Source organism: Alphaproteobacteria bacterium (assembly GCA_026400645.1).
GTDB lineage: Bacteria > Pseudomonadota > Alphaproteobacteria > Paracaedibacterales > CAIULA01 > JAPLOP01.
Window position 1 is genome coordinate 1 of sequence record JAPLOP010000008.1, and the last position, 57,094, is coordinate 57,094.

The 57,094-nt window shown below is 45.1% G+C and carries 54 protein-coding genes and 2 tRNA genes; 29 read left to right on the top strand and 27 right to left on the bottom strand.

Features of this window, described 5'->3' with window-relative positions; genetic code table 11:
• Window positions 1-236 precede the first annotated feature (236 nt).
• Both NTX76_00700 and NTX76_00705 read left to right on the top strand, forming a co-directional pair.
• Window positions 237-857, top strand: coding sequence for a hypothetical protein (locus tag NTX76_00700; protein MCX7337788.1), 621 nt, complete (start codon window positions 237-239; stop codon window positions 855-857).
• 344 nt (window positions 858-1,201) lie between these two features.
• Window positions 1,202-1,516, top strand: a complete 315-nt coding sequence (locus NTX76_00705; GenBank protein ID MCX7337789.1) for a type II toxin-antitoxin system MqsA family antitoxin — start codon at window positions 1,202-1,204, stop codon at window positions 1,514-1,516.
• A gap of 9 nt (window positions 1,517-1,525) precedes the next feature.
• On the opposite strand, the gene NTX76_00710 is transcribed toward NTX76_00705, so the two are convergent.
• Window positions 1,526-2,074, bottom strand: a complete 549-nt coding sequence (locus NTX76_00710) for a DedA family protein (GenBank protein MCX7337790.1) — start codon at window positions 2,072-2,074, stop codon at window positions 1,526-1,528.
• A gap of 7 nt (window positions 2,075-2,081) precedes the next feature.
• Window positions 2,082-3,890: a cytochrome c biogenesis protein CcsA gene (gene ccsA, locus NTX76_00715; GenBank protein MCX7337791.1), complete on the bottom strand. Its 1,809-nt coding sequence runs from the start codon at window positions 3,888-3,890 to the stop codon at window positions 2,082-2,084.
• A 176-nt stretch (window positions 3,891-4,066) separates the two neighbouring features.
• Here ccsA and pdhA point away from each other — a divergent pair, with 176 nt between their 5' ends.
• From pdhA to NTX76_00740, 5 genes are all read left to right on the top strand, one after another.
• On the top strand, window positions 4,067-5,089 hold the full coding sequence (gene pdhA, locus NTX76_00720; GenBank protein ID MCX7337792.1) for a pyruvate dehydrogenase (acetyl-transferring) E1 component subunit alpha: 1,023 nt from the start codon (window positions 4,067-4,069) through the stop codon (window positions 5,087-5,089).
• A 2-nt stretch (window positions 5,090-5,091) separates the two neighbouring features.
• Window positions 5,092-6,093 (top strand): pyruvate dehydrogenase complex E1 component subunit beta, encoded by a 1,002-nt coding sequence (locus tag NTX76_00725; protein ID MCX7337793.1) that lies wholly within the window; start codon window positions 5,092-5,094, stop codon window positions 6,091-6,093.
• Between the two features lie 10 nt (window positions 6,094-6,103).
• On the top strand, window positions 6,104-7,333 hold the full coding sequence (locus NTX76_00730) for a pyruvate dehydrogenase complex dihydrolipoamide acetyltransferase (GenBank protein ID MCX7337794.1): 1,230 nt from the start codon (window positions 6,104-6,106) through the stop codon (window positions 7,331-7,333).
• Window positions 7,334-7,593: 260 nt separating this feature from the next.
• Complete coding sequence (uppS, locus tag NTX76_00735; protein MCX7337795.1) at window positions 7,594-8,262, top strand: polyprenyl diphosphate synthase; 669 nt, start codon at window positions 7,594-7,596, stop codon at window positions 8,260-8,262.
• The gene (locus NTX76_00740; GenBank protein ID MCX7337796.1) at window positions 8,222-8,935 is read left to right on the top strand and encodes a CDP-archaeol synthase; all 714 of its coding nucleotides are present in this window, start codon (window positions 8,222-8,224) and stop codon (window positions 8,933-8,935) included. Before uppS ends, NTX76_00740 begins: the two co-directional genes overlap by 41 nt.
• An 8-nt stretch (window positions 8,936-8,943) precedes the next feature.
• Here NTX76_00740 and NTX76_00745 read toward each other — a convergent pair whose 3' ends face one another.
• From NTX76_00745 to folP, 3 genes are read right to left on the bottom strand one after another with little or no spacing between them, the layout of a single operon-like run.
• Complete coding sequence (locus NTX76_00745; GenBank protein ID MCX7337797.1) at window positions 8,944-9,972, bottom strand: GGDEF domain-containing protein; 1,029 nt, start codon at window positions 9,970-9,972, stop codon at window positions 8,944-8,946.
• Window positions 9,973-10,012: 40 nt separating this feature from the next.
• Window positions 10,013-10,243 carry a hypothetical protein gene (locus NTX76_00750; protein MCX7337798.1) on the bottom strand — a complete coding sequence of 77 codons (231 nt, stop codon included), beginning with the start codon at window positions 10,241-10,243 and terminating at the stop codon, window positions 10,013-10,015.
• Between the two features lie 2 nt (window positions 10,244-10,245).
• Entirely contained in the window at window positions 10,246-11,109 is an 864-nt protein-coding gene (folP, locus tag NTX76_00755) for a dihydropteroate synthase (GenBank protein MCX7337799.1), read from the bottom strand.
• Between the two features lie 73 nt (window positions 11,110-11,182).
• Between folP and NTX76_00760 the strand changes: the two genes are divergently transcribed.
• Window positions 11,183-12,388 carry a phosphoglycerate kinase gene (locus NTX76_00760; GenBank protein MCX7337800.1) on the top strand — a complete coding sequence of 402 codons (1,206 nt, stop codon included), beginning with the start codon at window positions 11,183-11,185 and terminating at the stop codon, window positions 12,386-12,388.
• Between the two features lie 78 nt (window positions 12,389-12,466).
• Here NTX76_00760 and NTX76_00765 read toward each other — a convergent pair whose 3' ends face one another.
• The 3 genes from NTX76_00765 to NTX76_00775 form a co-directional block, all read right to left on the bottom strand.
• Entirely contained in the window at window positions 12,467-13,486 is a 1,020-nt protein-coding gene (locus NTX76_00765; protein ID MCX7337801.1) for a hypothetical protein, read from the bottom strand.
• Between the two features lie 130 nt (window positions 13,487-13,616).
• Window positions 13,617-14,606, bottom strand: a complete 990-nt coding sequence (locus tag NTX76_00770) for a lipase family protein (protein ID MCX7337802.1) — start codon at window positions 14,604-14,606, stop codon at window positions 13,617-13,619.
• A gap of 126 nt (window positions 14,607-14,732) precedes the next feature.
• The gene (locus NTX76_00775; protein ID MCX7337803.1) at window positions 14,733-15,161 is read right to left on the bottom strand and encodes a metallopeptidase family protein; all 429 of its coding nucleotides are present in this window, start codon (window positions 15,159-15,161) and stop codon (window positions 14,733-14,735) included.
• 129 nt (window positions 15,162-15,290) lie between these two features.
• Here NTX76_00775 and NTX76_00780 point away from each other — a divergent pair, with 129 nt between their 5' ends.
• From NTX76_00780 to NTX76_00830, 11 genes are all read left to right on the top strand, one after another.
• Window positions 15,291-15,800, top strand: coding sequence for a hypothetical protein (locus NTX76_00780; GenBank protein MCX7337804.1), 510 nt, complete (start codon window positions 15,291-15,293; stop codon window positions 15,798-15,800).
• Between the two features lie 27 nt (window positions 15,801-15,827).
• Entirely contained in the window at window positions 15,828-17,237 is a 1,410-nt protein-coding gene (dnaA, locus tag NTX76_00785; GenBank protein ID MCX7337805.1) for a chromosomal replication initiator protein DnaA, read from the top strand.
• Window positions 17,238-17,345: 108 nt separating this feature from the next.
• Window positions 17,346-18,686: an MFS transporter gene (locus NTX76_00790; GenBank protein MCX7337806.1), complete on the top strand. Its 1,341-nt coding sequence runs from the start codon at window positions 17,346-17,348 to the stop codon at window positions 18,684-18,686.
• A gap of 160 nt (window positions 18,687-18,846) precedes the next feature.
• Window positions 18,847-19,080 (top strand): 50S ribosomal protein L31, encoded by a 234-nt coding sequence (rpmE, locus tag NTX76_00795; protein ID MCX7337807.1) that lies wholly within the window; start codon window positions 18,847-18,849, stop codon window positions 19,078-19,080.
• A gap of 177 nt (window positions 19,081-19,257) precedes the next feature.
• The gene (locus NTX76_00800) at window positions 19,258-21,477 is read left to right on the top strand and encodes a UvrD-helicase domain-containing protein (GenBank protein MCX7337808.1); all 2,220 of its coding nucleotides are present in this window, start codon (window positions 19,258-19,260) and stop codon (window positions 21,475-21,477) included.
• A 73-nt stretch (window positions 21,478-21,550) separates the two neighbouring features.
• Window positions 21,551-22,000 (top strand): 3-dehydroquinate dehydratase, encoded by a 450-nt coding sequence (locus NTX76_00805; protein ID MCX7337809.1) that lies wholly within the window; start codon window positions 21,551-21,553, stop codon window positions 21,998-22,000.
• Between the two features lie 14 nt (window positions 22,001-22,014).
• Complete coding sequence (accB, locus tag NTX76_00810; GenBank protein MCX7337810.1) at window positions 22,015-22,503, top strand: acetyl-CoA carboxylase biotin carboxyl carrier protein; 489 nt, start codon at window positions 22,015-22,017, stop codon at window positions 22,501-22,503.
• A gap of 35 nt (window positions 22,504-22,538) precedes the next feature.
• Window positions 22,539-23,879 carry an acetyl-CoA carboxylase biotin carboxylase subunit gene (accC, locus tag NTX76_00815; protein ID MCX7337811.1) on the top strand — a complete coding sequence of 447 codons (1,341 nt, stop codon included), beginning with the start codon at window positions 22,539-22,541 and terminating at the stop codon, window positions 23,877-23,879.
• 88 nt (window positions 23,880-23,967) lie between these two features.
• Window positions 23,968-25,710 (top strand): ABC transporter ATP-binding protein, encoded by a 1,743-nt coding sequence (locus NTX76_00820; protein ID MCX7337812.1) that lies wholly within the window; start codon window positions 23,968-23,970, stop codon window positions 25,708-25,710.
• Window positions 25,711-25,959: 249 nt separating this feature from the next.
• Complete coding sequence (locus NTX76_00825) at window positions 25,960-26,823, top strand: Rpn family recombination-promoting nuclease/putative transposase (GenBank protein ID MCX7337813.1); 864 nt, start codon at window positions 25,960-25,962, stop codon at window positions 26,821-26,823.
• Between the two features lie 24 nt (window positions 26,824-26,847).
• Window positions 26,848-28,599: an ABC transporter ATP-binding protein gene (locus NTX76_00830; GenBank protein MCX7337814.1), complete on the top strand. Its 1,752-nt coding sequence runs from the start codon at window positions 26,848-26,850 to the stop codon at window positions 28,597-28,599.
• 3 nt (window positions 28,600-28,602) lie between these two features.
• On the opposite strand, the gene NTX76_00835 is transcribed toward NTX76_00830, so the two are convergent.
• Window positions 28,603-28,989: a DUF4280 domain-containing protein gene (locus NTX76_00835; GenBank protein ID MCX7337815.1), complete on the bottom strand. Its 387-nt coding sequence runs from the start codon at window positions 28,987-28,989 to the stop codon at window positions 28,603-28,605.
• Window positions 28,990-29,311: 322 nt separating this feature from the next.
• Between NTX76_00835 and NTX76_00840 the strand changes: the two genes are divergently transcribed.
• Window positions 29,312-30,352, top strand: a complete 1,041-nt coding sequence (locus tag NTX76_00840; GenBank protein MCX7337816.1) for a hypothetical protein — start codon at window positions 29,312-29,314, stop codon at window positions 30,350-30,352.
• Window positions 30,353-30,523: 171 nt separating this feature from the next.
• Here the strand turns inward: NTX76_00840 and NTX76_00845 are convergent, their stop codons facing one another.
• Both NTX76_00845 and NTX76_00850 read right to left on the bottom strand, forming a co-directional pair.
• Window positions 30,524-30,718, bottom strand: coding sequence for a hypothetical protein (locus NTX76_00845; protein ID MCX7337817.1), 195 nt, complete (start codon window positions 30,716-30,718; stop codon window positions 30,524-30,526).
• 5 nt (window positions 30,719-30,723) lie between these two features.
• Complete coding sequence (locus NTX76_00850; GenBank protein MCX7337818.1) at window positions 30,724-31,440, bottom strand: hypothetical protein; 717 nt, start codon at window positions 31,438-31,440, stop codon at window positions 30,724-30,726.
• A gap of 155 nt (window positions 31,441-31,595) precedes the next feature.
• Here NTX76_00850 and NTX76_00855 point away from each other — a divergent pair, with 155 nt between their 5' ends.
• The 3 genes from NTX76_00855 (at window position 31,596) to NTX76_00865 (ending at window position 33,993) form a co-directional block, all read left to right on the top strand.
• The gene (locus tag NTX76_00855) at window positions 31,596-32,888 is read left to right on the top strand and encodes a terminase family protein (GenBank protein MCX7337819.1); all 1,293 of its coding nucleotides are present in this window, start codon (window positions 31,596-31,598) and stop codon (window positions 32,886-32,888) included.
• Between the two features lie 118 nt (window positions 32,889-33,006).
• Window positions 33,007-33,096: transfer RNA gene (locus NTX76_00860), tRNA-Ser, on the top strand.
• Window positions 33,097-33,174: 78 nt separating this feature from the next.
• The gene (locus NTX76_00865; protein ID MCX7337820.1) at window positions 33,175-33,993 is read left to right on the top strand and encodes a TIGR00282 family metallophosphoesterase; all 819 of its coding nucleotides are present in this window, start codon (window positions 33,175-33,177) and stop codon (window positions 33,991-33,993) included.
• A gap of 442 nt (window positions 33,994-34,435) precedes the next feature.
• On the opposite strand, the gene NTX76_00870 is transcribed toward NTX76_00865, so the two are convergent.
• The 4 genes from NTX76_00870 to proC form a co-directional block, all read right to left on the bottom strand.
• The gene (locus tag NTX76_00870; protein ID MCX7337821.1) at window positions 34,436-35,314 is read right to left on the bottom strand and encodes a formyltransferase; all 879 of its coding nucleotides are present in this window, start codon (window positions 35,312-35,314) and stop codon (window positions 34,436-34,438) included.
• An 11-nt stretch (window positions 35,315-35,325) separates the two neighbouring features.
• Window positions 35,326-36,714, bottom strand: coding sequence for an MFS transporter (locus NTX76_00875; protein ID MCX7337822.1), 1,389 nt, complete (start codon window positions 36,712-36,714; stop codon window positions 35,326-35,328).
• A 208-nt stretch (window positions 36,715-36,922) separates the two neighbouring features.
• Window positions 36,923-37,852 carry a glycosyltransferase gene (locus NTX76_00880; GenBank protein ID MCX7337823.1) on the bottom strand — a complete coding sequence of 310 codons (930 nt, stop codon included), beginning with the start codon at window positions 37,850-37,852 and terminating at the stop codon, window positions 36,923-36,925.
• Between the two features lie 13 nt (window positions 37,853-37,865).
• Window positions 37,866-38,660 (bottom strand): pyrroline-5-carboxylate reductase, encoded by a 795-nt coding sequence (proC, locus tag NTX76_00885; GenBank protein MCX7337824.1) that lies wholly within the window; start codon window positions 38,658-38,660, stop codon window positions 37,866-37,868.
• A gap of 164 nt (window positions 38,661-38,824) precedes the next feature.
• Here proC and ykgO point away from each other — a divergent pair, with 164 nt between their 5' ends.
• On the top strand, window positions 38,825-38,950 hold the full coding sequence (gene ykgO, locus NTX76_00890; GenBank protein ID MCX7337825.1) for a type B 50S ribosomal protein L36: 126 nt from the start codon (window positions 38,825-38,827) through the stop codon (window positions 38,948-38,950).
• Between the two features lie 108 nt (window positions 38,951-39,058).
• On the opposite strand, the gene NTX76_00895 is transcribed toward ykgO, so the two are convergent.
• A complete protein-coding gene (locus NTX76_00895) occupies window positions 39,059-40,030 on the bottom strand; it encodes an Rpn family recombination-promoting nuclease/putative transposase (protein ID MCX7337826.1) in 972 nt (323 codons plus the stop codon).
• Between the two features lie 250 nt (window positions 40,031-40,280).
• Between NTX76_00895 and NTX76_00900 the strand changes: the two genes are divergently transcribed.
• Both NTX76_00900 and NTX76_00905 read left to right on the top strand, forming a co-directional pair.
• Complete coding sequence (locus tag NTX76_00900; GenBank protein ID MCX7337827.1) at window positions 40,281-43,535, top strand: thioester reductase domain-containing protein; 3,255 nt, start codon at window positions 40,281-40,283, stop codon at window positions 43,533-43,535.
• A gap of 5 nt (window positions 43,536-43,540) precedes the next feature.
• Window positions 43,541-44,404: an SDR family oxidoreductase gene (locus NTX76_00905; protein ID MCX7337828.1), complete on the top strand. Its 864-nt coding sequence runs from the start codon at window positions 43,541-43,543 to the stop codon at window positions 44,402-44,404.
• A gap of 256 nt (window positions 44,405-44,660) precedes the next feature.
• On the opposite strand, the gene NTX76_00910 is transcribed toward NTX76_00905, so the two are convergent.
• Together NTX76_00910 and NTX76_00915 are read right to left on the bottom strand one after the other, a co-directional pair.
• Complete coding sequence (locus tag NTX76_00910; protein ID MCX7337829.1) at window positions 44,661-45,962, bottom strand: DEAD/DEAH box helicase; 1,302 nt, start codon at window positions 45,960-45,962, stop codon at window positions 44,661-44,663.
• Between the two features lie 25 nt (window positions 45,963-45,987).
• Complete coding sequence (locus NTX76_00915) at window positions 45,988-46,200, bottom strand: cold-shock protein (GenBank protein MCX7337830.1); 213 nt, start codon at window positions 46,198-46,200, stop codon at window positions 45,988-45,990.
• A 275-nt stretch (window positions 46,201-46,475) separates the two neighbouring features.
• Between NTX76_00915 and nrdR the strand changes: the two genes are divergently transcribed.
• Window positions 46,476-46,940: a transcriptional regulator NrdR gene (gene nrdR / locus NTX76_00920; GenBank protein MCX7337831.1), complete on the top strand. Its 465-nt coding sequence runs from the start codon at window positions 46,476-46,478 to the stop codon at window positions 46,938-46,940.
• Between the two features lie 7 nt (window positions 46,941-46,947).
• Here the strand turns inward: nrdR and NTX76_00925 are convergent, their stop codons facing one another.
• On the bottom strand, window positions 46,948-48,726 hold the full coding sequence (locus NTX76_00925) for an ATP-binding cassette domain-containing protein (protein MCX7337832.1): 1,779 nt from the start codon (window positions 48,724-48,726) through the stop codon (window positions 46,948-46,950).
• A gap of 114 nt (window positions 48,727-48,840) precedes the next feature.
• On the opposite strand from NTX76_00925, the gene NTX76_00930 reads away from it, so the two are divergent.
• Window positions 48,841-49,488, top strand: a complete 648-nt coding sequence (locus NTX76_00930; GenBank protein ID MCX7337833.1) for a prepilin-type N-terminal cleavage/methylation domain-containing protein — start codon at window positions 48,841-48,843, stop codon at window positions 49,486-49,488.
• Window positions 49,489-49,682: 194 nt separating this feature from the next.
• On the opposite strand, the gene def is transcribed toward NTX76_00930, so the two are convergent.
• From def to NTX76_00960, 6 genes are all read right to left on the bottom strand, one after another.
• Window positions 49,683-50,201, bottom strand: a complete 519-nt coding sequence (def, locus tag NTX76_00935) for a peptide deformylase (GenBank protein ID MCX7337834.1) — start codon at window positions 50,199-50,201, stop codon at window positions 49,683-49,685.
• A 22-nt stretch (window positions 50,202-50,223) separates the two neighbouring features.
• Window positions 50,224-51,777, bottom strand: a complete 1,554-nt coding sequence (gene ftsZ, locus NTX76_00940; GenBank protein ID MCX7337835.1) for a cell division protein FtsZ — start codon at window positions 51,775-51,777, stop codon at window positions 50,224-50,226.
• 125 nt (window positions 51,778-51,902) lie between these two features.
• Entirely contained in the window at window positions 51,903-53,189 is a 1,287-nt protein-coding gene (gene ftsA, locus NTX76_00945) for a cell division protein FtsA (GenBank protein MCX7337836.1), read from the bottom strand.
• A gap of 17 nt (window positions 53,190-53,206) precedes the next feature.
• Window positions 53,207-53,842 (bottom strand): guanylate kinase, encoded by a 636-nt coding sequence (gene gmk, locus NTX76_00950; protein MCX7337837.1) that lies wholly within the window; start codon window positions 53,840-53,842, stop codon window positions 53,207-53,209.
• The gene (mltG, locus tag NTX76_00955; GenBank protein MCX7337838.1) at window positions 53,829-54,845 is read right to left on the bottom strand and encodes an endolytic transglycosylase MltG; all 1,017 of its coding nucleotides are present in this window, start codon (window positions 54,843-54,845) and stop codon (window positions 53,829-53,831) included. Before mltG ends, gmk begins: the two co-directional genes overlap by 14 nt.
• 44 nt (window positions 54,846-54,889) lie before the next feature.
• Window positions 54,890-54,964: transfer RNA gene (locus NTX76_00960), tRNA-Val, on the bottom strand.
• A 105-nt stretch (window positions 54,965-55,069) separates the two neighbouring features.
• Between NTX76_00960 and NTX76_00965 the strand changes: the two genes are divergently transcribed.
• A complete protein-coding gene (locus tag NTX76_00965; protein ID MCX7337839.1) occupies window positions 55,070-55,732 on the top strand; it encodes a hypothetical protein in 663 nt (220 codons plus the stop codon).
• Here NTX76_00965 and NTX76_00970 read toward each other — a convergent pair.
• Together NTX76_00970 and NTX76_00975 are read right to left on the bottom strand one after the other, a co-directional pair.
• Window positions 55,710-56,438, bottom strand: coding sequence for an alpha/beta fold hydrolase (locus NTX76_00970; protein ID MCX7337840.1), 729 nt, complete (start codon window positions 56,436-56,438; stop codon window positions 55,710-55,712). The genes NTX76_00965 and NTX76_00970 overlap by 23 nt on opposite strands.
• Before the next feature lie 29 nt (window positions 56,439-56,467).
• Entirely contained in the window at window positions 56,468-56,686 is a 219-nt protein-coding gene (locus NTX76_00975; protein MCX7337841.1) for a hypothetical protein, read from the bottom strand.
• Window positions 56,687-57,094 lie beyond the last annotated feature (408 nt).

Below are 57,094 nucleotides of genomic sequence, written 5' to 3' on the forward strand. Positions count from 1 at the left end.
ATCGACAAAACAGTAAGTTTGAGTGATAAAATCTTCTAGGGTCATGGTTGCCTTTAGATAGCTAATGTTTTAATCAACTTTATCTAAACAAGCAATCATGGCTCATGCAAATTTATTCGTGAAAAACTTGCACACTGCGTTATAGCGTTACTTCACCACGGGGATGGGGCGGAGACGAAGAACCCCCTTTAGAATTTCATGCCTGCGACCCCCTAACGGGATATTCCGTGTGGTGGATGAACTTTAAATGTGATGCTAAAGAAGCGTATGCTTTTGGTGACCTATACTATAAATATCAGACATCAAAAGACCACATTTTTTTATCAGCCGGCAACACAATTATTATGCTGAATAAGCATGATGGTTCAATCATAAAAAGTTTTAGTATTGGAGGAGACGGCAAACTGAAATCTATGCACTATAATCCCAATGGACTATTGTTTACGGCTATAAAGGTTGGTAGGTCTACAAAAATTTTGGGTCTAAATATTGATACGCTGGAGACAAAATTTAATGTTGTTGACTCACCTAAGAAAGGCATGGGTCTATTTCATCCAGCAGGACGTTTCTTTTTGACAGGCGCAGATGCATCAAGCAAACTTTCCGTCTATGACGAAAATGGCCTCGAGAAAATTGTTGAAACATCTCACTTGCCAGAAGATGCAGACAAAAGATTCCCTGATGAGAAAAGACCTCCGTTTTCAACATACGAAAACTTTCTGCATTATCAAGAGGTTTTAGCTGATGGAACGTCTAGATCTGTGAAGTACGACATGGATAGTGGCAGTGTTGTTTCAACAAGCGCTGTTCCTTTCTTCTCCGCTATTGGGTCTTTATCCTCAAACAAGATGGCTTGAAGGCCCGGATCGGGGTCTGTGGGGGCCATAAGAATTGATGATGAGATTGCTCGGGATGGGGGCTCGCGTTGTGGTGTTTGATTTGGGACGATTGTTTATGTGCCCTTGACTTATACGCCAATGACGTATATATAAGGCAGATTGCAATGCAACTCAATGCTATTCTAACCTGAGTTCGACGTAATACCATTTTCATGAATTATAGATCAGTGTTTCCTGGATGGCCACACTCTCTTCGTTCGTTCGCCATGACGTCATGGCGAGGAGGGCGAAGCCCGACGCGGCCATCCAGGGCCTGAACGATTGATTGATTATTCATGAAAACGGCATGAGAAGGAAAAACAATGACATTCCCAGATTCATTAAACTTAGAAGTGGTGGATTCAGATTTAGCAGAAGCCCTTCACGAAGTGCTTGCTCACAGGCGTGGCAATCTTGAGCTTGAGAAGCGCACAATCGATATTGAGCCTTCGGAAATCCAAAAGATCCGCCAAAAATATTTATTATCTCAAAAAGAATTCGCCAATTTGTTTGGGGTGAGCGTGCGAACCTTGCAGCATTGGGAACAAGGACGACGTCATCCGCAAGGTCCCGCACAAATGTTATTAAGGGTTATTGCGCATAACCCAAGGGCAGTACAAGAAGCCCTTCACCAATAAAGACGAGCATTACTTCCGTTTCCTCCAGTACATAAAACCACTGACCAGCGCAACAACAGTGATAATAGCAAAAAGAAAATATTTCTGAATAAGATGGAAATTGGAAAGAATCGCCCCCGTCAAAAGATACCCACCAACACAGCTAACAACCGTCCAAACAATCGCGGCTATGAAATTGAGCGGGATAAACCGTCGTGGTGAAACCCCGCCCGCACCAATAATAAAGGGGCTAATGGTTCGAATGCCATAAATAAAACGGTTGCTTAGGATAAACCAAGAATCCCATCGGTGCAGCAAAGAAAAGGCGCGGTCGGCCGGTTCCTTGAAACGCGGAAATCGATTTAAAAAGGCATCCCCATAATAACGACCCAGCATATACAAGGTCTGATCGGCAATCAGCGTGCCGAAAAAAGCCACCGCCATCACCTTGTAAATGGAAAGATATCCCAAGGAAGCCATGGCGCTGGCTGTCAAGATGACGGACTCCCCCTCGATCAGGGACCCCAGAAAAACAGCCCAATATCCCCAATTTTGTACAAAATCTATAAATTGTTCCAAAAGATCCCTACCTTGTTTTAATTAACATCAAAAAAATAGCAACAATACCACCAATAACCATTAACCCTATTCCACACCATAGCAGATTAATAAATGGTTTATGCTGCAACCGAAAAGAAACACGACCCCAATTATCCTCTATCAGCGGCCCTTGCCTATAGGTTGCATGAAGCTGAGAGAACAAACTTGTGTAAATCGCTGTTTCATTACACGTTACATCTTGTGTCCAATAGTATCTTGTTTCAGGTTTCAAAAGCGAAACAACTTTATCGTTTGAGTCGTAAATTTTTAAAACAGAACGCATTGCCGTGTAATTCGGCCCAGCGATAGTGTCATAACTTTCTAGCTGAACAGAATACCCCTTAAAAAAACAACGTTCCCCAACTTTCAGTGTGATATCCTGTTCTTTCTCTCCGTAGCTTGAAAAAACAGCCCCAATCACTGCCAACCCCAAGCCAACATGTGCCAACATCAGGGCAGGTTTTCGGGAATAAAGGGCCATACTAACAATCAAGAAAAAGGATGCCCCGACAGATACTATGCCAAGAACTGAAACAGTGGAAAGGGTCCAGTATGCCAAAAGACATCCAAAGCAACCAGCACTGATTGAGGGGATGATTTTTTCAAAGGACACAGTGAAATTCTGCCCCAAAACCACCATCCCCATCAACACTGAAACAGGAATGACCAAGGGCAGAAACGTGACATGAAAATAGGATGGCCCAATACTAACGGCTTGGCCCAGCTGGTCCATAATCAAGGGATAGACGATCGACGCCGCTATCGCCACCAACCCGCATGCAAACAAAATCATCCCAAGGCTGATGAACCTGGCTTGCCCCACAGTTCCTTGCTGTGACAACCCAGAAAAAGATTTGATCCACAATCCCAATGCTGGCAGCACAATCACGGCCGTCAACCCGAATAACAACAACCCCCGCTCCGGATCAAACGCAAAACTGTGAACAGACACCAACAATCCCGATCGAACAAACGATACCGACAGTAAACACAATCCAAACGTAACAATGCCAAACACCAATGAACATCGCCCAAGCCCACCCGTTTTTATTGTAACATGAAGGCTGTGGAATAAAGCCGTGCACGCAAGCCATGGCATCAGGGCGCTGTTTTCCACAGGGTCCCAGAACCACCATCCGCCCCACCCCAGTTCGTAATATGCCCAGTAACTCCCCAGGGCCAAACCGATTGTCAAAAACACCCATGCAATCAACGACCAGCGTCGCATCAAGGGGGCCCAGTCGATTGTGGGACTTTTCTGCACCATGGCAACCAGGGCAAGCGCGAATGGAACCGCACAGCTAACATACCCTGCATACAAAAATGGCGGGTGGATGACAAGGGATGGATCCTGCAACAGGGGATTAAGATCAGCACCCTCTGTCGGGATATGGGCCACAACAGCAAAAGGATCACACGCAATCATCAAAAACACGATGAACCCCAACAGGATAAAGGACAGAATGCGACCAACGGGCATGGCGATCGCCGATGGCAGCGTGTTTGATGCACCGAACGAAGTAATGCTCAACAACAAAACCCACAACAACATCGATCCCTCGTGGTTGCCCCAAACACCAACAATTTTATATATCAGGGGTTGTGCTGTGTGGGAATGTTCAACCACATTGAGGTACGAAAAATCTGACGTGACATGGGCTTGGGCTAACAGGATAAAGGCCCCACCAACGGACACCATCACCCCAAGGACGCTTCTTTTTAGCCACACCTGGTTCGTCATCAATAAATTTGATATCGATGATAAAAGGGCAATCCCAAGGAAAAGCTGACCCATGTGGGCAGAGGAGAGGTGCGAGAAAAAAATGGGGTGAATCCTTTTTAAACAAAGGGAGGTTGATTTTTTACACTAGAGAATGTTTGGGGTGTTTGCAAATCGCTTTTGTGTCCGCGTTGCTTTTTGCTTAAAAAAGCGATAAAATAAATAAAGTTAAAATTTTAGATTCTTATAGCATGAAAAAAGATATCGTCTCTCCGACTGCGTCATCCCCTGCTGATCTCCTTAGGGCATTCACCCAGGACAGCTTATTAAAAGCTTATTACACAATGGTTCTGATTCGCCGATTCGAAGAAAAAGCGGGTCAACTATATGGAATGGGGCTGATCGGTGGCTTTTGCCATTTATATATCGGCCAAGAAGCCGTCGTCGTCGGGCTGCAATCCGCCATGCAACCCCAAGATACAGTCATCACCAGTTATCGCGACCATGGGCATATGTTGGCCTGTGACATGGATCCCCGCGGTGTCATGGCAGAATTAACCGGTCGCATGGGCGGGTATTCGCACGGCAAGGGCGGATCCATGCATATGTTCAGCCGCGAAAAAAACTTTTTCGGCGGGCATGGAATTGTGGCAGCACAAGTTTCATTGGGAACCGGCCTTGGGTTCGCCCATCAATATAAAGCGGACAATGGCGTTTGCATGACCTACTTTGGGGATGGTGCTGTTAACCAGGGACAAGTTTACGAATCATTCAATATGGCAGCCTTGTGGAAATTGCCGGTTGTTTACGTTTTAGAAGACAACCAATATGGAATGGGTACGTCCACACACAGGGCATCCGCCAGCACAGAGTTTCATTTGCGGGGCGAAGCCTATGGCATTCCAGGCAGGGTGGTTGATGGCATGGATATTTTTGACGTGAGAGAAGCCGGTGACTGGGCCACAGATCATGCACGCAGTGGCAAGGGCCCCGTATTGCTTCATGTTAAAACATATCGGTACCGCGGACATTCTATGTCTGATCCGGCCAAGTATCGCACAAAGGAGGAAGTCGACAACGTCAAGGAACACTTTGACCCCATCGACCGCCTGCGAACATTCATCCTGAGCAACAAAATTGCTGACGAGGGCCAGCTAAAAGTCTTTGATAAGCAAATTAAAGACATTCTGGCCGAAACAGTTGAATTCGCCCAAAACTCCCCCGAACCGGATCCGGTTGAATTGTATACAGATATTCTAGCTGAGTGTAAATAACCATGACGCAATCAAACACAACACCACAAATAACAGTTCGTGACGCCTTAAGGGACGCCATGGCCGAAGAAATGCGCCGTGATTCAACCGTCTATCTTATGGGGGAAGAAGTCGCCGAATACCAGGGGGCCTATAAAATCAGCCAGGGGTTGCTTCAGGAATTTGGCCCCAAACGAATCATCGACACCCCCATTACAGAACATGGCTTTGCTGGGCTCAATGTCGGCGCAGCATTTTTGGGGCTGAAGCCAATCGTTGAATTCATGACGTTTAACTTTTCCATGCAGGCGATTGATCACATCATAAACTCAGCCGCCAAAACACGCTATATGTCCGGCGGGCAAATGGAATGCTCTATCGTCTTTCGGGGACCAAACGGCGCCGCATCCCGCGTTGGCGCCCAGCATTCCCAATGTTACGCCAGCTGGTATGCGCACTGCCCGGGATTAAAGGTCGTTAGCCCCTATTCCGCTGCTGATGCCAAGGGGTTGTTAAAATCAGCAATCAGGGATCCAAATCCGGTAATTTTCCTGGAACATGAATTGATGTATGGACATTCATTTGATGCCCCAACCGATGCTGATCATATTGTTCCCATTGGAAAGGCATCCATCATTCGCCCTGGCCGGGATGTCACGATTACATCGTTTTCCATGGGTGTTATGCATGCCCTGGCGGCAGCTGATCAATTGGCGGCACTTGGTATCGACGCAGAGGTTATTGACCTTCGGACTATTCGCCCCCTGGATACAGAAACAATCATCAATTCTGTGAAAAAGACAAATCGCCTGGTCAGCGTAGAAGAAGGGTGGCCATTTGCCGGCATAGGATCAGAAATTTGCACCATGATTTGCGAAAAGGCGTTTGATTATTTGGATGCCCCACCCGTGCGTGTAGCCAGCGAAGATGTTCCTATGCCCTATGCGGCCAACCTCGAAAAGCTTGTCTTGCCGAATGCGGAAAAAATCATTAATGCTGTAAAAACAGTTTGTTACAAAAACTAAGGATTTCAAAATGCCCATTAAAGTACTGATGCCAGCCCTAAGCCCAACAATGACTGAAGGAAATCTTGTTAAGTGGAATAAAGCCGAAGGGGACCGCGTCAAACCAGGTGATGTTATCGCCGAAATTGAAACAGACAAAGCAACGATGGAGGTCGAAGCCGCTGACGAGGGAATCATGGGCCGAATCCTTGTGCCCGCCGGAACTGAATCCGTGCCCGTTAATCAGCTGATTGCGATTTTGTTGGAAGAAGGCGAGGATGCCAGTGCATTAGATGTTATGACTCAGGCACCAAGCACCCCAACAGCAGAAGCGCCAGCCGCCGCTAAAGTCGAAACGGCTTCACCGGTTGCCGCCCCTTCTTGTCAGGTCTCCGGAGATCGCGTATTTATCACACCCCTAGCAAAACGCATTGCCCAACAAAACGACGTTGATGTTAGCGGCATTCACGGGAGCGGCCCACACGGGCGCATTGTTAAAACGGATGTAGAGGGTGCCATTGCCGTTCCTATGGTTGAAACACGCGCACAGGCACCCGCCCCCGCTGTCACTCAGGGTGGCTATACAGATATTAAACTCAACAATATGCGCAAAGTCATTGCGAAACGTCTGACGGAATCAAAACAAACAGTTCCGCATTTTTATCTGACGATCGATTGCAATTTGGATGTCCTGATGGAAGTGCGCCAACAGCTGAACAATCGTCCCAATGCGAAACAAAAAATTTCGGTTAATGATTTTATTGTGCGGGCCTGTGCGCTAGCCTTGATAGAGGTTCCGGAAGCCAACGCCAGCTGGCATGATTCCTTTGTTCGTCAATACCAAACAGCGGACGTTTCGGTCGCCGTGGCCGTTGATGGCGGGCTTATTACACCGATTGTTCGATCTGCTGAAACCAAAACCCTTAGCACCATCTCAGCCGAGGTTAAATCCCTCGCGGAACGTGCCCGGGCCGGTAAACTGGCACCCGAAGAATTCCAGGGGGGAAATTTCAGTATTTCAAATCTGGGGATGTACGGAATTAAAAATTTCAGCGCCATTATCAATGCACCACAGGCCTGTATCTTGGCAGTTGGGGCTGGCGAACAACGGGCAGTCGTTAAAGATGGCCAAATCGTCATCGCAACGGTCATGACATGTACGTTGTCTTTGGACCATCGCGTTATCGATGGCACTGTTGGTTCAAAATTCCTGGCAGCATTTAAATCATTGATCGAGGATCCACTAAGCTTACTAGCATAAGGATTTCTGTGGGAATCACAGCAGAACAAGCCGAAGAAACGAACTACACGCTCCTGGAAATACCATGAAATTTCAAAATGGCATATTGGAATTTCATGGTACGCCAAGATAAACAAAAAGCTGAAATTTTCTTATTCCTTGACGCGCATGGGGATTTTAAGGTTTGATTAAAGTACGTATTGACTAAAAAATAAATTCAGTAGACTCAATTGACCACCGATTCCAATCCTACAAAAATTCCCGCACACGTTTCCATAATTATGGATGGGAATGGTCGTTGGGCAAAAAAGAAGCACCTTCCAACGATTGCAGGACATCGCGCAGGGGCCGCCACAGCCAGGGCAATCACCGAACATGCTGCCAAAATGGGGATTCAATACCTAACCCTGTATACGTTTTCATCCGAAAATTGGCTGCGGGACAAAGCCTGGATCAACGATTTCATGGGGTTGCTTCGATGGTACCTTGGATCTGAAATCAAAGATATCATGGCCCAGGGTGTTCGCGTTCGCGTTATTGGGGATCGGACACTTTTTCCAGAAGACATACAAACCTTGATTGCTGAAACAGAAATAAAAACCCAACACAATACAACAATCACCGTTATTTTGGCCCTCAGTTACGGGGGACGTGATGAGATTTTAAGGGCTGTTCGCACATTGGCGACCAAAGCGCAACGGGGCGAAATTGCGCCAGAGGCTATTGATATCGCCACCCTAGAAGGGGTGCTGGATACAGCATCCATGCCGCATCCTGACCTTTTGATTCGCACCAGCGGGGAACAAAGAATTAGCAACTTTTTATTATGGCAAATGGCCTACACAGAATTTGTCTTTGTACCTGAATTATGGCCCGATTTTACGCCAGAAATTTTTGAGCAAGCCATTAATGACTATCAACACAGAAAAAGGCGCTATGGAACAGATTAGTGTTTTAAAAGACAAGGGTAATGAATTAAGGCTACGGGTCATCAGCGCCCTTGTGGCCATTCCTGCGGTCATATTTGTAACCTATCAGGGTCCGCCCCTGTTTGATGTGATGGTTCTGATGGCCTTATTTGGCCTTTTTAAGGAATGGTCACAGATACCGCCACTTTATTCAACGACCCCCCTGTATCGTTTTCTTTTATCGACTGGCGGGTATATTTATCTAAGCTTATCGATCTTTATAATGCTTATTTTGGCAAAACGCGGGATCGAAGGGCGATTATTGATTCTTTGGTTGTTTTGCTTGGTATGGGCCACTGACATCGGTGCCTATTTTACAGGTCGCTTTTTGAAAGGGCCCAAATTAGCCCCAAAAATCAGCCCTAACAAAACATGGTCCGGATTTGTGGGGGGAATTCTTGGCGCCACCATCGTTACAGTCATCCTGGAGCCTTACTTTAAAATAAGCCCCCTATTTCCAACCTCACCCATGTTAACCGCTTTTATTTTGTCGGTATCCGCCCATATGGGTGATTTACTGGAATCTTATATCAAGCGTCGCGCTGGCATAAAGGATTCCGGAAATTTGATCCCTGGCCATGGAGGATTATTGGACCGCCTGGATAGTCTGCTATTAGTAAGCCTGATAACAGGATTGTTGCTGTTGTTAAAATAGCAAAAAGACTAACGCCGCATTCCCATGAAACAAAATTTTCCTTTTCCTGATTTTTTTGCAAGATACATTGCGTAATCAGCATGACTAATAAGGTCATCGTATGTTTCCCCATTGACTGGAAACAACGAAATCCCAATGCTGACACCAATTTTCAGGGAATATCCTTCGTAAACATAAGGGCTACTCAGGCGACATAAAATTCGATGAGCAATAGTCTCAACAACGGATTCACGACCAACGCCATCCAAAATGACAGCAAACTCATCGCCACCCAAACGGGACACGGTATCGTTTTTTCGCATGCAATTTTTAAGCCTGGATGCAACTTGCTTTAAAAGCCAATCCCCGACTGTGTGCTGATAATCATCATTAATGGCCTTAAACCCATCCAGATCAAGGAACAAAACAGCAAATTTCTTGTGTTCTGCGGCCGCCAAACCCAACGAGCAAACCTTTTCCTCAAGGCGATCTTTAAAGAATCGACGATTGGGCAACCCCGTTAGTGAATCGTAATAAGCCAGAAAGGCAAGCTCAGTCTTGGATTGTTTTTGATGAACCGGCCCAAATCGATTGATTTCAAGCCAAGGAGACTGAAGGGCTTGCCTAGCAAAATTATCAACCCTCAACCAAAACAAGGGGCTATCGGTTAGACCAACATAAAAATCATTGGCGCCCGCCGCTATGTAAGGCTCCATCGGGACATAAAATTCATTCCATATCAGCGTTGGCATAGAACGCAGGGAATGGGATCGATGACTCAGAAACGTTAATGCCTGATCATTTGGCAAACCAGCATCAACAAAGACAAGGTCGACCTTTTTGAAACGAATAACATCGTGAATATAGGAATAATTCTTGAGGGTGATAACCTCATAACAATCCAAAAAATCTCTAGAAAAAGCTATGCAGGGTTTTTCCGTTAAGAAAAGCAACCTCAGCTTGGCTTTTTTAAGGGTCTCTTTTTTTGGCTGCAATGCAGTCACACCAAAGCCCTTCTTAACAAGGATAGGATTTTCAATCAGTTCGAGCTTGAGCATGGTTGCTATCTTTGTTAAAGAAGGGTTGCGTTATAAAAAGTTAGTCGTCTTCCCCATCATGTTCAGGATCTTCGACCACCGATTCTTCGATGCCATCCTCCTCATCTTCCACTATCATCGTGCTGTCGTTCGTCACGGCAAAAGACGGACAGAAAGCAGCCATTCCAAGAGCCAATACACACCAAATACCCAATCTTGATATCATAACTTTAAAACTCTCTCTAAAATAATTTATAAGATACAAACGATCATAGCCATATGCTCGCTTCATGTCTATGAATCCGTACAATTTGGATCCCGCGTCATACAATCGATTAATTTTGCTGCCTGAACTGTTTCTTCTACGTCATGAACGCGTAAAATATCGGCGCCCTTTAAGATACCAACCACACCAGCGGCGATGCTTCCCCCCAAACGTTTGTGTACGGCAGAATCCGTTGCATGACCAATAAAGGATTTCCGTGATGCCCCCAAAAGAATTGGATACCCCATATATTTTAGCTGATCCAGGCGATAAATAAGCTGTATGTTTTGTTCAACCGTTTTGCCAAACCCAATGCCCGGATCAATAATGATGCGGCTTTTATGAACGCCATGACTAATTGCATGCAGGGTCATTTTCTCAATATCATGCCCAATTTCAGCCACAAAATCATAACCATTGGTAGATCTATATTGGCCACCGCGATCGCTTTGCACAATAAATTGATTCTGATGGGAATGCATGATGACAACGTGTGTTTTGCTACGCTGGACAATATCAACCATTTGCGGATCGGTTATAAGGCCACTAACATCGTTAATGATGGTTGCCCCTGCCTGAACAGCCTCCCTTGCGACATCGGCTTTTGTTGTATCGATCGACAACGGAATGGAAAAACGATCCCGAAGGATTTTAATAACGGGAATGACGCGGTTGATTTCTTCCGTGGGATGCACATAAATGGCACCGGGGCGCGTGCTTTCCCCGCCAATATCAAGAATATCAACACCGGCTTCTATGAACTTTGATGCGCGTTCTATGGCGCTATTAATGACATCAGGTGTCGACATCAATCCATCCCCAGAAAAGGAATCTGGCGTTACGTTCAAGATGCCCATTATGAGTGTTTTTTGTCCAAACTGAATAGCGCACATAAGTCTTAGATTGTTTTCAAAACATAGTTTCAGTACACTTATCATATAAGTAACAGAGATGATAGAAGAATCAATGCCTTACCAAACATTAAATAATATCGATTGTGTCCATAAAGTTGTTTTGTTGCGCGTCGATTTAAATGTACCCATTACAAACAACAAAGTAACAGACACAACAAGAATAGAACGCTTACTGCCAACGATTCGGGAGCTCCTCAAGGCACAGGCAAAGATTGTTATTTTGTCCCACTTTGGCCGCCCAAAACCGAACAATGATCCTGCTCTTTGGGATAAAGCCCATTCTTTAAAAAACATTTTATCCTCCGTCGAATCCATTTTTCAGGTTCCGGTCATTTTTGTTGATAAATGCGTGGGCGAAGACGTTCAGAATGCGATTTCTGCAGCCAATTGGGGCAGCGTTATTTTGTTGGAAAACCTGCGCTATTATCCAGGTGAAGAAGCAAACGATCCAGAATTCGCCGAACAATTGGCAAAGCTTGGTGATATTTATGTCAACGACGCCTTTTCATGTTCACACAGGGCGCACGCATCCGTAACAAGCATCACCCAATATTTACCCTCTGTCGCAGGGCGCGCCATGCAGGGTGAATTGGAACATCTGGACAAAGCGCTCACAACACCCAAGCATCCAGTGGTGGCCATTGTTGGGGGATCGAAAATATCAACAAAGCTCGATTTATTGCTCAATTTAAGCCACAAGGTAGATACGCTTGTAATTGGCGGGGGCATGGCCAATACGATGCTGGCAGCGCAAGGAATTGACGTAGGGCAATCTCTTTTCGAGCCGAACTTACTAGACACAGCGCGTCGTATTTTGACGGAATCCAAGGCCGAAATCATTTTGCCAGATGATGTGGTCGTAGCCGCTGATTTAAACGATGGCACCAACAGTTATATGGTGGCTGCCAACGCAATCCCCGGTGATCAAAAAGTCTTTGATATCGGGCCCCTGACGGTGGAAAAAATTAAAAGCTACCTTGATCGAGCATCCACTATAGTATGGAATGGTCCTGTTGGGGCCTATGAATATGCACCCTTTGACCAAGCCACCACAAAGATTGCCCAACACGTTGCCGTCTTAACATCAACACGCGGGGTGATTAGCGTGGCTGGCGGCGGAGAAACCGTAGAATCCCTGGGGAAAGCGGGTGTTACCGACAAGTTTAGCTATGTCTCAACAGCTGGCGGGGCATTCTTGGAATGGTTAGAGGGGAAAACCCTGCCCGGGGTTGCTGCTTTGGAAAAAGCAGGGGAATAAAAAGTCTTGCGGCCCGCGATGGTGTTCATCGCGAGCCGCCGTGAATAGGTATAGCAATTTCATAAACGTTGCTGCAGCTTACCCGAATAACCCACCCCAGTAACTTTTTGCTGCCTGAAAACCACTTGTTATGTTTTCAGCTATCGATTTTACGCCTTCCGCTATCGTTGCTGCGATATCCGCAGCTTGCGTCCAAAAACCTTTGTGTTGCAATATTTGAACAGGCTCGTCTGATTGGGCATCCCTTTTCATTGCCGACAAAGAATGATGTTTTAGTGGGTTCCAGCTTTCTTCTGCAGCCAAAGCAACAGACAAACCAACATGTTTAAATCCAGTAAAATACCCAAAAAATAATTGTGTCCCCAAGGAAACCATGGATACAATATCATTTTTTCTCCAAAGTCGAATGCTGTGATCCTCCAGCAGTGAATCGATAATTTCTGCAGCAGCCTTGTCAGCAACACGCGGAGAATTAAAAGTCACCAAATCAAGGCTTGCATCCGGGCGTGCTTTTTTAATATCAGCGGCCGCAAGTGTTGCAAGCGCACCCCCTAGGCTGTGGCCCGTAACACAAAAGTCGACATCATCGTAACCCAATGAATTGTTCTTCATGATTGAATCGATGTTGGAACGTATTACATCCCGACTTTGTAAATAACGATCCAAAAAACCACCATGAAAATTTCCATCGATTCCGATGCTTTCCCCTGATTTTTTCATGGCATAAAGATTTGTTAACCAATCAGATGAACATTCAGTACCATGAAAAGCAATGGTAATCTTATGACGACCTAATTCATCCACTTTATAACTAATAAAGCCCGCGGACTGGCCGTCTCTTTCTTGTGTTGTTGCATAAAAATTAAAAACTTGTTCAGCTTGGGCCATTCGATTGCGATCAACTATACTCTCCGGCTTATTATAAGCAGCAGAAGCATAATCGCTGGCATCCCTAATAAGAGCCCCACAACTGCGCGGAGAAACCAAAAAAGTATCATCCGATATATCAACAAGGTCATGCATTTCAACCGGTATGTCTGCAAAAATAGCCGACGCCGACAACAAAAGAACAGCGGCTAATTTTCCGATTTTAAACATTCTTCTCTCCAAATAAATTAATGAACCCAACGGCTTAGCATACATATAGTGACCGGCTGCTTGCATGTCAAGTATATTTATCCAACACACAATAAAATAATATAAAAAATGCAATACGACTCGCGCGGCACTAAAATAATCGCGTCATTCGACTTGTGGTTGTTTTCAACCCTTCGGTTACTTTCGTCCAAACCTCTTTACGGGGCTGTATCTGCTGGACTGGTTCTTTTGCAAAAGCAGACCCCCTTATGGACAAAAACAGCGACAACAATGAATGATTTTTAATGGAAAACCTCTCCTCCTCTGGGGCTAAAGGAACGGATAGGCCAACATGTTTGTATCCGGTAAAAAACCCCAAATTCACGGCGTTTCCAGGTATCATCATGGTGAATGGATCTCCCTTGCGCCAGATACGAACAGACCGATTGTCCAATAGATTTTCAATAAAAGATGCCCCTGTATCATCAACAACACGCGGAGAGCTAAACGTCACCAAATCAAGTCCGCCAATATTTTTGTATTTATTCTTGATATCGGCGGCCGCCAGCGTTGAAAGCGCCCCGCCCAAACTGTGTCCCGTGAAAAGAAAGTCTATTGAATCAAGCGAACAGCCTTTGTTTTTTACAATTTCATTAATGATTGAAAAAACAGCCTCGCGACTTTGCAGGTAACGGTCCAAAAAACCGCTGTGGACATATCCAGCGATGCCAATCTGGGAACCGGATGATTTCCAAAACTTAACGTTTGTGGCCCAATCATCGTTATCTTCTATTGTGGTTTCAGTACCCCGAAAGGAAACAGTGATTTTATGACGACCCGTTGCCTTGTCCATTGTGTGACTGGCAAATCCTGCTGGCAAATCCTTGCGACCCGGCTTTACCGAATAAAAAGGAACAACGTCTTGGATTTCGGACAGCTTGTCACGTTGATCAATATTGCTGGGATAGGCAGCACTGGCAGCAATGACGGCTTTTTTGATAAGACGCGCCTGATTACAGAAACGATCAAAATCATCAATATCCTCATCCAATGCGGGTGTAACGATAGACGGTTTAGAAAAAAAATTCGTGACCGAATACAATAAATCGGTAGAAAGCCTTACCAAACGAATCATTTTCATCTTAACAACAACCATATGCCAAATTGAACATGTCAAACATGTAATGGCAGTATTTTTGTTTTCAAGTATTTTTTATAATTTGATTCGAAAATGTAGGAGCATTAATTTGGGAACCACGCGATTCCTCTATGTGCTGGTCTGCTCGGCCCAGGAAACATCGTAATCTGTAAATCCAAAATGATAGGAAATTTCATGCACCATCACGTGGCGCACAACTTTTTCCAATGTTTCACCGTTATCGCGGGCATATCGAATCAGGGGCCCCCGGTATAAATAGATCAAATCCGGCATAGAAACAGAGCCTTCTGATTTTTTGGCAGAAACAGGCAGCCCCCGATACAAACCCAAAAGATCATATTTATCCTTGATCTTCAGACTACCCAAAGTTTGCTCGTCTGAAAAATTTTCCACCTTAACACACAGGGAATCTAGCAAAATTTGAAACTTTTCTGGTAGACTGTCAATTGTTCGCTGTGCCAACACGTAAAAATCAGCTATGTCCGGCAATGAAGTAATGCTTTTTGTACGATATTTAGAAAGATTTTGCGCGTCCATAAGATGCCTTCGTATATGTATGGTAGTAACAATAGCCCCTATTAACTACTGTAGCGGAAAAAGGTTAACAAAATGCCTATACGAGCAATAAAAAAACACAAAACGAATAAATAATTTAAAGAGATGAAAATGAAAGCCTTTATGAGAGTCAAACTATGGGGGGTATTGCTCCTTGTTACGCCGTTGTTGTTGGGTGGATGTGCCGATGCTATCGTCTCGGCTGTCAAATCGGTATTTAGCCTTCAAACAGCCAAAGTTTGGCTTGAAAAAGTGTGCTTTAAGGCATCAAATGACGTTAATGATGGATCGCCCGTAACGGTGCACATATTGATTATCTACAAACCAGATTTATTGGCAGAATTGTCAAAGATGGATTCAGATGCCTATTTTCAAAAAGCAACACAAATCAAAACAGACAACCCAGAAGACCTGGATCTTTTCAAATATGATATCATCCGTGGACAAAAATTGGACAATGTGCCGATTACACCTTCCAAAGTAAGCGGGGAAGGTGTATTAATATTTGCGCGCTATAGCAGCCCTGGGGCTCATCGTGTTGCTGTAGGAAGCGAAAAGGAAATTATTATTCAGCTTGATAAACTTGATTTTAAAATAATCCCCGCTATCCCCACCAAATAAAGCACCTATAGGAATGATGATTATACTATGACCAATTCCACCAATCCAGACCCGTCCACTTTAACCCTGGCAGGGCAATGGGAAAGAATCTGCGAACAGTTGCATCAAGACTATGGCGAGGCAGCCTTTAAAAGCTGGATAAAACCACTGCGCCTTGGGGAAATAAAGGATGGGAAAGTCTGTTTTATTGCCCCGAGCCGCTTCATGAAAGATTGGATTCTGGCCAATTATGGGGAAAGATTATCATCTTATTGGCGCCATTATGTCCCAAACCTAAGGGGTATTGAAATTGATGTCAGTTTCGTGCCCGGGGTTGCGCCCGGGGGCCCAACAACCGGTACATCCGAAAAAAGCGAACCCGCCGCCGCGTCATGGAGCACACACAACGACGAAGCCGAAGACAATCGCGATGACGTCAGTGCCGCATTGGATGCACGCTTTACATTTGAAAATTTTGTCGTCGGCAAACCGAACGAACTTGCCTATGCAGCGGCGCTCAGGGCAGCTGAATCACAAACCCCTACATTCAATCCGCTTTTCCTTTATGGGGGCGTTGGCCTTGGTAAAACTCACTTAATGCATGCCATCGCATGGCACATCAAAAAAGTTCACCCCACGCGCAAAGTTATTTATCTTTCCGCAGAAAAATTTATGTACCAATTTATTCGGGCACTTCGCTATAAAGACACAGTCTCGTTTAAGGATCTGTTCCGAAGTGTCGATGTTCTGATGGTCGACGATGTTCAATTTATTAGCGGCAAAGACACAACACAGGAAGAATTTTTTCATACATTCAATGCATTGGTTGATAACAATCGACAGGTCATAGTCTCCGCCGATAAATCACCATCCGATCTTGAAAAAATGGAGGAACGCCTTAAATCCCGCTTGGGGTGGGGCCTTGTGGCAGATATTCACCCAACAACTTATGAACTGCGTCTGGGTATCCTTCAAGCAAAAGTTGATGCCATGAAAGTCATCATTCCAAAGGATGTGATGGAATTTCTGGCATTCAAAATCAGCTCCAACATTCGGGAGCTTGAAGGGGCGCTGAATCGTATTGTTGCGCATTCTACGTTGGTTGGACGCAACATCACATTGGACACAACACAAGAAGTGCTTCGTGATTTGTTACGCTCGACAGATCGTCGCCTGACCATCGAAGACATTCAAAAACGTGTTTGTGAATTTTACAGCATCAAGCTGTCTGATTTGTTGTCCACAAAGCGCCTGCAGGTCATCACACGCCCGCGTCAGGTGGCGATGTACCTTTCCAAAATATTAACAACAAAATCCTTGCCGGAAATCGGCCGTAAATTCGGTGGACGTGATCATACAACGGTCCTGCATTCGGTCCGTAAAGTTCAGCAAACATGTACCGAAAATACAGAATTTGCCAACGATGTGAATACATTAAAACGATCTTTGGAGTCCTAGAATAACTTTCAGTCATTTGCCCGAAAATCGTAGCACCAAAAAACATGGTGCAATTTTCAAAAAAACGTCATAGACTTTTTAGTAGAGTTTCTTATATGTGGCATAAAAATGACGTCAAAAGCTATTTCGATTGAGGATTATCCTGGCGCAACAGGAACACGGGACATTTCAAAATCATATCGCTATTGGCGCCTGCGTATAATGTATTCCATGATGATGGGATATGCTGGATTTTATCTTATTCGGCAAAATTTCACGATGGCCATTCCATCCATGCAATCAGAATTAGGGTATAGCAAAACCCAAATAGGATGGATCATTACCAGCGCAGCCATTGTCTATGGCCTTGGCAAAGGCCTGAGCGGGCTTTTAAGCGACCGCAGCAATGCCCGTTATTTTATGACGTTTGGCTTGTTTATGTCTGCCGTGATGAACCTGTGCATGGGATTTAGCTCTACCCTGCCATCATTGATGATTTTTTGGACATTAAATTCGTGTTTCCAATCCATGGGATGGCCGCCCTGCGCCCGTCTTTTAACGCATTGGTTCTGCCCCAAAGAAATTGGGACAAAATGGGCCCTTTGGAATACGTCTCAACAAATTGGCGGCGCCGCTATTTTGGTTATGGCCGGCTTTTTGATCGAAAATTATGGATGGCGCTATGCCTTTTATGTGCCAGGAATAATTTGCTTATTCTTGTCTGTCTTTTTGTTTAATCGTTTACGGGATACACCCCAATCATTGGGCTTGCCATCCGTGGAGGAATACAAGGGACTTGTGAAGACCGCCCAGGATCACGAAGAGCAAAATCTAACGATGCGCGAAATTATCGTCGAAAAAGTTCTGAAAAACAAACTGGTTTGGTATGTGTGTTTTGCCAACTTTTTTCTATACATTGTGCGCATGGCCGTTTTCAATTGGGCCCCAACATTTTTAAGGGAATTCAAGGGAAGCCCGATCGAAACAGCCGGATGGCAATCAGCAACATTTGATGTGGCCGGAATGTTCGGTGGCGTTGTCGCTGGATATCTTTCTGATAAAATATTCCGCGGACACAGGGGCCAAGTTGGATCCATATTTATGGTGCTTTTGGCATTTTGCGTGCTATTTTTGTGGAACGCCCCCGCAGGGCAAGTTTGGCTTCATTTTATAGGCATGGCAACGATCGGATTTTTAGTGTCAGGTCCCCAGATACTGGTTGGCGTGGCAGCAACAGACTTTGCATCCAAAAAGGCAGCGGGGGCAGCATCGGGCCTTACGGGGATATTTGGATACCTCGGGACAGCCGTGACTGGCGTTGGTGTTGGCGCAATTGTTGATAATTACGGATGGGATTATGCCTTTATGTTGGTAACCGCATCCGCCTTGCTTGGTGCCGTGTTTTTCTCATTAACATGGAATCACCGATCCAAAGTTCTGGAAGAGCTCGACAAAGCCAATTTGGAATAGGCGTTCTATGCGCATTCCCGATTGTCCGGGTCCGCATACATGTGAACCCGCACATTAAAAATATTGCCTAATTGGTAGTCTTGAGGTACATATAATATAACACCTTGTGGGTAACGCCTTGTGGCAGTAAATTTTAAAACCATTTTTGAGGACTTGAAGAATGAAAAAAGGAATCCATCCTGAATATCATCCCATTACAGTTGTAATGACAGACGGAACCAGTTTTGTAACCCGCAGCACATGGGGAAAAGAAGGCGATACGATTCGTCTTGATATCGATCCCTTGTCACATCCAGCATGGACGGGCGCTGGTCACAAATTGATGGATACCGGCGGTCAAATCAGCAAGTTCAGCAAGCGTTACCAAAATTTTGGATTAGAGAATAACGCTTAAAGTATATACGCATTTTGCGTAAACCACCAAAAACCAGCTCCCCCGTCACCCCGTGGCTTGACCAGGAAACCTGTAGGTTTCCCCATGTGGATCCCGCGATCAAGTCGCGGGATGACGGGAGGGGTATTTCACGAAAAATAATCCAAATTTTGTGCCCCTTAAAGGACGGTTAAAGCGATGCCATTGATGGACAGTCATTCCGTCCCCGATTATTTATTAAATCTTAATTCCGCGCAACAGCAGGCCATTCTGACAACAGAGGGGCCTGTTCTGATTCTGGCCGGGGCCGGTACAGGGAAAACGCGCGTCTTAACCACTCGGCTTGCACATATTTTACGGACAAGCCTGGCCTACCCATCCCAAGTTTTGGCCGTTACGTTCACCAACAGGGCGGCCCAGGAAATGCGCGAACGCATTGCCCAATTGCTAGAACGATCCGTTGATGGCATGTGGCTGGGCACATTTCATTCTTTGTCCGTTAGAATTTTACGCCGCCATGCCGAACTGGTCGGGCTGCAGTCGAATTTTACGATTCTTGATTCGGATGATCAGATGCGTCTGATTAAGCAGATTCTAAAAGCAGAGAATATCGACGGTCAATATCCGCCCAAACTTATTATATCCATCATCAATCGCTGGAAAGACAGGGGGCTAACCCCGGACAACACACAATCCCCTGGCAACGCCAAGGATTATCACCACATAGCATCCAAAGTTTATCAGACTTACCAGGAACGCCTGTTGATTCTGAATGCTGCTGATTTCGGCGATTTGCTGTTGCATTGTTTAACCCTGTTCAAGCAACAACCAGACGTCCTGCAATCCTACCAAGATCAATTCCATTACCTATTGGTGGACGAATACCAAGACACAAACGTAGCGCAATATATGTGGTTGCGCCTGTTGGCAGGCCGATCAGGGGGCGACAAAGGGCAAAACCTGTGTTGTGTTGGCGATGACGATCAGTCAATCTATGGCTGGCGGGGCGCTGAAATTGGCAATATCTTGCGATTCGAAAAGGATTTCCCCGGCGCCACCATTATTCGGTTGGAACAAAACTACCGATCAACATCCCACATTCTGGGTGCTGCCAGTGGTTTAATTGCCCATAATCAAGGCCGTCTTGGGAAAACATTGTGGACAGACGGAGACCACGGTGAACCCGTATCCATCCAGGGTACATGGGATTCCGAAGCCGAAGCCCGTTACATCGGGGATGAAACCGAAGCATTCCAACGCAATGGATATGCCCTGGGGGATATCGCCATTTTGGTCAGAGCCGGCTTTCAAACCCGTGAACTAGAGGAACGATTCCTGAAAATCGGCCTCCCCTACCGGGTGATTGGCGGCCTTCGATTTTATGAACGATTGGAAATCAGGGATGCTTTAGCCTATTTTAGGTTGCTGGTCCAACCCGACGATGGCTTAGCGTTAGAACGAATCATTAATACACCCCGCCGTGGCATTGGAACTGTAACCCTGCAGGCCATCCACATTTTGGCACGGGAACAAGGGATTTCCCTGCCCAAAGCTGCCCATTATTATGCCGAAAACGAGGCCAAGGGCGCCACCAAAGCTGCACTTTTGCTCTTTTTCGAAAACCTAGACCGGTGGCGACAATTATTGGAACCGCACAATGAAATCCCAATGGATCACGCCGAAGTTGCCAGAATGGTTTTGGATGAATCAGGCTATACGAAAATATGGCGCGAGGATAAATCAGCGGATTCCCCAGGGCGCCTTGAAAACTTAAAAGAATTAATCAGTGCCATAAAGGAATTCCAATATTTGCCAGGATTTTTGGAACACGTTAGTTTGGTCACAGAAAAAAGCCAAAGCGACCAACAAGATATGATCAGCATCATGACGCTGCATGCAGCAAAGGGGTTAGAATTCAAGGTTGTTTTCTTGTCCGGATGGGAAGAAAATCTTTTCCCCCACCCCCGCGCGTTACAAGAATCTGGCCAATCCGGACTAGAAGAAGAACGTCGCCTGGGGTACGTTGGCATCAGCCGTGCAAAAGAACGCGCCATTATAACCTATTGCCTACAAAGACGATCCTATCAAGGGTGGCAACCCGCCGTTCCATCCCGCTTTATCAAGGAAATCCCAGGTGACCATGTCGTTCATATCAACCAAAATGGGACCGAAATTTCAGATTCCATGGGAAGAATCGCGACCGAAAATCCCCCAAAAAAGGTTGATCGTTATAGTGAAAAAAAACCAGCAAAGCTTGTAAAGGCTGTCGTATTGCATTCCTTTTTAATAGGGGACACAGTTTTTCACCAAAAATTTGGGCATGGAACAATCGTCGACATAGATGGGGCCACCCTTGGTGTTGAATTTGAACAGTCAGAGTATAAAAAAATTATCGGGAATTTTGTGACAAAGGTATGACACTATTAACTGTTTCTTAACGAAATCACACTAGACTAACCCTTATATCCAAGGAATTGCACAAACGTTTCTTATGATGAAGATTATTTATATTCTCAATGGCCCGAACCTCAACCTATTGGGGACGCGCCAACCAGATCTATATGGAAAAATATCTTTGGACGATATTCGTCAAAATTGCCATCTGCTAGCCACGGAATTTGGATATAAACAAGATTTTCGGCAAACGAATCACGAAGGGATGCTGATAGACTGGGTCCAAGAAGCCGCACAAAAAGCATCGGGGATTTTGATTAATGCTGGTGGTTTAACGCATACTTCGGTAAGCTTATTAGATGCTTTACTAACAGTGACGATCCCCGTTATCGAGGTACACTTAACCATCCCTTGCCAACGTGAATCTTTCCGCCATCAGTCTTTTGTGACACCAGCGGCACATGGAATTGTTGCGGGGTTTGGGCCCAATAGCTATACATTAGCGTTAAGGGCCTTGGTTGAAAAAATTGAAAAACAAAGAGCTTAAAAAAAGAGAATAACATGTCCACAAAAATTACCATTGACGACAAAGCCATTCGAAAGCTAGCAAGGCTCCTAGAAGAAGTCAGCCTTAGTGAAATCGAATACGAAAACGACGGATGCCGCATACGTGTGTCCAAGCAAATTCCCGGTGGTGGTGCCCCCTATACCATAGTAACATCCAATTCGGATGATTCTGGCAGGGGAGAATCCGCCGAAGCGTTATCTGCCCCGGTTTCCCGCGAACAGGGCAATCAACCGAACTGGGAAAATCACCACGGACTTATTAAGTCCCCCATGGTTGGAACGGCCTATTTAGCACCCGAACCAGGGTCACCCGTTTTCGTAAAGGTGGGGGACATGATCGAAGTCGGTCATACTCTGCTCGTCCTAGAGGCGATGAAGGTAATGAATCCCATTAAGGCCGCAAGAGCAGGAAAAGTTATCCATGTTTTTGTCAAAAATGGCGCCCCTGTAGAATTTGGCGAACCCCTTTGCGTTATTGAATAGTTTTCGAGAATAATTTTCAGGAGTAATTTATGGCAATGTTTTCGAAAATATTAATTGCTAATCGTGGTGAAATCGCCCTCAGAATCATACGGGCATGTCGCGAACTTGGCGTTAAAACGGTTGCAGTCCATTCAACGGCGGACGTTGATTCAATGCATGTTCGCCTGGCCGATGAAAGTGTTTGCATTGGACCCCCTGCTGCCAAAGACAGCTATCTCAATATGCCAGCCCTTTTGAGCGCAGCCGATATAACCGGCGCAGAAGCCATTCACCCTGGTGTGGGCTTTTTGTCAGAAAATGCCGCATTCGCATCCATGGTAACAGAACATGGCATGGTTTTTATTGGCCCAACCGCCGAACACATTGGCCTAATGGGTGACAAGGTCAAGGCCAAAAAACTGATGATAGAACTTGGTGTTCCTGTTGTTCCTGGATCAGAGGGAAGCATCGATACCGAAGAACAAGCCATCGAAACAGCTGCATTAATCGGGTTTCCGGTAATTTTTAAGGCCATATCAGGCGGCGGCGGCAAAGGAATGAAAGTCGCAAGTAACCCAGCCGAGGTCGCCAGCGCCTTTCGTTTGGCAAAAGTAGAGGCCAAAGCAAACTTCGGCAATGACCAAGTGTTTATGGAACGCTATCTGCGTAAACCACGCCACATCGAAATTCAGATTCTGGCCGATCATCATGGTAATGTCGTGTATCTGGGGGAGCGAGATTGTTCATTGCAACGTCGCCACCAAAAAGTATTCGAGGAATCCCCCTCGCCTGCGCTGACACCAAAACTCAGGGACGATCTGGGTGAAATTGTGCGTCAAGCGATTGGAAAAATGGGATACAGGGGTGCTGGAACCCTTGAATTTCTGTTTGAAAATGGGGAATTTTTCTTTATGGAAATGAATACCCGCATCCAAGTGGAACACACAATTACCGAAATGGTGACGGGCGTTGATTTGGTCAAAGAACAAATTAAAGTCGCAGCTGATATTCCATTACCCTTCACACAAAAAGACATTGTTATCAATGGGCACTCGATCGAATGCCGCATCAATGCAGAAGATTCGGAAACTTTCATACCCTCACCCGGTAAAATTGGGATGTACCATGTTCCCGGTGGATTTGGCATTCGCGTAGATAGTCACTTGTACCAGGGATACACAGTCCCCCCATACTACGACAGCATGATCTCCAAATTGATTGCGCACGGAAACACCCGTGAAGAATGCCTCAATCGGATGGAGCGCGCCTTGCATGAATATGTGATAGAGGGTGTCTCCACAACACTCCCCCTCCACCGCAAGCTTGTCAGAAATACGGATGTCAGAAACGGTGATTATGACAATCACTGGCTTGAAGAATGGCTAGAGAAAAAATAATCACACCATGAAAAACACTATACCCAATGAATTTCGAAATCTGGATTTGAAAATAAGGACCGAGCGCCCGGAGTGTACAGAGACGTACATGAGGACGCGAGGTTCCGAAATTTTCGAAGATCAGAGTTTGAAAGGCGAAGGGTATAACTCGTCGCACGATCGCGATCGCCCTAATCATGGAAGAATTTTGGCCAAGCGGATCTTGGCCGAACACATAGCACCCTATAAACCGAATTTTGCGCTGGCGTGCTTTTTTATGGTCCTGGCGGCACTGGCGACGGCTGCCCTGCCCTATCTTTTGCAACCCGTATTCGATGATGTTTTTACCGCCAACGATCCCAAGCTGTTGGCATACTTTTGTGGGGCAGTCCTGACCGCTTTCATTGTCAAGGGAATCGCGTCCTACGGTGAATCGGTTGTCATGACATACGTCGGTCAAAAAATCATCTCTGACATTCAAAATCGGCTTTTCGCCCATTTAATGAAGGCGGATTTGTCTTTTTTCCACAACACAACCAGTGGGGATCTGCTGTCCCGCTTTACGAACGATGTGAACATGATGCGAAATGCTATGGCCAATACGTTAATCGGCCTTGGGAAAGATTCGCTGACCTTTCTGTTTTTGGGGGGGGTTATGTTCTATCGGGATTTTACACTGGCCCTGATCGCCTTTGTCGTGTTCCCCATAGCGATCCTTCCCATAACCTTCCAAGGGATTCGCGTTGTTAAAGCATACGGCATGGAACAAGCCGAAGCCATTCGCGCCGAAACCATGATTCAGAAAATTTTTAAACTGATTTATAAATCGGCCCGAGTCAGGTCGGCATCGCACCCCATCATGGAAAGCTTGGGCGGCGTTGCCATTATTGGCGTTATTGCCTATGGTGGATGGCAGGTCATGCACCATAGCCGCACAGCCGGGGAATTTATTTCTTTCATTCTGGCCCTGGTTTTAGTTTATGAACCCTTAAAACGGCTGAGCAATTTAAACGCAAACCTGCAAGAAGGCCTGGCGGCAGCCACGCGCGTTTTCGCCATTTTGGACACACCACCACATATCACCGATCCCACAGCAGCGCATCCAATCGGTAAAACAGCGGGGAAAATTACATTTGATCATGTTTCTTTTTGCTACCCCAACGGAAAAGAGGCCTTAAAGGATCTTAACTTTGTGATCGAGCCTGGACACAGCATTGCCCTGGTTGGATCCAGTGGCGCTGGAAAATCAACAATCATTAACCTAATCCCACGTTTTTATGACGTCAGCCAAGGGCGAATATTATTAGATGACCAGGATATCCGCCATGTTAAATTGGATGATTTGCGGCACCAAATTGCCCTGGTCAGTCAAGAAATCGCCCTGTTTGATTTGTCAATCCGGGATAATATTGCCTATGGAACGCCGAACGCAACCAACGAACAAATCATTTCCGCAGCAAAATCCGCCGCCGCTGATGAGTTTATTGTACGACTGCCAGAAGGTTACGAAACAGTTATTGGCGAAAATGGGGTCAAACTATCGGGTGGACAACGGCAGCGCCTTGCTATTGCCCGGGCTATGCTCAAAAATGCACCCATATTGCTGTTGGATGAAGCCACATCCGCACTGGACACAGATTCCGAACGCCAGGTCCAATCAGCGCTTAAAATCTTAATGCAAGGACGAACGACAATCATGGTCGCCCACCGTCTTTCGACCGTTGTGGATGCGGATATTATCTATGTTCTGGATCATGGCGAAATCGTTGAAACAGGCAATCACAAGGCCCTGCTGAAACAAAAGGGGATTTATGCCAACCTTTGGCGCGCACAATCCCAAGGGGCTGCCTGAGCTAAAAATAGTATTTTTTAGATTTTCATAATGATTTATGCGATAATTTCAACCTAGGTAATACAATATAGTATTTCCCTGAAAAGTTAATAGACAGCAGGATAGATTTCTGGATAGCCACGTCGGGCTTCGCCCTCCTCGCTATGACGTCATGGCGAACGAACGAAGAGAGTGTGGCCATCCAGAAATCTATCTCTCTATTGATCACGTAGAAAAACACCATACCATTAAAATAAAAAAGGAATTGTTATGAAAAACAATAATCCCTTGATCTCCTTTGACTATGCCATCAAATATCTCCTCGGAGACAAAGGGGATTATAGTATCGTGGAAGGTTTTATATCGGCCCTACTTAAAACTAAGGGTTACAAGGATGTTAAAATCGTGGCCTTGCTTGAGAGTGAGAGCAATAAAGAAGACAGCAAAATTAAAAGAAGCCTTGCTGATTTAATCGTAGAGGACGCCGACCACCACAAATATATTATTGAGATAGAACGCACCGTCAAGGATTCATTTATCCATAAAGCATGTTTCAACACATCCAGGCTGATTGTGGATAATCTGGCCCCAAGGGAAGATTACACCCAAATCATCAAAATATTTCATATCTCGTTGCTCTATTTCCCGATAGGAAGCGGAAATGGTTCTATTTATCACGGAAAAACCATTATTCATGAAATCGAGACGAATGAAAGATTATCGGTTCATATCAAAAATAAAGAAACGGGCGAATTCTTTGATGCAACCAATATTTTGCCGGAATATTTTTATATTTCAGTTCCCCTGTTTAATGACCGCCTAGAAAGGGAAATAGATGACTGGCTGCACGTCATGAAATATGACGAAGTCCCCGAAACGTATCATTCGCCCTATATGGCCCAAGTTGCGGAAAAGCTGAGTATTCTCAAAATGACCCCCGATGAAAGGGCGAATTACTCCTATTACCGAAAGCAGCTTTACAATGATAGGGATGAGCTGCAAGCAGCCGAGGCCAGAGGTGAAGCCAAAACAAGAACTGAAATTGCAAAAAGGTTATTGTCTCAAAATATAGATATTGGTACGATATCTGTCGCTACAGGTTTATCTGTTGCTGACATTCAAAATATAAAATAGTAGTTTTTGCCCATTATGAGCACGATGAACACTCCCCTTTCTTTCCTCTGGTCGGTTATAAAACCATACAAGTTCCTGTACCTTGTCATGATGATGGCCCCCATTGCCAGCGGTGTTCATCTGATACTCTGCAATTATGCCGTGAAACTTTTAATCGATTTATTTACGCAGAACCATCATATTACTTTTGCACAAAGTTGGAAGCCAATCGCCTTATTCGTCAGTGCGCAAGTCATCATGGATGGTTCGTGGCGTGCGCATAATTTTGCCCAATTAAAATGCGTACCCTATATTTTACAAAATATAATGGATAAAGTTTGTACGCATTGTTTTAACCTGCCCTATACTTTTTTTCAAAATAATCTTTCGGGTTCTGTGGTTGGAAAGATAAAGGGAATTGGGGATAATTATTTTAAGATACAGCAAGCACTGGAGTATCACCTTAGTACACCTTTGTATATTACAGTATTTTCTGGCATTGCCATGGCTTTTACCAATATAAAAATATTCTTTTTTGTATTGGTATTTACACTTATTTATTCGCCAATCGCCTTTCGATTTTTTACAAAGCTTGCCAACATGGAGCAAGCCAAACAAGATTCTTGGTATCACCTGTTTGGAACGGTTGCCGATCGCATTGCCAATATTTTTACAATCTTTTCATTTGCGACAAGACAGCGTGAGCTACAAAAAATTCAAGACTATTACGACACCGTCCATAACCCCCTAACGATCAAATACTATAAGTATGATTTGATCATATCCATCATACTCTCTCTAGTTTATTGGGTATTTTTAATATCATTGTTTTGTTATGTTATTGACCTGCGCAACAATGGCGAGATTTCAATTGGCGATATTGCGTTTGTTATGTCCCTGACATTTTTATTTAGCGAAAATTGCTGGAACACAACAATGAAAATTAAGGATTTTTTGGAAGATATCGCGGCCTTTCGCGCCGCGTTCGCCATCATGAAAGTCCCCCAGGATACAATCGATAAACCGCATTCGCCTTCCCTCAAAATCGCAAAAGGGGGGATTGCCTTTCAAGATCTGTCGTTCAATTATGAAAACAACAGCAGTGTATTCAAAAATCTAAATCTTCATATCAAGGCCGGCGAAAGGGTCGGAATTGTCGGACACTCTGGCGCCGGAAAATCAACACTCATATCCTTGCTGCTCAAAAACTTTAAAGCAACAAGTGGCGATATTGTCATCGATGATCAAAGCATCTATGACGTTTCTTCCGATAGTTTGCGGTCTCAGATTTCACTAATTCCACAAGATATTATGCTTTTCCATCGCTCCATCGGTGAAAATATTGGATATGCCAAGGAAAATGCAACGCAAGCCGAAATAGAAAACGCCGCAAAAGCAGCAAACATCCATGAATTTATTGAAACTTTGCCCGACAAATACGACACCCTTGTCGGCGAAAGGGGCGTTAAGCTCAGTGGTGGACAACGTCAACGTATTGCAATCGCAAGGGCCATTCTTAAAAATGCCCCGATTTTGATTTTGGACGAGGCAACGTCTTCTCTTGACAGTCAGACTGAGCAGGAAATTCAAAAATCAATCAACACGATGCTTAACACAAATAAATCAACAGTTATTGCTATCGCGCATCGCCTTTCAACCATCAAGCATTTGGACAGAATCGTCGTTATGGAAGATGGAAACATTATTGAAGATGGCGATTTTTCAACGCTCCTTGCCATTCCGAATGGGAGATTCAAAAATCTTTGGGAACATCAGGTCAATGGAATGGTGGTTTAACAACTACGGAATCATAACCGTGACCTGCCCCGGAAATTTGATTTCTATCATTCCACCCCAAATACAGTTTAATTTCGCCCCATTATTTAACGCCTGCTTTCCGCAAATCTGAACCGTTGGCGATGGCGGCGACCACGGTGAAAAGGTCATGGGAATACAGGGCATGGGCGTCATGACCCCCAATGCCGCCACTGTTGCCGCAATCACCATGGGGTTACCCATGCTCTGGCACATGCCAAAGGGTAATATATTGGCAAACGGAAGGTTATCGCTGGTTGTACCCGCAGGCAATGAAAAGACATTCACCGTACTGGGCAGCACGATCATGGGAACGGGCATCGACCCAAAGCTGCATTTACATAAAGCAACACATGTTGTTTGCATTCCCATCGTTTTTCCCCTTTTTAAAAAGACGTACGGTCTATACCCTGAGTGCGACGTAAGAGTGGTATCAAAACAAGACCCCACCGTAGTTTTCCTCCGGCTTGACCGGAGGATCCAGTTGATAAAGATCAATTTCTTTCCCTGGACCCTATGGTCAAGCCATAGGGAAACTTGCTTTTGTCTGGGTTTTATTGACTTGTTACGTCGAACTCAGGGTCTATAGTAACCTTGGACAGCCCATGACTCAAGTGCCGTTAACTATTTGTTAATAATTTACCGCGCACAATCAAATCAATATCACGACATTACAAAAAAAACCCTAACCACTATGAATTTTATCACCCCCTTAACAAGATCCACCTTGATAACCTGCGCATTTCTGATGGCAACCGCACCAGGGAACGCTGCCGGTTTCCTGTTTGACCTTGCGTATGACAGCATATTCGGCACCAATGAATCCATTTTCTCCCCTATTTGCAAATTCCTTGATACCTACGAGGATCAACCCGAAGACGCCGATGTTGTTGCCTTTAAGCTACGCGTCAATGATCTTGGCGAATACAATCCCCGTCCAAGCGATGGACCGATGAATATGGATGCCCTTATTAAAATCCTCAACAATGGTTATGTCCTCACTAAAATAAAAATTTTTGGCGCTGACATACAGAATTACGATATAAATTCCCTGGCCTGGGCTATTCGCGACAATTGCACAGTAACGTCATTGTCCCTTGCGCATCAGACAAGAGCAAATATAGGAACCCTTATTATGGCCCTAAGGAATAATTCCACAATAACGTCGCTGCATCTTTCCAACAATGACATGAGAAACGACGACGGATATACAATTGAATACCTTTTGCGGGGTGGCCGGACCGCGCTGACTGACCTAGCCCTTGTCAATAACAAGCTGGGGGATGCTGGGGCAGTTGTTATTGCCGAATCCTTGATGGGTCAACGTAAAATAACAAGCCTTTGTTTCGAAGAAAACGAGCTGGAAGAAAAAGGACGAAACGCCATGGCCGCCCTAGCCCTGAACAATGGCACGATCACCAGGCTTCTGGTTAATAATACCGACCTTGTTACAAATGGGGCAGAACGAAAAACGCTTTTATACAAAGCGTGCAATAGGTTACAAAGTTTTATACCTGCTGGAATTATAGAAACACCAAAGGCGACCCCGTCCAGGGATAAAGAATCCATAAAAACAAAAGAAACAGATCTCAAGAATTCAGAAAGTTTAGAGTTAGCTTTGGAGCATGACTTAGCAAGTGCCCTCATCCTATATGGTGCATTTGGCAATGAGGAACAAAGCATAGAACAAGCCATCGAGGCGCTAAACGTCCCAACGTATACCCAAGATGAATGAAAATGTTGAAATTTTATGACAGAGATTTTTTTCAGAAACAAGATGAAAAAGCTGCGCATAGCTATTCTATGCAAAGCTTTTGAACCGCCGTTTATGGAGAAAAGATCCAACATAAAAATCAACATTTTCATTTAGATTGGGTATAAGCCCATAATGACCCGCGCGCTACCCTCACAACAATCCACCCAACAAAAGCACAATCAATAAAAAAATCACCATGGCTTTAAAAAACCGATACTGCCATGACGATTTCTGATTTGGGTGCGGCATTTCCCTGGGTGGAATAATTTCTCCGTATTGGTTTGTTCCAAAAGGCGGCCTTTTGTGGATCGCCAATGGGATAACTTTGTGATCGGCATCCTGCATTTTCGTTATGCGGCCTTGTGTTTAACAGCATCTAAATGAATAATAGAAACAATATAGGACGAAATAAGGGCAGAAAACAAACACCATACAGAATACATGGCATAGTGATAAAATATCCCCGTTAGGACAAGTGATCCCCCCAAAAGCCAACCAAAAAGCCTAATCCGTCTGTCTGGCGACAAAAGGGCCGGCCCCATGGTAACAAGAACATAGACAGCAAGTAAAAATTCATTGAATAGCATGCTATCAACGAAAGGAACATGTTTATAACCAAGACAGTGGGCATGTTTATAACATACAGATCCTTTATTTAGAATAATATCAACATTTGGATAGTATGCAAACAGCGGAATACAATAGTATATACTTAGTATAATCCCTATAATAATAAACAACTTGATGATCATCCTTTTATTCTTATAGGCGGGTGGCGTAATAGGGTAAATACTTAACCCAATCCAAAAGGGCCACAAGAAAAATGCAAAAAACAAAAAACTGTAGGCCGCAATCGTGGTGAGAGTCTGAGATCCCATTTTCATCCCCGTCCAAACAAACCCTTCGGAAAATTGTTGAATCCCAAACAACAAGGGAACAGAGCCTAAAATGGCATATTTTTTATTTTTTTGAATACTCTGATAAAGACAGTATGCCCCCGTTGGAATCAAAAGGGCGGCAGCTGAAAAACTTGCAGTTGCAGAAAAACACATTTTTATAGAGTTCACGTTTAACTGTTCATTATGCTTACCATCATAACGCACAATCGTTAAAATACGGTTAATTTTTTGCCATAAAATCCCGGGACAACACAGATGTTGCGGATGACCAGCCCTATCTGCTTAAAATTCGAACACAGACAATGCACACAAGGTTAATCATAGTGAACGAAAAACACAAACACCTTCTAAGTTTATTAAAGCAGGAACAACAGACCCGCCATCACGAAAAAGAAAAATACAATTGGCCAACCCACGCCCGCCCCAATCAATTGCCCCCATTGGATCCATGGAAAGTTTGGCTGATTTTGGCAGGTCGCGGATTTGGAAAAACACGCACAGGTGCCGAAACGATTCGGGCGTGGGTGAAAGACGGCCAATACAAACGAATCGCCCTGGTTGGGCGCAGCATAGCCGAAGCACGCGACATCATGATCGATGGGGAAAGCGGCTTGATGGCTGTCCACCCAAAATCCGATCGCCCCATTTTCGAGGCGTCTAAAAACCGCCTTGTTTGGCCAAACGGCGCCGTCGCGATGGTTGTTGGAGGCGATCACTACGAACGCCTTAGGGGGCCACAGTTCGATTTAGCCTGGGTGGATGAATTGGCCAAATTCCGATACCCGGATCAGCTTTGGGAACAATTAATGCTGTGTTTGCGGTTGGGGCAAAATCCACGCTGCTTGATCACAACAACGCCGAAACCAATTACCTTATTGGAAAAATTATTGGAATCCCCCGACGTTGCGATCACCAGGGGATCAACCTTTGATAACAAATCAAACCTGGCCCCGTCATTTTTGCAGCAAATCGTTAAACAATTCGATGGAACACGATTGGGATCCCAAGAATTGTATGCGGAATTATTAACCGATCGCCCAGGTGCCCTTTGGCAGCGGCAAATGATTCGCTATGCACACCCTGACGAGAACCAATTTCAACGCATCGTGATTGCGATCGATCCCGCAACAACACATCATAACCAAAGTGATGAAACCGGCATTGTCGTGGCAGCCATGGGGCAGGATCAAAAGGTTTATATCCTTGATGATTTAAGCGGCCGATACAGCCCAGCCGATTGGGGCCAAAGGGTGGCCAAAGCGTACTTCCAATACAAGGCAGACCGTGTCGTGGCCGAAATAAACAAGGGTGGCGACATGGTGGAAAGAATCGTTCGGTCCATCGATCCGCACATTGCGTACAAAGCCGTTCGGGCAACGCGGGGCAAGGCGGTCAGGGCGGAACCCATCGCCGCCCTGTATGAACAAGGGAAAGTTTTTCACGCCCGCCCCCTGCATGCGCTTGAAAAACAGTTGTGCGAATACATACCGGGGGTCACATCCAAATCCCCGGACCGTTTGGATGCGCTGGTTTGGGCCGTCACGGACCTGGCGTTGGAACGAGAAAACAACCCCGTGTTAAAGATATGGGGATGTCAGAGCGCCGGAGTGGGATAAAGTATTTTTCTGGATGAGCGGCAGAAAAAGAATTTAACAGAAAACCAGCATGCAAAAAAGCCATAACAACAAAAAATGTTTTCCTTTTTGGGGAAAATATGACTAAATCAAACTATGTGGAGGGGTGCCAGAGTGGCCGATCGGGGCGGTCTCGAAAACCGTTGTGCGTGTGAACGTACCGTGGGTTCGAATCCCACCCCCTCCGCCAGGCTTTGTTCTGCGAACTACGCCCAGCAAGCCGACATTGCTGTCGTGCACTTAACTACTTTAGTGTAATTGGAAAATAATGCGCATTTTGTTTTGTGGTGATATCGTCGGAAGAAGCGGCCGTGAAGTCGTTATTAAATACATTCCGCATTTGAAACAAAAATTGCAACTCGATTGCGTCATTGTGAACGGGGAAAACGCCGCACACGGCTTTGGCATCAATGCAACAATTTGCAAAGAATTGTACCAAGCGGGCGTTCACGTCATCACAACCGGTAATCATATTTGGGACCAGCGCGATGTTATCGGCTATATCGACAAAGATCCGTTTTTGTTGCGCCCCCTCAATTTCCCCCCAACGGCACCCGGCAAGGGATACACAGTTTATCAAACGCCAAAGGGGCAGTCTGTATTAGTCATGAATGCCATGGGACGGCTTTTCATGGATGCGATCGATGATCCGTTCGCGGCGGTAGATGCTGTATTAAAAAAAATGCCCCTGGGTGCCGCAGTGTCAGCAATTGTGTTGGATTTCCATGCGGAAGCAACGTCCGAAAAAATGTCGATGGCCCATTTTTGTGATGGGCGGGTTAGCTTGGTCGTTGGAACGCACACGCACACACCAACGGCGGATGAACAAATCCTGGATCATGGAACAGCTTGCCTGACGGATGCCGGAATGTGCGGGGATTATAATTCCGTTGTGGGCATGTTAAAGGACGCCCCCATTCACCGTTTTACACGGAAAATGCCATCAGAACGCCTGTCCCCAGCCCAAGGGGATGGAACCCTGTGTGGTGTGTATTTGGAAACGGATGATGCGACAGGGCTGGCCCTTAAAGTTGCCCCCGTCAGATTGGGCGGACGGCTGTCACAAACGATGCCGGTCATTTCTTAGAAATTTTTTCGCAAATAAACGATTTTTTAATATAGTGTTTTTCTGCGTGATCAATAGAGAGATAGCTTTTTGGATGGCCACACTCTCTTCGTTCGTTCGCCATGACGTCATGGCGAGGAGGGCGAAGCCCGACGTGGCCATCCAGAAAGCCATCCTGTTGTCTATTGACTTTGCAGGAAAATACTATACTTTCATTCCATAAGAAGCAGTTCAACAAATTTGCACTTATAACGTAAATATTAATTTATGCTATTTACTATTTTAATTTAATCCCAAAGAATACTCCCGTCATCCCGCAACTTGATCGCGGGATCCATATTGTGGACCCCGTGGTCAAGCCACGGGGTGACGGGGGTGTTTTTTATTGAACAATAAAACAGAAAACAATAGACAATTTTGAAAAAACAAAGTATTAGTCAGATTTTTAATTGAAAAACAGTCTCTATGAAAATAGTTTATAGTCCACCAGAACAATCCTCTCCATCCCCCTTGGGCCACAAGCGATTTCTGTTCCTGCGCCAGAACGATGCGTGACTTCCCCAACGGGCCGAGGCTCAAAAATCCCGTTCGTTGGGATTTGACTTTTCAGCACAGTCACAGCCTCCCCCTCGATCTCAGCAAATGCAGGGGGGTACTGCGGAGACGGCTGAAGGGCGCGAATCAGATTATAAATTTGCCATGCTCCCATCGTCCAATCAATCTTTCCATCCTCCGCGCACCGGCCACCGAAATAGGTTGCATCCTTTTCGTCCTGAACAACACGCGGGGCCGTCCCAGCCCTTAGTTGGGGTAATTGACGCATGACAATTTTTTGGGCTGCCTGGTTGATTTTTTCCATAACAATACCGGCCGTGTCAGTGATGTCTATCGGGACAGATTCTTGGTCAACAATATCACCTGCGTCGGCCTTTTTAACCATGTAATGCAAGGTCGCCCCAGTGCGCGCCTCTCCGTGAATCATGGCCCAGTTGACGGGACACCGCCCCCTGTATTTTGGCAACAACGACCCATGCATGTTAAATGCCCCAAGCCGTGGGATCCCTATAATCCCGTCCGAAATCATCTGGCGATAATAAAACGAAAAAATCAGATCCGGCTGCATCTGACGAATCAATTGAATCATCTCGGGCGTATTGGGATTGGCTGGCGTAAAAACAGGAATCGACCGTTGCCGTGCCAGATCCGCCACCGAATCGAACCAAATTGATTCTGTCGCGGAATTTTCGTGTGTGATAACGCCAACGATTTTTTCCCCTTGGTCGATCAGGATTTTCAGGCAATCGTGGCCAAGCTGGCTATAGGCAAAGACGAGGCTTGTCATTTTTTATCCCTTTATGCCGCCGTAGGATTAGCGGAGAATCCCTGTTCCGAATCAGCCGGCGATATCTGGTCATCGTGATGATCCGGATCCGAACCTGATTGGCCTGGTCTCAATTTTTCTAGTTTTTCAAAATAAGAGATACTTGCCAAAAAGCCCAAAGAAGCCGGGACAGTGATGACCAACAATCCCCAGTGATCAAACCAGTCCGTCAAGTATACAATTCCAAAAGAGGTAATAACATATGTAAGGGCCCTACCCAACGCATAACTGAAACTCGTAGCTGTAAAACGCTTATAAATTGGAAAATTCTTCATAAAGATATACTGGGAAGGGAAGTCATTGAGGCTAACCAACAAAATGAGGACCTGCAGTAAAAATATATGGATGGTGTTGGTACTCGAAGACAGCCAAAAGGGAATCAATGTCATCAAGAGTAGACACGAATAGCCTTTGAATTTTGAGATCCTGAGGGGGTGAATGTAATAACTTGCCACAGACCACAGTGTACACCTAAAAACCTGAACCAGTGTCAAAAGAAAATTATGAAAAATAATGTCTTCTGACGTATATCCATACGTTCCCTTTAATGTTGGTACGAAATAAAAATAAATAATATAAAATGAAAGGGGCCAACCACAGTTAATAACAAAATAACTCAGAGATGTATAAAACGGGACTTTGACGGTTGAAAATTGATCGGACATTTCATTCAGGGATTTAATTTTCTTTGAATTTTTTTTATTACCCTGCCCCAAAGAATTCTTTAGCCTTCGTTTCATATCCACAAATTCCGGGGTTTCCCGTAAACGTGTTCTGGCCATTGACCCAACAACAGCAATGCAGGCTCCTATCCAAAATGCTATCCTCCAATTGAATCCATGACGCGTTGCTAAAGTCGCAACACCAACAGCAGCCATACTCCCCAACGCAGCAGAGACAGCTATAAATGCAACAGCAGAATAACCGACTGGGGGTTTCGTAATCTCAGAAATATAGATTTGAGCCCCTATAATCTCTCCCATAGAAGACAGCCCCTGCACAATGCGACAAATTGTCACAACCCAAGTGGCCATTATGCCAACTTGCGCATATGTTGGTAAATTCGCCATAATTGTACAGGATATTGCCATCATCGCGGTTGTCAGAATAACGGTCGTTTTGCGCCCAATGTTATCTCCGATGTATCCAAAGAGCAGGGCTCCAAAAGGGCGTGAAATATAAGTGGAACAAAAGGCAAAGGCAGAAACAAGGGCCGCCGTATGCGGATCGGTCTTGGGAAAGAAAAGCTCATTCAACAACACGGCCATATGCACATAAAGCATTAAGTCGAAATACTCAAGGAATGTCCCGATTTGTAAAAGGCCGATCGCCTCCTTTTGTTCGCGGGTTAGTTTATTCATGACACCCACCCGTTCCCATAACAGAAGCCCCCGAATCAATCAGGATTAGCAAATATCCCAAAGGTTTACGCGTAAAATAAAAACGGTTTTGCACAAAACACATGGTTTACTTCCCGATAAAAGGTAATTTCGGTTAACGTATACCACTTATTGAAAATAAAATCCTATAGTTTTTTTATGGAATTTTCCCGATCGCCTTTAAACGACCTTATTCAATGAAATCCTTAATAACATATCGCGGTCGCTGGCTGAGGGTTTGCGAGATGCGCCCAACGTATTCGCCAACAAGCCCCACCCCCATGATGACAACGCTGACCAGAAAAAAAAGAATCGCAAAAAGGGTAAAAACTCCCTCTGCCTCGGGCCCAACAATAAGCCGCCGCACAACCAGATAAGCAACCAAAAGGCCACTTAAAAATGAAACACCCATCCCAAGAATGGTAAATAGCTGAAGCGGAACAAGGGAAAAACCCGTAATCAAATCAAAATTCAACCGAATCAGTTTATACAGATTATATTTCGACGTACCAGCGGCACGCGCGTCATGGCGGACTTCGACCTCCGTCGGATTTAACGCAAACTTATACGCCAGGGCCGGAATAAACGTTGATCGTTCTTGTGATGCAACAATTTTATCGATGATATGCCGCTTGTATGCGCGCAACATGCACCCCTGATCCTTCATCTGGATATCCGTGATGCTTTCCCGCACCACGTTAACAAACTTTGATACATAGGTTCTAAAGGCCGTATCCTGGCGTTTATCGCGAAAACTGCCAACGTAATCATACCCGTCGTCAATCTTTGTGATTAACTTTCCGATTTCTTCGGGTGGATTCTGAAGGTCCGCATCCAGGGTCACAATCACATCGCCCGTGCTTTTTTCAAACGCAGCGATAATCGCCATGTGCTGGCCAAAATTACCATGAAAGTCGATGATTTTTATTTTGTCCGGATGCTTGTTGTGAAATGCCGTCAAAATAGGCAGGGATTGATCAGAACTTCCGTCATTGGTAAAAATAATCTCATAGCTTTTTCCCAACGCATTCAGGCTGGCCAGCAAACGATCGCACAATGACGGCAGGTTTTCTTGTTCATTATAAACAGGAACGACGACCGATAAATACGGATTAGACATAGTAAACTCCACGTTAACTGATAGACCCAAGATCTTTGCAGCGGTCTTTGGCTGCCTTAACCGCTTGTTTAATTAACGACCCTAACCCCCCATGCACCAAGGGAGACATTAAGACAGATAGGGCCGCCTCCGTTGCGCCATTTGGGCTTGTTACCTGGTGACGAAAATCCGCAGGGGATCCCTCTGGCTCATAATACAACGTAGCAGCCGCACCAATCAATGTTTGACGCGCCAAAGAATTCGCTATTGGTTCGCTCAGCCCAAGGGCGATCCCTGCTTTTGCAAACTTCTCCACCATCAAATAAAAATAGGCAGGCCCACATCCAGAAATAGCCGTTGCGGCATCAAACAAACCTTCGTCATCAAGCCAAACAACCTTGCCAACGGATTGAAATAATTCATCCGCAAGGGTGTGGGGCGCCCCTTCCCCCACCAGAACGGTCATGCCGTGCAAATAACGCGCCGGCATGTTGGGCATTGCGCGGACGATGTGCTTAACGAACCGCGTGTGCTTCCTAAAAAAACCAAGGGACATACCCGCGGCTATGCTCATCCATAAAATGCGAGAATCATCAAAACGCAGGGCGTAAATGGGAACGATCGTGGGCAAAATTTGGGGTTTAACGGCAAATATAATGGCGTCAGGCCAATAATCACCATCCAGATCAGATAGGCTTTGGCAGTAAGTTATGCCCTCTATCTTAGCATTCGGCTCGGGATCAATTATTGCTAAATTAAATTTGGCTTGCCATGCAGATGCCAGCGCAGAACCCATAGACCCGCACCCGATTATCAATACGTTTTTCATTATCTGATTATATCCGCACCAAAAATATACAAATTACAGTCGTCAAGAATCTTTTGTACCAAATAGACGCATATTTAAGCAAGTCAAATTCTTGACATGTGCCTTTCCAGCAGTCTATAATACGTTCAAGTTTCAATAAAATTTAGTTGATTGGATTCATTAAAATGAAAGTAGCAAATTCCTTAAAGACATTAAGAAGCCGTCACAAGGCCTGCAAAGTTGTTCGTCGCAAGGGTCGTCTTTACGTTATTAACAAGCAAAATCCACGGTACAAAGCAAGACAAGGCTAATAAAGCCATAGGGCCAAAGACCGGTTTAATAATTTTAAATCAACCGCCTCCGGCAAAACCGGAGGCATTTAATCTTTCACAAAAATCGCTCATCTCGCCCCATGAATTTCATGGAGTTTTGTTTCTGTTGATCAGGTCATCGATCTGATCTAGGGGAACGCCCGTTATTTGAGAAATAGCGGTTTTCTCGAGGCCAGAGGCGAGCATTTTTTGGATGAGGATGAGTTTTTCTTCTTCTCGACCTTTTTCAATTCCCTCCTGTAGTCCCTCGGCTTTGCCCTTTTCTATGCCCAACCTCTCACCCTCTTCCTTTCCCTCTGCCCGACCCTTCTCCATCCCCCGCTCGACCCCCTCATCAAACTTCTGGTCCATGGAGGATTGATAGTCGGCTTCTTGTTTTTCGGATTGCTCGTAGGCTTGTAAATCTTCTTCGCTCCAGGCAAAGCGATCCAGTTCATGATACGCTCGCTGCAGCGTCACATGATCCCCAATGATCCGGGTAATCTCGTTTTCTGGGGCTTTATCAGCGGTGTTAAAGAAATAGGCCCACTTTTCAATCATGGTCATAGAGGGATGAAAAGGTTTATCTTTCAGCTTGGGCAATTCCAGAAAGGTAAACGAAAAATCCTTAAGATCGTGCTCATAACTATCACGGTCCAAAATAATAGGGTCAGATTTATAAGCCTTTTTGTTGGGAAACATAACAAAGTTCGCAATGGCGAGAAAGATTACTTCTTTGAGTTTTTGATATTCGGCCTTAATGGGCATTTGGGCGATATAGGCTTTGGCAGCATAATACTGAGCGCGCTTCTCAAAATTGCGATGTTTAGCGACCTGCATTTCAACGATCCATTTATTACCCTGTTGGTCTTCACAGAGGATATCAACAATGCTGGTTTTTCGTGCGGCAATCTCTGGATCCTGAATCGTTTTCAAGAAGGTCACATTGGTCACAGGTCCGCCGTCTCTGAAATCAACCCTATCATTCAAAAAGGGGATGAGGATATCCTTATTCTTTTCAGTCCCAAAGATACGCTTAAAGGCAACATCGTTCTTGGGGTTCAGGTATTTTGTGAGCATGGGGATTCTCTGTTGGGGCTGTGGTGATGTGCACAGGTAAAAGTCAGCAACAAGAAGACTGATTAAAAATACCGTGTTAAGGGAGCCACTTATTAAGGGGCTTGTGGTTAAAGTTATTATGGTGACTATACCATAGTGGAGAAAATAGTCGTTGTAAATCATTGTGAACTTGGACATAAATCCATTAACCCTTCATTCATACTTTATAAGGCAAGATTAGACTATGTACATTTTCTAAATTAGCAGATCCATGGACACCTCCCCCTTCCAAACCATCGTTGACGCTCTACACCATTGGTCTGTCACAAAACCAAATACGATTGCCTATACGTTTTTCCACGGAGAAAAGCGTGATGAAATTACCTATGCGCAGCTCAATGAAAAAGCCCGGATGATTGCGGGATGGTTGCAGTCACAGGGGGCTTGTCGGGGAGATCGGGCGATGTTACTTTTTCAGCCTGGTCTGGATTACATTGCTGCTTTTATGGGGTGTTTATATGCAGGTGTGATTGCGGTTCCGGCGTATCCACCACAAACCAATCATTCCCTGGGTCAATTGCAAAAAATCATCCAAGATGCCCAGATAAAATTCATTCTGTCTGAGGCAGGCATAAAGGAAAAGATCCGCCATTTACCCGCAATAATTGGCTGTTTTGACGAGATGGATCCAAGCTTATCTATAGTGTTCCAGCCAGTTGATATTGAGGCTACTTCTTTGGCCATCATCCAATACACATCCGGCTCTACAGGCGATCCAAAGGGTGTGATGACTAGCCATGGAAATTTGGTTGATAATATAGCGGCAGTCTTTAGAGTTCATGGCGGACCACTGGAACATGAGGTTGGATGTTCATGGTTGCCTCCCTATCATACAATGGGGCTTATTGGGGGGATTTTGTTTCCGCTTTATTTTGGGTTCCCCGATTTTTTAATGACCCCAATGTCATTTTTGCAAAATCCAAAACTTTGGCTGGATATTATTTCAAAAGAAAAAGTGACGGTCACCCAGGCGCCAAATTTTGCCTATGACCTTTGTGTCAAAGCAATAACCGAAGACCAAGTAAAAGAATTAGATTTAAGTCATTGGCGTATTGTCATGAATGGGGCAGAGCCGATCACTCGGGAAACCGTAAAAAACTTTATTAGAAAGTTTGGATCTTCTGGATTTCCAGCATCGACATTTCGTCTTTCCTATGGCATTACAGAGGCAACAATGCTGGTTGCATCCTCCAAGGGATTAAGAACAACACAGATTTCAAAGGAACATCTAAAGGACGGAAAAATTTCACCAACTGTCGACGAAGATAACATTTACCATTTAGTCAGTTGTGGACCTGCTATTTTTGGGCATGAAATCCAGATTATAGATCCTGCCACATTACTTCCGTGTACTAAGGACAGAGTTGGCGAGATTTGGGTTCGTGGACCCAGCGTGGCAAAGGGGTATTGGAATAGACCCGATCTTACCCAAGAGGTATTTCATGCCCAAATCCAAGGAGATGATTCTGGTAAACATTACCTTCGAACTGGGGATTTGGGATGGATGGATGAACAGGGTTATCTTTATATAACGGGCCGGCTAAAGGATATGATTATTTTGAATGGCCGAAACCATTACCCCCAAGATGTGGAAAAAACATGTAGCTGCAGTCACGGTCAATTGATTAATAATGGGATGGTGGCATTTACGATTGAAGACGAAAATGGTAAAGAGCAATTGGTCCTGGTTCAGGAGATTAAACAAGGTAGCGAAAATTTTCCTGATGTTTTTCAATCAATTCAAAAATCATTATGGGAAGGACATGGATTGTTGGCCCAACGAATTGTTTTGATCCAGGCTGCCACCCTGCCAAAAACAGCTACCGGTAAGGTTCAACGACGATTGACACGACAACTTTTAATTGATCGGAAATTAATAATAGAAGCAGAATGGAACGCACCCAAGGGTGATGCAAGTATCCAAAATAACAGCATCATTGATCAGAGAGAGGAGCCATCCACCCTGGTAGTTTCTTTGCAAGGGATATCCGCGGAAGAACAAGGACTTATGTTAAAAAAGCATATCCGTCAGATTGTTGCGCGTTCTATTGGGATTTCGCCGGATCATTTATCTGATCAAGCCAACTTTTTTGAATTGGGCATGGATTCCATAAAATCTGTTGCTTTTGCGGCGCAATGTCAAAATCTTGTTGGAAATGCTTATAAGATCCCAGAAACGCTTGTTTTTGATTATCCAACAATCGAAAAGGTGAGTGGGTTTTTGATATCTTTTTTGAATACCACAAAAAAATCCCAAGAATCGACCCCATACAACGCATATAATGCCGAAACAGTATCATTAATCCAACAAGATTGTATTTTTCCTGATTTTAGTGCTCCACCACCATCCCCTGAAACACAAAAGATGAATCATATTTTTATAACGGGATCAACGGGCATAGTTGGATCTGCCCTGCTTAAAAATATACTTTCTTTCACGACATCGTCCATCACATGCCTCGTAAAAGCAGAAAGCGAAGATAGTGCGTGGAAAAAGCTTAGGGACAAATTAAAGGAAAATGATGCTGAAATTCCTGATTTAACAGACAGAATTCGTATCCAATTAGGGGATCTAGAAAAACCATTATTGGGCATGTCAGAATCTGCATTTTTAGATCTTTCCTCCTCGGTTGATGCAATTTATCATGTGGGGGCGAAAGTGAACCATGTGCTCCCGTATGAGGCCTTGAGAAAGGCTAATGTCCATAGCACGGTGGAGATTCTTCGCCTGGCTTCCACGGGTAAAAGGAAGCAAATTCATTATATATCGTCATTCACAGCCTACACATCGCAAGACCATAATACAGAAGGGAATATCCCAGAAGATTTCTTTTATAATCAAGACAAACCATCCTCACAAGGTGGATACCAACAATCAAAATGGGTGAGCGAGAAATTGCTCCAGCATGCACACGAACGGGGATTCCCTGTCTCCGTCTATCGGCTTTGTTTTTGTCTGGATGATTATTCGCAGAAAAAAGATCATAGCCAGGTAAAAGTAAAAAACATAAATCACGATCATCTTGTGTCTTTTATTAAGGGATGCATGCAGCTTGGGTATGCGCCAGACTACAATGACCATGATCTTCCTGTGCTGCCTGTAAGTCTTGTGGCGGAAACGATTTTCAGGATTTCGCTTTTAAATACGGGGTCTTCTCCGATTTTTCACCTTGTACCCTGGCAGTCTTTTTCGTGGTCTTGTTTGTGGAAAACAGTAAACAGTCGCGGTTATCCAATGACCATTGTCCCCCTTCAGCAATGGCTGGATAATCATTTGGCACACATTGGGGACTGTAATGCCTTGTATCCATTTTTGCCCTATTACAAAAACAAGGATAAAAATGTGATCCTCTCTCAAATTCCCAATTTATCATGTGCGAAAATAAGGAGGGTTATTGAAAGTTCTCAGATGAGGCCCCTTGTCATAACGGAGGGGCAAGTTATAGATGTTTTGTTGGGGGGGTAGTTCTCATGATCAATAAATCTCCCCCAGGGGTCCCTCTGTGGGCGCTTATTACAGGGGCGTCTTCGGGAATCGGCAGAGAGTTTTCTTTATTATGCGCCGAAGATGGATACAATTTGGTTTTGGTGGCACGCGATCGGGCAAAGCTAGAGCTTGTGGCGAACAACATTCAAAGCATATATTCCATCCAGGTTCACTGTTTTGTTATTGATCTTGCTAATGACGGGGCGATTCAGGAAATTGACAGCCATCTCAAGCAAAATAACATTGAAATTACTGTTTTGATTAATAACGCAGGCTTGGGGCAGAATGAATATTTTGCGGAAGGAGACCAAATAAAAGTATCCGAAATAATCCTGGTAAACATCAAGGCTTTAACGGAACTAACCCGGCTGTTGTTGCCTGGTATGATCAAAAACAAATCCGGTCAGATTCTGAATGTTGCCTCTATGGCTGCTTTTTTTCCGGGTCCGTTCATGGCTGTTTATTTTGCCTCAAAATCTTATGTTTTCTCTTTTTCAAGGGCCATTCGAGAAGAATTAAAGGGAACCGGTGTCACAGTGACAGTGTTTTGCCCAGGACTGATTGCAACGCCATTTTGGGAAAAAGCAAATGCGAGCCAATCCCGCCTCGTTTCCTCCTTTTTAATAGCCATTCTGTCCCCTAAAAAAGCAACTAGAATTGCCTATGCGGCTTTAAAAAAAGGGAAAGGTGTCTGCGTTCCAGGGATTCAATCAAAAATTTTGTATTACCTAAGGGGGATTGTTGGGGTCTGTATTCCATTAAAAATTGTAAGATTTTTGAATGCTCCAAAAAACAAAAAATGCCCCGCCATAAATAAATCGTGTTTAACTAACCTGAGTTCGATGTAAGAAAGACTGAAAATGCCCAAATTACCCAGGATAATCCTGGATTGCTTCGTCGCTTGTGCTCCTCGCAACGACGTCTTTGCGCGGAGGGCGTAGCCCGACAAAGCAACCCAGGCATTAAGATGCTGGGCGCAATAAGGGTTTTATTGACTTGTTACGCCGAACTCAGGTTAGGATAATGTCAACTTACACAAACAATTACCGGCAATTCTTACTTTAATGGGGGGCTGTGATCAATTAATGAGCACAGCCTCGTTTCTTAGTAAGCGGCTTTTTTCCTGGGTGCAGCAGATCTACCACCGGCCTTTTGTGGGCCACCCTTAGCTGCTGCATGTGGACGGAATTTATTGTTGTGCGTTCTTTTTGGTCCGCGTGCGTCTCCATCACGTGCATCTCTTTGACCACCGCCGGAATGTCCTCTTCCGGGATGAAGTTGCATATGACGTGAATCATTCTTTTCACCGGGATTCATAAGATTGCAAATACTTCTCCATTTTGCACTATCTTGTGATGTGATGAAACTGACTGATCTTCCTTCTGCGCCTGCACGACCTGTTCTGCCGATACGGTGGATATAATCCTCCGGACATTGTGGCAGATCATAGTTTACGACGCATTCGATATGCGGAATATCAAGCCCACGTGCAGCAATATCGGTCGCAACAAGTATGCGATTTCTGCCTGCCCTAAAAGCATTGATAACGCGTTCGCGATTTCGTTGGCGAAGGTCCCCGTGAATCGCATCGGCACTATACCCATGGTCACACAGCTTATCAGCCAACCGTTCCGTATTCTGCTTTGTTTTCACAAAAATGATATAGGAACCATCTGCACTAAGTTTGTCCAATTGTGCCAACAAAAGGGCATATTTTTCATTCTCAGTTGTACGAACGATCTCTTGTTTAATTTTATCAACAGCTGTTGTTGTTGAACCAATCGAGATACGAATCGCATCTTTCAGATAATTCTTAGCCATTTTAATAATTTCAGGCGGCATTGTCGCTGAAAACATCAAAGTCTGGCGTTTTTGTGGTAAATGTTCCGCAATAGCATCGAGCTGGATAGAAAATCCCATATCGAGCATGCGGTCCGTTTCATCCAAAACAAGAAATCCTGTATCTCTAAGACTCAACGATCCACGTGAAAGGTGATCATTGATACGTCCCGGAGTCCCCACGATTAACCGCGGCTTATTACGGAGTTCTTTTAATTGATTGAACATAGAGTCGCCACCAATTAACAACGTTGTTGCAATCGGCCCTCTCTTTCCTCTTCTTTCGCCTAAAAGCAATTTAAGTGCGCTTAGTACCTGTCCAGCAAGTTCGCGTGTCGGCGTTAGGACAAGGGCTGTAGCAAAAGGATTGTTCATCAAATAAGCAACCAATGGAATACCATAAGCCGCCGTTTTGCCTGTACCTGTTTGAGCTGTTCCAAGGATATCGTGCCCTAGAAGAGCGGGTGGAATTGTTTGTGCCTGAATGGGCGTTGGAGTTTGAAACTGCATGGCGTTAAGCGCATGCAGAATCTCCTCGGGCAAGCCGAGTGTGGAAAAGTTTTCCATCTATATTTGAATGTTGAGCTGGTTTTTAAGAAGCTTGAACAAACTTAATATGAACAGCTGATGTTTTGCCTTTGTTTGTGGCAAGTTCATAGCTGACGTGGTCGCCTTCATTCAGAGTTTGGATTCCTGCACGCTCTAGCGCACTGACGTGAACGAATACATCGCTTCCGCCTTGATCGGGTTGTATGAATCCAAAACCTTTTGTCGGGTTAAACCACTTAACGATTCCTGTTGTCATTATTTTTTCCTAGATAGTAAATAAGTATTGATGCTGCACTGCAGCGGTTAAAAGTTTTATTGTCCAAACAATTTCTTGTTTAACCTCACTCAACACTTTTCGTCTTAAGAAAGAATTAAAAACATAAGCAGGAAGAACTTAAAAACTCAAGCCCCACTATACGCGACTTTAAAGCAAAGTCAATCTTTTTTATGAAAAAACAAAAAAGGTAGAAAGGGGTTATAAAAAAGGCTACGATACAGCCAAACTTAGTCATTGTTTAATAAAGGATAATAATGCGCTGTCCATTTTGCGGCCACGCGGATACATCCGTTAAAGATTCTCGCACAACCGATGATCAGTCATCAATTCGTCGTCGGCGGTTTTGCGGGGAATGCGGTTCCCGGTTTACGACGTTCGAACGCGTTCAACTGCGGGATCTGTTGGTTGTGAAAAAGAATGGCATCCGGGCCCCATTTGATCGCGATAAGCTGGCCCATTCCATCACCACGGCTATGCACAAAAGATCGCTGGAACCTGAACGCGTCGATCGCGTTGTTTCGGGCATCGTTCGCCAGCTTGAAACGTCAGGGGAGCCCGAAATCTCCACGCATGCCCTGGGCGAGATGATGATGCAGGCTCTGTTTAATCTTGACCCGGTTGCCTATGTTCGCTTTGCCAGCATTTATAAAGAATTTAGCAATGTCGGTGATTTTGTCGATTTTATCAAAAAGATGGAACACAGCACGTCCCAGGGATAGGTAGCCCCTAAGACATTCCCTCTAATTCCAGCCATGCCGTTTCAATCTGATCCAGATCATGCCGTTTTTGTCCCAACGTCGCCGTCAGGGCCGTAAAGTCATCAGGAAAGTTTAGATAAAATGCCGGGTCAGAAAGCTTGGATTCAATCTGCTTAATATCCTCCTCCAGAACAGCAATTTTCTGGGGCGCCAATTCCAATGTGCGTTTTTGATGGTACGATAATCGCGTTTTTGGCTTTTTGGCTCCCGACACGACAGCAGGCTTTCCAAAAGACAACTGTTCAACTTTAACGTTTCGCTGCCGGATGTAATCCTGGTACCCGCCCACGTATTCATTAACCAGGCCATCCCCCTCGACAGCAATGATGCTGGTCGTCAGCTTATCCAAAAAATCACGATCATGACTCACGATCAATAAGGTTCCCTTAAAATCACCCAGTGTTTCCACCAACAAATCCAACGTATCCATATCCAAATCATTGGTTGGCTCGTCCAAAACAAGCAAATTCCCAGGCTGGGCCAACGCCTTTGCCAATGCAAGGCGATTTTTTTCACCCCCGGACAAAATACCAACCCGGCCGTTGATCTGATTATCGGTAAATAAAAAGTCCTTAAGGTACCCAAAAACATGACGTGACTGACCCTGTACCGATACCTGGTCCCCACCGTGGGGGCACATCGTTTTCCATAACGTCGTTGTTGGATCCAGCGATTCACGCATCTGATCAAAGTAAATAAAATCGATGTTCGCCCCCATCGTGACGGACCCCTGATCCGGGGACAGCTGCCCAATCAACATTTTAACAAGGGTCGTTTTTCCGGCGCCATTAGGGCCAATAATGCCGATACGTTCCCCCTGTAGAATGCGCGTACTAAACGAATTGACGGCCTTTTTGGCCCCAAAGGATTTTGAAATCTGGTGGGCCTCGACAACCAATTTACTGCCCCAGCCCCCATCCATCGACTGAAGGACAATCGTTTTGATCGCATTCTGCTGCACATCGCGTTTTTGCGCACGCAAGCCATGCAGCAATCGCAAACGACCCTGGTTCCGTTTACGACGCGCCGTAACACCCCGGTGGAGCCATTCGTTTTCCTGACGAAGCTTTGTATTTAATCGCTGGAGGTGACGTTCCTCCTCCTCGAACACTTGTTCGGACCACGTATCAAACTGGGCAAACCCCTGGTTGTGTTCGTTTAATTTTCCCCGATCCAACCATAGGGTCGACGTGGACGTATTAACCAAAAAACTTCTGTCATGGCTGATGATGACATAGGCACCGCGAAATTTCCCAAGATACTCCTCTAACCATTCGATAGTTGGCAAATCCAGATGGTTCGTTGGTTCATCCAAAAGCAACACATCGGGACTGATGGCCAAGGCTTCGGCCAGGGCAAGGCGACGGCGTTCTCCGCCTGATAAATTCTGAATCAGTCGATTGGGATCCAGGGACAGCTTGTCCAATATAGATTCCGCCAGATAATGATCGCTCCCGTGGGGATCTGTGGACCCGGCCGTCACAAACTCAAGGATCGTTTCGTGGGCTGGCAGGGCAGCATCCTGGGCCAAATACTTGACAGTTTTGCCCGGTTGAACAAATCGACTGCCCTTGTCCAAGTCTTGGATTTCAGCCAAAGCCTTTAACAGGGTGGATTTGCCCGACCCATTGCGACCCACAAGACATATTTTGTCCCGGTCACAAAGAGTAACAGATAAATTTTCAAAAAGGGGAGCACCCCCAAAAGAAATTTTTGCGTCGCGTAATGATAAAATTGGTATAGCCATGGATTCAATATATACCCAATCTAAACGAAAATGTCGATTTTAAATGGGCTGTTTCTTATGAAAATTAAGCTTTTGTTAAAGTCATCCGTGGTTTACTAACAACAAGGAGAGATCATGACCCATCTAAAAAATTTACGTCACCAAACACTGCCTGGATTCACGCTGGTTGAGCTGGCTATTGTCCTGATGGTTATTGGGATGATTGCGGGTGCCGTGTTTAAGGGGCAAGACCTGTTGGAATCAGCCAAGGTTCGATCCGTTGTGAATGATTTCAACCGGTTTAAAATGGCCGTGTCCCTATACCACGAAACATACGGGGCATTGCCAGGGGATGATGATAAAGCAACGGTCCATTTTGGGGCAGACGCGCATGATGGAAATGGAAACGGGATTATCGATGGGGCAGAGGTTGGATACTTTTGGGAAGATTTGGCAAAAGCAGGACAGTTACCATCGGCCCTACCGCCGACCTCTAAATTTGGGGGGAAATACAGCATTGTTCACCAACCGGATGCGCAAAGCCACGGCCACTGGATCCAGCTTGGCAAAGAAAATGGTAACACGGCAAACGGTGGGCTTTTAACCCCAAAACAAGCAAAGATGTTGAAATCAAAAATGGACGAAGGGGAGGATGCCATTGATCCCAGCAAAGGATCGCTCAAGGTCATCGATGGCACCAACACCTCTGGAAAATGCATCAAGGATGGTCGCCTAGATCTTTCCGTCAAGACACCCGTTTGTGTTGTATTGGCACAGTTTTAGGGTGTATACCCATTCCCGATGATTTCCCCCACACATCTTCCCGCGACTTGATCGCGGGATCCACAATTCGGAATACATGGATCCCGTGGTCAAGCCACGGGATGACAGGAGGCGTTATTTAGGGAGGGGGAAGTTCGTGCTGTTTCATTAACCGAATGCCATTGCAAGGGACAGAGCCCTAAGGTTAGGGTGTTTTATTGCAGGGCTTCAGCCCGCACAAACCGTTTGGCTTTTTGAATCAGCAATTGCCGTTTCAGGGGGGGTAGGTAATCGATATACAATTTACCATTCAGGTGATCAATTTCATGTTGAACGCAAGTTGCTAAATAACCATCTGCATTGAGTTCTTGTTGGTTATTGTGTTCATCTAGATATGTAACTTTTACGGCTGCTGGACGTTCCACTATGCTCCGTTGATCGGGAACAGAAAGGCATCCTTCATTCATTTCTGATTTTTCGGAAGATGCCCATACTATTTCCGGGTTGGCCATCAGAATCATTGGAATATCTTCAAAGCGTGATGAAAGATCAACCACAATAACCCGTTTATGAATGCCGACCTGCGTTGCCGCCAGGCCCGCACCGTCCTCGGCAATTACCGTTTCCACCAAATCATCCATTAAGCGACGCACTGCGGCATCAACCCTATCGACAGGCCGTGCCTTGATTCTTAGCTGTGGATCCGGAACGGTTAGAACTTTTAAACGGGCCATAGTGTTATTGTCTACTCAAAGGTTAATTATTGCCCCTGCGTAAAAAAGCCGGAATATCCAACAATTCAGCAGCGTCTTTTTCTTCCTCGGTTGGCTTGCCGTGCGTTTTTATGAACTCGTCTGCAGCCGCATTTTGACCGCGCTGTCTGTTAACACCCGTAAAGCGTTCGAAAAGTGATGGAACCCTTTTCTTTTCCTGCTTTTCTCCGTAAGGATTTCTTGATTGATAGGGATTCCCTTTGTTTTGAAAATCGGTATTTTTTTCAGAATAATAAGAGTCAGAATTCTCGACATCCTGTTCCTGATGAGGATTGCTCGATGGAAGCGTTTCTTCCTGAATTCCAGAACTGGTCCCGGGGTTAACAGACTCAAACGCATTATTTGTGCCCTCTCTTGTTTCCGGAGACGAAGATGTCGGCATAGCATAAGGAGAAGGAGCCCCGGAATTTGTCTGTTTTTGAGACGCCGGCGATTGCCCCGACGATTGCGCAGGAAATCCAGAATAAGCAGGCGGATTGGAAGCCTTGGCACCAGCAGCAGCCGGCGCAGCCCCAGTTGCCCTTCCGGGTTGATATGTGCTGTCCTGCATCCAAGATTGCGGCAATGCCCCAATTCCCGTTGCAACAACCGATACCCTGATTCTGCCATTGAGCTTTTCATCAAAGGTTGATCCAAAAATGATATTGGCTTCTGATTCGACGTCTTCACGAATCCGATTTGCAGCTTCGTCAACCTCATAAAGGGTCATATCATAACCACCGGTGATGTTGATCAAAACGCCCTTTGCACCCTTCATCGATACATCATCAAGTAGCGGATTGGAAATAGCAGCTTCGGCCGCATCCAGGGCACGACGGTCCCCTTCGGCCTCGCCTGTGCCCATCATGGCTTTGCCCATCTCTGCCATGACGGCCCTGATGTCGGCGAAATCCAGGTTAATCAGCCCCGGCATCATCATCAGATCGGTCACACCACGAACGCCTGAATACAGTACATCATCAGCCATTTTAAAAGCATCAGCGAATGTAGTTCTTTCGTTGGCGATGCGGAATAAATTTTGGTTTGGAATAACGATCAGAGTATCAACGTATTGCTGAAGCTCCTCGATTCCCCGTTCCGCCGATCGGGACCGATGTGATCCTTCGAAATGAAAGGGTTTCGTTACAACACCAACGGTCAATATCCCGCTTTCCCTGGCAGCGCGTGCAATCACTGGTGCAGCCCCAGTACCGGTTCCACCCCCCATGCCGGCAGTAATAAACACCATGTTGCTGCCCTGCAAATGACGAATGACTTCCTCAATCGATTCCTCCGCCGCGGCACGACCAACGTCCGGCTTGGATCCGGCGCCCAACCCTTGGGTGATTTGCAACCCAAGTTGTATGCGGCGTGTTATATCGACCAAGGATTGCTCAAGAGCCTGCGCATCGGTGTTTGCAACACTGAACGATACCCCCTCTAATTTGGCACGAATCATGTTATTGACGGCATTACTACCGGCGCCACCGACACCAATAACAGAAATACGGGGCCGTAAATCAAATTCAGGGGATGGTTGTGTTTTTGGAGGTATCATTATGTTTTTATGTCCTTTTTGCAAAGAAGTCGCTCGTTTAATGCGCTATACTATCTTGACCTCATACTATTACGAAACTATACATCGTAACAAGAGGAAATTAACTTTTAATTAATAAATTTCGATCACTCGAAACTCTCTCTCAACCATAGACCGAAACGCTGCCACGTTGGGAACTTGCTTTTCGGAAGCATTGTGTGGTTGCTTGTGCGATCCTGCAAGCCATATTGCAACAAGCCCGCGCAGGTCGAAAAGGTCGGATTATTAATAATATCGCTTGATCCAACCAATCCAACTGGCGCCCCAAGGCGAACTTGCTTTCCTAGGGCCTGCATAACAAGCTCCCGCAACCCCTGCATTTGACTGGCGCCACCGGTTAACACAATACGTTGATTTGTTAATGAATCACCGGTTGATTCTTTCAATGACTTAACAATCAATTCGGCAATCTCTTCGACTCTCGCTTTAATAATGTGTGTTAACATCCCCTTTGGAACCTGGTGCGCATGGGATTGATCTATTTCCCCCATTTGCGATACCAGAATGCTTTCACGATCATCAGATTGCGACGGAACCAACGTCCCATATAGATTCTTAAGACGTTCTGCGTGGGCCAATGGAGTCGCCAAACCACGGGCGATATCATTGGTGATGTTTGCGCCACCTAATGGAAAGCTCGATAAATAGGTCAGATTCCCCTCGCAGAATGAGGCAATTGTAGTGGTCCCCCCGCCCATGTCAATAACGGTGACACCAAGCTCTAGCTCATCCTCGACCAATGTCGAAAGACCCGATGCATATCCCGATGCCACAAATCCAGAAATATCGAGATGACATTTGCCAATGCAGCTTTTAATATTGCGGATCAGATTAATGGGGGCCGACACAACATGTAATAAGGCGGATAATTTTTCACCAACCATCCCCCTTGGGTCCCTAATGCCCTGCGTTGTGTCCAATGTATAAGACAGGGGCAAAACATGGATGACCTGACGATCATTTGTTTCTGGAGCACTTTGATTATAGCTCAACAACCGACGCAAGTGACTGTCATCAACCGGGGCATTAAAAAGCTGAATTTCCGATCGAATAATTTTGGACCGACCAGAAATACCAGGAAGATTTACATAAACGCTGTTGATTGATTGTCCGGATGCTTGCTCTGCGCTGTGAACAGCATTTAAAATTGAATCCTCCAAAGCTTCCAGATCCACAATGTTCCCAGCCCTCAGACCACGAGACAATTGCTGACCAACCCCAATCACCTTTAAAAGGGTTGGCGTTTCCAAGGAAGACGCAAAAGACCGTTTGTCAATTTTTGCAATCGCACAGCAAATTTTCGTCGTGCCAATATCAAGGGCTGCAAAGATTTCCGTTCGTTCAATCGGACTTTTTTTTGTAAGTAAGCTCATTTTTATTTATTTTAGGTTCACTTTGGATGTTGCCTTAATTCATTAACAAAATCGACAAGCCCCAAAAGTCTTTTCCTTTTTAAGCGCTCGCTAATCAGGATGGAATAAATACGCTGCACGCTTTTATCGAACTGTCGATTTATAATAACATAATCATACTCTGCCCAATGACTAATATCTGCGGATGCCGACTGCATTCTTTTTGACAGAACATCTTCTGAATCGGAACCACGTTTCCGTAGTCTTTTTTCTAGCTCCTCAACAGACGGGGGCAGAATAAAAACACCAATCAAATCGCTTCGCCCCAGTTGAGCCAATTGCTGGGTTCCCTGCCAATCAATATCAAATATAACATCTTTTCCGTCAGACAGAGCCTGCAAAACAAAGCTTTTTGGTGTTCCATAATAATGGTCATACACATAGGCGTGCTCTAATAACTCGCCATTCGCCAAAAGCTCGTGAAATGTTTCCGTTGATACAAAATAATAATCTTTGCCATCAACCTCACCAGGGCGCTTTGGTCGCGTTGTAATCGATACTGAACAAACAAGATCCTGATCAAGACTGAGCAATTGCTTAACGATGGATGTTTTGCCAGCCCCGGACGGGGACGAAACAACAAACATAACGCCACGTCTTTTAATTTCTCTCATTATTCTTCCCTTGTATTTTTACCAATTTTCGCCAAGCCGACACACGGCGATTGTGTTCATCCAATGTTTTGCTGAACGCATGCCCCCCGGAACCATCTGCCACAAAATAAAGCGCATCCGTTTTATCTGGATTCAACGCCGCCTCGATCGATGCTTTACTAGGGCAGGCAATCGGATTGGGGGGAAGCCCGCCATAAACATAAGTATTATAGGGCGAAAAATACAGCAAATCGCTTTTTTTCAACGGACGCCCCAATAACGCAGTCCCCGCTGTTATGGCATAAATAACCGTTGGATCCGATTGTAACCTCATACCCAATTTTAACCGATTTGTAAATACACCAGCGACTTTTTTTCGTTCACAAGCGACTGCGGTTTCTTTTTCAATGATCGATGCCAGCGTCAACGCATCGCTCGGATCCCGAATCAAGCCATCATCGCTTTGACGACACGCCCACAACCTGGCGATCTCGGCCGTCATGGCGTTTTCCAGACGTTTGATGATTGTTCGACGATCTTCCCCATAAGAATATAAATAGGTTTCCGGCAGCAAGCTCCCCTCCCTTGGGATGGACGTGATTGTTCCGGATAATGTATCCGTGCTAAACAACAGACTAATGATTTGGGCAACTGTATACCCTTCTGGAATTGTCAATTTTCGAATGACTGTTCGCCCATCATCCATTTGCCGCGCAATATCTAGCGGACTGGCATCTTTGGCAATTAAATACTCCCCTGCCCGTAATTTCTTGGGGACGAATGACAGTTTATGCCCAACAAGAAAAATCCAGGGTGTTGGTAAGATTTTAGCATCTGTTAATTGTTTGGCAATATCCAGTGATGATGTTTGGGATCGAATGATTACAGATATATCCGCATCCCTTTTTCCGGGGACACAATATCCAAAAGGGCCGTAAAAAAACAAGCCAATTGCAGCCGACAAAAGCAAAACCATCATCAGCAGGATAAAGGGAAATTTATTTGGGAATTTTAACGACATCATCTAGAGTAAGCGCAATCCTGATTCAGGAGCACCCATAAGGGAAATGGTGGTCACAACAGGGATTGAACCTGTGACCCCTACGATGTCAACGTAGTGCTCTACCGCTGAGCTATGTGACCACTTGGATGTATCTAGTGATATCATCAAAAAATGTCTTCTGGCAAGAAAATAAATAGACTACAATTTTCCCTTTGTACTTAAATTTAATGAAAAGGACATGAACGATGAATTTTTTAGTGCGCATAACGAGTCTCCTTCTGATCGCATCAGGAGTTGGATATGCCGCCGACGCCAGTAACGACGAAAATCCTGCCAAAATCAGAAAGCTGGTCCATCAAGAAAAAAGGAACGCCCCCACCGATGGATTGGATATTTTAGCACAGGCCGTGGATCTCAAAACAGTTTCACAGTATGGCTTGCCCGCCAATAATATTTCAAAAGCTGGGTTACCCCTTAGTCCTATAAAGACAAAGGCACAGCCTGAGCAGCCAAAATCTGATTTTCTTCCTGTTTATCAACAAGCCCCCTTTCAGGCGATAAAATATCCCTATATTACAAGGGAGAACCTTAGGGCATTTTTAAGGGGCAGAGCACAAGAACTTCTGACGAATCACATAACGTTTTTTATATCGTGTCACGAGGAACGAAGCTCACTAAAGCTGGATCGTAAAAGGTTTCTCCGATCGAAATATTATCTTGAATGTTCGCTTAATGCGATCTCAGGATCTATTTCAGATATCATCGACAATGATCCTATTATATTATTGGCGCTACCGTTGATTTCGAATCCTGTTTTTCTAACGCCGATAATACCGCAAAGCCAGATTTTGGGGAAAAGAACCGGCTCTCAGATGAATCATACCCCTAATCCTGACCCTGCAAAATAGCCACTATGTCCGCATTGACGGCATCCTTGTCAAAATCAAGCTGGGGCGTGTGGGCGGAATTGGAATACATAATCGTTTTATAAATCCAGCCAGCGTCATCCAGTTTTTTTAATCCAGCTTTTATATTAATTGATAAACTTTGAGCCCCATATAACACAAAGATGGAATCCGCCTTGATTTTTTTACAATCCACCTGATCCTGCAATTTCCACAACACCGATAGACTGCTAACGGATACAGATGCTTGTGCAAAATTCTCTGCCCCCGCCTTTGGGTCAACAAAATCTGAATACGTTGAACGCCCAGGACAGTGTGATTTTTCAGCAATCGGACAAACCGTTTTGACCATTTCTAAACGAACGGGCGTAAAAACAAGATCCTTTGATTTTTTATCATCGTCACAACCAACAAAATAGGGCTCAACAAGAATCATCTTATGCACAGGACGTATTTGTGCCAAAAGACACGCCAAGACACCACCATTACTATGCCCAACAATGCTAACCTTGTCCGCAACTTGCGCCAACAGATCATAGGCATAAATGGCATCGCGAAGCCAATCGGATGCTTTGATCGTTCTTAAAATGTGGAAATCCTGCAACCCAAACCCAGTAAACAAGGGCGCATAATATCCCATTTGCTTTTGTTTCATACTGGCAAGCAGTGGATGAAAATTATAGGGGCTTCCTGCGAATCCATGAAGCACAAGCGTCGCATGGGGGATTTTTGTCGATGTTATCGTGCTATTTTGTGGGGGGGGGAGGACATCAGCGATAGCGGAAGATAGAATTGGGGGGCCGATTCTTTATAGGCGCCCAATGCGTCGTCACGCGTGAATTGCGACATATATTTTTCGTTCAATTCGATGTTTTTGTGTTCGACATACTGAACGGTCCCAGTTCCAACAATACCCACCCCAATAATGCAGGCAAAAAGTTTTGATTTTAGATTCATATTTGTTTCCTTGTTTAGAGCCCGAATTTGACGTAAGAAACGCAAAAAACCTTGTGTTTTTCAGTCTAACACTGGATGGCCACGTCGGACTTCGTCCTCCTCGCCATGACGTCATGGCGAGTGAGCGGAGCGAGCGTGGCCATCCAGGAAATTCACCAATCATTTGTGAAAATGGTATTACGTCGAACTCGGATTAAAGTATGCCTATTTCTATACTTTATCAGAAGGATTGCTAATAAACGGTTAATATACAGAAATATCTTTTTAATAAATCCAGTTGCAACTAGGTTCTGTCCCTAACAATGGCATTCGGTTAGCATGAAATTCACACCAAACAACACCCGCCCCCGTCATCCCGTGGCTTGACCACGGGATCCACAACGAAATACATGGGTCCCGTGGTCAAGC

Coding starts and splice junctions, on each gene's coding strand:
- NTX76_00700 (MCX7337788.1), top strand. CDS start 237: ATGAACTTTAAATGTGATGCTAAAGAAGCGTATGCTTTTGGTGACCTA.
- NTX76_00705 (MCX7337789.1), top strand. CDS start 1,202: ATGACATTCCCAGATTCATTAAACTTAGAAGTGGTGGATTCAGATTTA.
- ccsA (MCX7337791.1), bottom strand. CDS start 3,890: ATGGGTCAGCTTTTCCTTGGGATTGCCCTTTTATCATCGATATCAAAT.
- pdhA (MCX7337792.1), top strand. CDS start 4,067: ATGAAAAAAGATATCGTCTCTCCGACTGCGTCATCCCCTGCTGATCTC.
- NTX76_00725 (MCX7337793.1), top strand. CDS start 5,092: ATGACGCAATCAAACACAACACCACAAATAACAGTTCGTGACGCCTTA.
- NTX76_00730 (MCX7337794.1), top strand. CDS start 6,104: ATGCCCATTAAAGTACTGATGCCAGCCCTAAGCCCAACAATGACTGAA.
- uppS (MCX7337795.1), top strand. CDS start 7,594: ATGGATGGGAATGGTCGTTGGGCAAAAAAGAAGCACCTTCCAACGATT.
- NTX76_00740 (MCX7337796.1), top strand. CDS start 8,222: ATGACTATCAACACAGAAAAAGGCGCTATGGAACAGATTAGTGTTTTA.
- NTX76_00745 (MCX7337797.1), bottom strand. CDS start 9,972: ATGCTCAAGCTCGAACTGATTGAAAATCCTATCCTTGTTAAGAAGGGC.
- NTX76_00750 (MCX7337798.1), bottom strand. CDS start 10,243: ATGAAGCGAGCATATGGCTATGATCGTTTGTATCTTATAAATTATTTT.
- folP (MCX7337799.1), bottom strand. CDS start 11,109: ATGTGCGCTATTCAGTTTGGACAAAAAACACTCATAATGGGCATCTTG.
- NTX76_00760 (MCX7337800.1), top strand. CDS start 11,183: ATGCCTTACCAAACATTAAATAATATCGATTGTGTCCATAAAGTTGTT.
- NTX76_00765 (MCX7337801.1), bottom strand. CDS start 13,486: ATGTTTAAAATCGGAAAATTAGCCGCTGTTCTTTTGTTGTCGGCGTCG.
- NTX76_00770 (MCX7337802.1), bottom strand. CDS start 14,606: ATGAAAATGATTCGTTTGGTAAGGCTTTCTACCGATTTATTGTATTCG.
- NTX76_00775 (MCX7337803.1), bottom strand. CDS start 15,161: ATGGACGCGCAAAATCTTTCTAAATATCGTACAAAAAGCATTACTTCA.
- NTX76_00780 (MCX7337804.1), top strand. CDS start 15,291: ATGAAAGCCTTTATGAGAGTCAAACTATGGGGGGTATTGCTCCTTGTT.
- dnaA (MCX7337805.1), top strand. CDS start 15,828: ATGACCAATTCCACCAATCCAGACCCGTCCACTTTAACCCTGGCAGGG.
- NTX76_00790 (MCX7337806.1), top strand. CDS start 17,346: ATGACGTCAAAAGCTATTTCGATTGAGGATTATCCTGGCGCAACAGGA.
- rpmE (MCX7337807.1), top strand. CDS start 18,847: ATGAAAAAAGGAATCCATCCTGAATATCATCCCATTACAGTTGTAATG.
- NTX76_00800 (MCX7337808.1), top strand. CDS start 19,258: ATGCCATTGATGGACAGTCATTCCGTCCCCGATTATTTATTAAATCTT.
- NTX76_00805 (MCX7337809.1), top strand. CDS start 21,551: ATGATGAAGATTATTTATATTCTCAATGGCCCGAACCTCAACCTATTG.
- accB (MCX7337810.1), top strand. CDS start 22,015: ATGTCCACAAAAATTACCATTGACGACAAAGCCATTCGAAAGCTAGCA.
- accC (MCX7337811.1), top strand. CDS start 22,539: ATGTTTTCGAAAATATTAATTGCTAATCGTGGTGAAATCGCCCTCAGA.
- NTX76_00820 (MCX7337812.1), top strand. CDS start 23,968: ATGAGGACGCGAGGTTCCGAAATTTTCGAAGATCAGAGTTTGAAAGGC.
- NTX76_00825 (MCX7337813.1), top strand. CDS start 25,960: ATGAAAAACAATAATCCCTTGATCTCCTTTGACTATGCCATCAAATAT.
- NTX76_00830 (MCX7337814.1), top strand. CDS start 26,848: ATGAACACTCCCCTTTCTTTCCTCTGGTCGGTTATAAAACCATACAAG.
- NTX76_00835 (MCX7337815.1), bottom strand. CDS start 28,989: ATGGGAATGCAAACAACATGTGTTGCTTTATGTAAATGCAGCTTTGGG.
- NTX76_00840 (MCX7337816.1), top strand. CDS start 29,312: ATGAATTTTATCACCCCCTTAACAAGATCCACCTTGATAACCTGCGCA.
- NTX76_00845 (MCX7337817.1), bottom strand. CDS start 30,718: ATGCAGGATGCCGATCACAAAGTTATCCCATTGGCGATCCACAAAAGG.
- NTX76_00865 (MCX7337820.1), top strand. CDS start 33,175: ATGCGCATTTTGTTTTGTGGTGATATCGTCGGAAGAAGCGGCCGTGAA.
- NTX76_00870 (MCX7337821.1), bottom strand. CDS start 35,314: ATGACAAGCCTCGTCTTTGCCTATAGCCAGCTTGGCCACGATTGCCTG.
- NTX76_00875 (MCX7337822.1), bottom strand. CDS start 36,714: ATGAATAAACTAACCCGCGAACAAAAGGAGGCGATCGGCCTTTTACAA.
- NTX76_00880 (MCX7337823.1), bottom strand. CDS start 37,852: ATGTCTAATCCGTATTTATCGGTCGTCGTTCCTGTTTATAATGAACAA.
- proC (MCX7337824.1), bottom strand. CDS start 38,660: ATGAAAAACGTATTGATAATCGGGTGCGGGTCTATGGGTTCTGCGCTG.
- ykgO (MCX7337825.1), top strand. CDS start 38,825: ATGAAAGTAGCAAATTCCTTAAAGACATTAAGAAGCCGTCACAAGGCC.
- NTX76_00895 (MCX7337826.1), bottom strand. CDS start 40,030: ATGCTCACAAAATACCTGAACCCCAAGAACGATGTTGCCTTTAAGCGT.
- NTX76_00900 (MCX7337827.1), top strand. CDS start 40,281: ATGGACACCTCCCCCTTCCAAACCATCGTTGACGCTCTACACCATTGG.
- NTX76_00905 (MCX7337828.1), top strand. CDS start 43,541: ATGATCAATAAATCTCCCCCAGGGGTCCCTCTGTGGGCGCTTATTACA.
- NTX76_00910 (MCX7337829.1), bottom strand. CDS start 45,962: ATGGAAAACTTTTCCACACTCGGCTTGCCCGAGGAGATTCTGCATGCG.
- NTX76_00915 (MCX7337830.1), bottom strand. CDS start 46,200: ATGACAACAGGAATCGTTAAGTGGTTTAACCCGACAAAAGGTTTTGGA.
- nrdR (MCX7337831.1), top strand. CDS start 46,476: ATGCGCTGTCCATTTTGCGGCCACGCGGATACATCCGTTAAAGATTCT.
- NTX76_00925 (MCX7337832.1), bottom strand. CDS start 48,726: ATGGCTATACCAATTTTATCATTACGCGACGCAAAAATTTCTTTTGGG.
- NTX76_00930 (MCX7337833.1), top strand. CDS start 48,841: ATGACCCATCTAAAAAATTTACGTCACCAAACACTGCCTGGATTCACG.
- def (MCX7337834.1), bottom strand. CDS start 50,201: ATGGCCCGTTTAAAAGTTCTAACCGTTCCGGATCCACAGCTAAGAATC.
- ftsZ (MCX7337835.1), bottom strand. CDS start 51,777: ATGATACCTCCAAAAACACAACCATCCCCTGAATTTGATTTACGGCCC.
- ftsA (MCX7337836.1), bottom strand. CDS start 53,189: ATGAGCTTACTTACAAAAAAAAGTCCGATTGAACGAACGGAAATCTTT.
- gmk (MCX7337837.1), bottom strand. CDS start 53,842: ATGAGAGAAATTAAAAGACGTGGCGTTATGTTTGTTGTTTCGTCCCCG.
- mltG (MCX7337838.1), bottom strand. CDS start 54,845: ATGATGTCGTTAAAATTCCCAAATAAATTTCCCTTTATCCTGCTGATG.
- NTX76_00965 (MCX7337839.1), top strand. CDS start 55,070: ATGAATTTTTTAGTGCGCATAACGAGTCTCCTTCTGATCGCATCAGGA.
- NTX76_00975 (MCX7337841.1), bottom strand. CDS start 56,686: ATGAATCTAAAATCAAAACTTTTTGCCTGCATTATTGGGGTGGGTATT.